A 57,671-nucleotide genomic window follows, 5' to 3' on the forward strand; every position below is an offset into this window, starting at 1 on the left:
GTCAGTACGGTACCGGCGCGGTCGACGAGCAGGGCCATCTCGTACCCCACCAGACCGATGTCCGCCTCCGGATGCGCCAGCACCGCCAACGACGAACCATCCGAGATCGACATGATGAAAAGGAACCCACGCTCCATCTCCACCACCGTCTGATTCACCGCACCACCCTCGAAGATCCGCGACGCACCAGCCGTCAACGACGTCAGACCCGACGCCACCGCAGCCAACTGATCCGCACGATCCCGGGGAAAACCCTCGGACAACGCCAGCAGAAGACCGTCAGCCGACACCACCACCGTATGCGACACCCCAGGAGTGTTCTCCACAAAGTTGGTGATCAACCAGTTCAGGTTCTGCGCCGCCTGGCTCATCGGGCTCACACTAACGCTCCTACTGGTATCTGGGGCCGGAGCCCCGATCGGTCCGGCCGGCCGTGGAATTGGCCTGGCGCCCCTGCTGAATTCCCCGGCGGAGATTGGTCAGCCGGCCCCGGACGGCGTCCGGTGCGCGGGAGACCTGCGGGCCCGTCGGGGCGGCCTGCTGCTGCGACTGCTGTGCGGCGCCCGCGACCAGGTTGGCGCGCGGGACCCGGCGGGGCAGTCCTGAGGTGGTGACCCCGCCGGCGCTCGGCTGGCGCAGCTGTCCCGCCTGACGCCCCAGTTCGTCGTTGGGGGACGGCCGCCAGGTGGGCGCGGGGCCCTGCGGTGCGGCGGCGGCCGGGGCAGCGGCGCGCGGGAACTCCTCGCGCGGCGTTGCGCCGTAGCCGTCGCCGGCGGCGTCGCCGCCCGTCGCGGCGGCCGGGGAGTCCGTACGGCCGGGGTGGCCGCGGACCGGAAGTCCCGCGCCGGTGTCCGTACCGGTCGCGGGCTGCTGCCCGGTGGGAGCGGGCGGCTCCATCCGCCGGGTCCCGAACCAGGTGGACTCCATCTCCTCGAAGATCGGCGTGCGTTCCGAGGAGTGCGGGCCACCGCCGGGCAGCGGATCGGTGAACGCGGCCGGCTGCGGCGGCTGGTGCCGCTCCGGCAGGGCGGACTGCGGCTGCCCGAGCACCGGGAACTCACCGGTCTCGGACGGGTACCGCTGGGGCTCCGGCGCCTGGCCGAGGGCCGGGAACTCGCCGGTGTCGGCGGGGTAGCCGCCGCGGCCCTGCCCGGCGCCCTGCCCCATGACGGGGAACTCGCCGGTGTCGGCGGGGTAGCCGCCGGGGTTCTGCTGGGGCTCCCGGTCCCGGCCGGGGTTCTGGCCCAGGGCCGGGAACTCGCCGGTCTCGGTGTATCCGGTGGGGCCCTGCCGGTCCGCGGCGGGCCGGCCGGTACCGAAGTCCTGGCCGCCCACCGCCGGGAACTCGGCCGTGTCGCCCGGGTAGCCGGGGCGGTCGCCACCGGGACGGCCGGGGTCGCCGCCCTGCGCCGGCGAGCGGAAGTCGCCGCCGCCGAAGGCGTCGAACTGCTGGGCGGAGCGGCCGGCGGGGTGGGCCGGACGCGGGGCGGGGCCGCTGGCCCCGGTGAAGCCGGGGCGGGCGTACTCGCCGGTGTCCGGCTCCTCGTGCCCGCGCGGTCCCTCACCCTGGTCGCCCACCACGGGTATTCGGCCGCTGTCCTCGACGCGGCTGGCCCAGCTGGGGCGGCCGGTACGGTCGACGCCGCCGTCCGCCGGAGCGCCGGCACCGCCGGGAGAGCCAGGACCGCCGGTCAGCCCGTCACGGCCCGCCTCGGCCGCGGAACCCGCCGGGGCGGGCGCCGGGGCGCCGGGGCCGCCCGCGGTGGCGGGGAAGGAGGCGTTGCCCGGGCGCGAGGGCAGGGCGGGGCGGTCCGGGCCGCCGGCCACCTGGCCGCGCGAGGCGGACGGTCCCTTGCCCAGGTTGGCCAGTCCACGGCCGCGGGCGCCGGGGCCGCCGGGGGCCTGCGGCCCGCCGGGTGCCCGGCCGCCGGGCGGCGTCTCGCGCTGCACGGTGGTGGTGGGCGGCGCGCTCGCGGCGCCCGGGGCACCGGGTGCGCCGCCGGGCATGCCGCCGCCCGGCTGCGGGCCGGGGCGCGGGGTACGGCCGGGGTTGCCCTGGGCCACCTCGGCCGGGAGCATCACCAGCGCGGTGGTGCCGCCGGAGTCGGAGGGGCGCAGCTGGATGCGGATGCCGTGCCGCAGGGACAGCCGGCCGACCACGAACAGACCCATCCGGCGCGAGACGGAGACATCCACGGTGGGCGGGTTGGCCAGCCGGTCGTTGATCTCGGCGAGGTCCTCGGGCGAGAGCCCGATACCGGTGTCGTGGATCTCGACCAGCACCCGGCCGTCCGGCAGCGCGTGACCGGTGACCTTGACCTTGGTCTGCGGCGAGGAGAAGGAGGTGGCGTTCTCCAGCAGCTCGGCGAGGAGGTGCACGAGGTCGTTGACGACCCGGCCGGCCACGTCCGTCTTGGGCACGGCGCTCAGCTCGATGCGCTCGTACTGCTCCACCTCGGAGGCGGCGGCGCGCAGCACGTCCACCAGCGGCACCGGCCTGGTCCACCGGCGGCCGGGCTCCTCACCGGCGAGGACCAGCAGATTCTCGCCGTTGCGGCGCATGCGGGTGGCGAGGTGGTCCAGCTTGAAGAGCGAGGAGAGCTGGTCGGGGTCGGCCTCGCGGGACTCCAGTTCGGAGATGAGCGAGAGCTGACGCTGGATGAGGCCCTGGCTGCGCCGCGAGAGGTTGGTGAACATCGCGTTGACGTTCCCCCGCAGCAGGGCCTGTTCACCGGCCAGCCGGACGGCTTCGCGGTGGACGTCGTCGAACGCCTCGGCCACCCGGCCGATCTCGTCGCGGGTGTGGACACCGACGGACTGCACGGAGGTGTCGACATCCTCGGGCTCCGCCTCGGACATCTGGCGGACGACCTCGGGGAGCCGCTTGTGGGCGACCTCCTGCGCGGTGTCCTGGAGGCGGCGCAGCGAGCGGACCATGGAGCGGGCCACCACGAAGGCGCCGACCAGGGAGATGCCGAGGACGAGCACCACGACGGCGCCGTTGAGGATGGCTTCCTGCTGCGCCTCGTTGCGCAGGTCGCGGGCCTGCTCCTCCATCTCGGTGATCAGGGTCCGCTCGATCGCGTTCATCGCGTCGATCTTGGTGCGGTCCTGGTCGAACCAGTCGCGGTACGAGCGGTCCTGGCGCTGGATGCCGTCCAGGGCGGCGAAGACCGTGTCGCGGTACGTGTCCGCGGACACGACGTTGACGATGCCGCCCTCCAGCGGGTCGAGCAGGCCGGTGGCGGCGACGTCGTCGCCGTAGATCTGGGTGAAGCTGTTGAGGGCGGCCGATTCGCTGGCCGCGTGGGTCTTGCCGTAGCGCCAGTCGCTGGGCGACAGGCCCATCTCGTCGCCGTCGCGCTCACCGCGGGCGAGTCCGGCGGTGATGACGGCGCGCTGGATGGAGGCGTGCTCCTTGGCGGCCGAGAAGGTGGCCAGGGCGCGGGTGGAGCGGATCATCTCGCTGTTGCTGGTGGCCTGGGCCATGTCCTGGGACAGCGAGAGCAGCGCGTCGATCAGGTCGCTGTAGCGCATGATCGTCTGCGAGACGTACTCCGGGTCGGCGTACGCCTCGTCCCGGATCTCCTTGATGCCGGTGAGCTGCCGGCTGATGTCCAGGACGGTGGCCTGGACGCCGCGCATGACCTCGTCGTCGGCGGTGATCGCGTTGGTGGCGTCGCTGAAGGCGGCGCGCGCGTCGTCCGTCCGCTCGCGGGCGGTGGCGATCTCGTCGCTCTTGGCGCTCATGCCCGCGACCAGCGGACCGGCCGAGCGGTCGCGCTCCTCCTGGAGCGCGGCGGCGAGCAGCGTCGCCTGCTGGGTCATGTCGGTGAGCAGCTGCATGGTGTCCAGCTGCTCGATGTCGTCCATCGAGGACTGGATCCGCAGGCCGCCCAGCACGGTGGCGGCCATCACGGGGAGGGCGATCAGCGAGACCAGGCGGGTGCTGATGCGCCAGTTGCGCAGCGCCAGCCGGGATCCGGCCCGGCTGGGTCCTCTGGACTCGGCGGGTGCCGCGGGGTCGTCCTGGGTGGCGCTCCGGTCGGCCGGGGCCTCCCCGCTACCGGGCGCGGAGCGCGCCGGGTCGCCGCCGGAGGCAGATCCGCCGGAGGAGCCACGCTGTGTGGCACCACCCTGCTCCGGTTCCCCCGCAGCGCTGCCTTCCCTCTTGAAACGTCCCTGCACTATGCGTCGCAACCTCTGGACCAGGCGTCGCGCCGCGATGCGGCGTGACGGTATCGAGCCAGGGGCATACGACCCCCCGGCGGTCGTCGGTAACCGGCGTGTCCGGTGTTCAGCCAGCGCGTGACGCTTGGGGCGCGCCCTGCACATGAGCTCGTGTCACGCGGCGGTCCGTGGAATTCCAGCACAGTGGCCGATCTCCAACAAGGGCCCGGAATGGTCCCGTGACATCTATGACGCTCCGGAGGCATCCCGCTACCTCCCGTGGAAGCGCGGAGCAGGCATAGCGGACATTTCTCCACCACATCGCCATCGAATCGATACACCAGCACCCGGGCCGACCGAGGCGATGTGTACGGTTTTCCCCACTGTGCACCTGTTTCCGATGCCCGAACTGGCGTCTGCTATGCGGCTTTTGACCTGGGGCTCGTGAGGAAAATCACAGATGGGCCGTGGCCGATAAGGAACGCTCGGGGGTATACGGCACCTAGTGTCAGGCTTTACAAGCAGCCGTTCGATCTAAGGTCATCCGTGAAGAGCACCCTCAGCGTCCGCTCCACCGCCAACCCCCGGCGCACCACCCTCGCCCACCTGCGGGACGCCGACGAGCTGACGCCCGCCCCCGTCACGTACTCCGCCTCCGAGGAACTGCCCGGCAGCACCGCCAACCCGCGCCGCACCATCCTCGACAAGGCCCCGGACGCCGCCTGAGCGCGCGCCCGCGCACACCCCGCCGTCCGCCCACGGCACAGGGCGGGCCGGACACCGATCCCCGGTGTCCGGCCCGCCCTCGCGTTTCCCGGCTGTCCGGCCTGGCTCAGCCCTGCCAGCTGTGCGGCGCCCGGAAGCCCGGCGTCCGCTCCAGCCGCCGCCAGCCGGCCGTGCTGCGGCCGGCGGCGAAGTGCCCGGGTCCGGCCACCGTCGCCGGGGCCTGCGCGGCGCGGGCGATCAGCAGCGCGGTCACCGCCGCCAGTTCCTCATCGCTCGCGGCGCCCTTCTCCACCCGCACCAGCTTGCTGTCCACGCCCGTCTCCATCCCCGTCTCCGTGCTCATCTGCGGTCTCTCCTCGGTGGTCGCCGGACCCGTCACTGCGGCGGGTTGCCGTGCTTGCGGGCGGGCAGGTCGGCGTGCTTGCTGCGCAGCATCGCCAGCGACTGGATCAGCACCGCGCGGGTCTCGGCGGGGTCGATCACGTCGTGCACCAGCCCGCGCTCCGCGGCGTAGTACGGGTGCATCAGCTCGGTCTTGTACTCCTTGACCAGCCGGGCCCGGGTCGCCTCGGGGTCCTCGGCGGCGGCGATCTGCCGGCGGAAGATGACGTTCGCCGCGCCCTCCGCGCCCATCACCGCGATCTCGTTGGTCGGCCAGGCGTAGGTGAGGTCGGCGCCGATGGTCTGCGAGTCCATCACGATGTACGCGCCGCCGTACGCCTTGCGCAGCACCACGGAGATGCGCGGCACGGTCGCGTTGCAGTACGCGTACAGCAGCTTGGCGCCGTGCCGGATGATGCCGCCGTGCTCCTGGTCCACGCCGGGCAGGAAGCCGGGGACGTCCAGCAGGGTGACGATCGGGATGTTGAAGGCGTCGCACAGCTGGACGAAGCGGGCGGCCTTCTCGGAGGCGTGGATGTCCAGCACCCCGGCCAGCGACTGCGGCTGGTTGGCGACGATGCCGACCACCTGGCCGCCGAGCCGGCCCAGCGCGCAGATGATGTTGGTGGCCCAGCGCTCGTGGACCTCCAGGAACTCGCCGTCGTCGACGAGTTCCTCGATGACGGCGCGCATGTCGTACGGGCGGTTGCCGTCCGCCGGGACCAGGTCGAGCAGCGCGTCGCCCGAGCGGTCGGCGGGGTCCTCGGTCTCGGCGGCCGGCGGGTTCTCGCGGTTGTTGGAGGGCAGCAGCGACAGCAGGAACCGCACCTCCTCCAGGCACGACTCCTCGTCGTCGTAGGCGAAGTGCGCCACCCCGGAGGTCTCGGCGTGCACATCGGCGCCGCCCAGCCCGTTCTGGGTGATCTCCTCGCCCGTGACGGCCTTGACCACGTCCGGTCCCGTGATGAACATCTGCGAGGTCTCACGGACCATGAAGACGAAGTCGGTCAGCGCCGGGCTGTAGGCGGCGCCGCCCGCGCAGGGGCCGAGCATCACGGAGATCTGCGGGATGACCCCGGACGCCTTGGTGTTGCGCTGGAAGATGCCGCCGTAGCCGGCCAGCGCCGAGACACCTTCCTGGATCCGGGCGCCGGCGCCGTCGTTGAGGGAGACCAGCGGAGCGCCCGCCGCGATGGCCATGTCCATGATCTTGTGGATCTTCTGGGCGTGCGCTTCCCCGAGCGCCCCGCCGAAGATCCGGAAGTCGTGCGCGTAGACGAAGACGGTACGGCCGTGGACGGTGCCCCAGCCGGTGATGACACCGTCGGTGTAGGGGCGCTTGGCCTCCAGACCGAAGCCGGTGGCACGGTGCCGGCGCAGCCCTTCGACCTCCTGGAAGGAGCCTTCGTCCAGCAGCAGCTCGATCCGCTCCCGGGCGGTCAGCTTGCCCTTGGCGTGCTGTGCCGCGGTCGCCTTCTCGCTGGGACCACGGCCGATCTCGTCACGGATGGCGTGCAGCTCCGCGACGCGGCCCCGGGCATCGGGTGCGGCCACGGGCGTCAGGGACTCTTCGGTCATGTAAAGACCCTATGAAACGCCGGGAGCGAACGCTCTCGTCAGATCTGTACAGTCTCCGCCGTCATTTCGTGGTCGCCCTGTACAGAACCAACGGTTTCCGGGGCAATGGTGCAGCGAAGTACCACAGGAGAGCCGGGGGGAACTGGAGGAACCCTATAAGTCCGCTCGTTCCCCCCGGTCCGGCTCACTCCGTGGGACGCAGCCCGGCCCGCAGCAGACCGTAGGTGTAGGCATCCTCCAGCGCCTGCCAGGAGGCGGCGATCACGTTGTCCGCCACGCCGACGGTGGACCACTCGCCCTCGCCGTCGCCGGTGGTGATGAGGACCCGGGTGGTGGACTGGGTGCCCGCCCGGCCGGCCAGGATGCGCACCTTGTAGTCCACCAGCTGGAGCCGGGCCAGCTCCGGGAAGGTGCGCTCCAGTCCGCCGCGCAGCGCCCGGTCCAGGGCGTTGACGGGGCCGTTGCCCTCGCCGGTGGCGACCACCCGTTCGCCCTTGGCCCACAGCTTGACGGTGGCCTCGTTGTCGAGGGTGCCGTCCGCCCGCTGATCGGTGATGGCGCGCCAGGACTCCAGCCGGAAGAACCGGGCGGCGCGGCCGGTGACCTCGTCGCGCAGCAGCAGTTCGAAGGAGGCGTCGGCGGCCTCGTAGGTGTAGCCCTTCGCCTCCTGTTCCTTGACCCGGGCGACGATCCGGCCCACCAGGTCGCGGTCGCCCTCCAGGTCGTAGCCCAGCTCGCGGCCCTTCAGCTCGACGGAGGCGCGGCCGGCCATGTCGGAGACCAGCATCCGCATGGAGTTGCCGACCAGCTCGGGGTCGATGTGCTGGTAGAGGTCGGGGTCCACCTTGATCGCGGAGGCGTGCAGCCCGGCCTTGTGCGCGAAGGCGGACAGACCGACGTAGGGCTGGTGGGTGCTGGGGGTCAGGTTGACGACCTCGGCGATGGCGTGCGAGATGCGGGTCATCTCCTTGAGCGCGCCGGGCGGCAGCACCCGCTTGCCGTACTTCAGCTCCAGGGCGGCGACCACCGGGAAGAGGTTGGCGTTGCCGACCCGCTCGCCGTAGCCGTTGGCGGTGCACTGCACATGGGTGGCGCCGGCGTCCACGGCGGCGAGGGTGTTGGCGACGGCGCAGCCGGTGTCGTCCTGGGCGTGGATGCCGATCCGGGCGCCGGTGTCGGCGACGACGGTCCGCACGGTGGCCTGCACCTGGGCGGGGAGCATGCCGCCGTTGGTGTCGCACAGGACGACGACGTCCGCGCCGGCCCCGGCGGCGGCGCGCACCACGTCCAGGGCGTAGCCGGGGTTGTCGGCGTAGCCGTCGAAGAAGTGCTCGCAGTCGACGAAGACCCGGCGGCCGGCCGCGCGCAGATGGCGCACGGTGTCGGCGATCATGGCGAGGTTCTCCTCGGGCGTGGTGCGCAGGGCCAGCTCGACGTGTTTGTCGTGGGACTTGGCGACCAGGGTGACGACGGGGGCGCCGGAGTCCAGCAGGGCCTGGACCTGCGGGTCCTCGGCGGCGGTGGTGCCGGCCTTGCGGGTGGCGCCGAAGGCCACCAGGTGGGCGTGGCGCCAGGGCAGCTCGCGGGCGCGGCGGAAGAACTCGGTGTCGCGGGGGTTGGCGCCGGGCCAGCCGCCCTCGATGAAGCCGACGCCGAAGTCGTCGAGGTGGCGGGCGATGGCCAGCTTGTCGGCGACGGTGAGGTGGATGCCCTCGCGCTGGGCGCCGTCGCGCAGGGTGGTGTCGAAGACGTGGAAGCCGTCGTCGGGGGCGTCCGGGGCGGCGGGGGTGGCCGGTGTGGTCATGGTGGTGGCTCCTGCGGAGGATGCGGTTCTGGTCGGCTCCACTGCCCTGCTCCCGTCCGGCCGTGTGTGGGGCCGGGAAACGAAAAGACCTCTCGCGGATGCGAGAGGTCTGCGCGCGGGTCGAGGCACGGTGGCCGCGTCACCCGGTGGGGTGGGGCGGCGATCACTGCGGACCGGCGCGCTCATCACCAATAATCATCATGGCGAACGAGAGCACGGGCCCAGTGTGGCACAGGATGCCCTCGGTACCCGGGGTGTCTCACGATCCGGACGAGGGCCCGGCCGGCCGCCGCCCGGTGCGGCGGCGGTACGGGAGCGGGCGGGCGCCGCCGGTACGGGGCGGGGTGCCCGTATCCGTACCGGCGGCGGTGCGGCGCGGTGCCGCTGCGGCGGGGGTCAGCCCACCCGGTGCATCCAGCCGTGCGGGTCGGCGGCCTTGCCCTGCTGGACGGCCAGCAGGGCCTCGCGCAGCCGCAGGGTGATGGGGCCCGGCTCGCCGTCGCCGATCGTCCAGGCGGCGCCGGAGGACTTCACCGAGCCGACCGGGGTGATCACGGCGGCGGTGCCGCAGGCGAAGGTCTCGGTGAGGGACCCCTCGGCGCACTCGCGCTCCCAGTCCTCGATGGAGATCCGGATCTCGCCGGTGGCGTAGCCGAGATCGGCGGCGATGGTCAGCAGCGAGTCGCGGGTGATCCCGGCCAGCAGGGTGCCGGTCAGCTCGGGGGTGACGATCGTGGCGTCCTCGCCGGAGCCGCGCACGAAGTAGAGGTTCATGCCGCCCATCTCCTCGACCCAGCGGCGCTCGACGGCGTCCAGCCACACCACCTGGTCGCAGCCGTGGTCGACGGCCTCGGCCTGGGCGAGGAAGGACGCGGCGTAGTTTCCGGCGAACTTGGCCGCGCCGGTGCCGCCGGGGGCGGCGCGCACGTACTCCTTGGAGAGCCAGACCGAGACCGGCTTGACGCCGCGCGGGAAGTAGGCGCCGGCCGGCGAGGCGATCAGCACGAAGAGGTAGGAGCCGGCCGGCTCATTGATGCCGAGGCCGTCCTCGGTGGCGAACAGGAAGGGGCGCAGATACAGCGACTCCTCGCCGCCGTGCGGCGGGACCCAGGCGGCGTCCTGGGCGAGCAGCACCTCGATGGCCTCGACGAAGGTCTCGACCGGCAGTTCGGGCATGGCCATGCGGCGGGCGGAGTCCTGGAAGCGGCGGGCGTTGGCGTCCGGCCGGAAGACGCCGATGGAGCCGTCGGGCTGCCGGTACGCCTTGAGCCCTTCGAAGATGGACTGCCCGTAGTGCAGGGTCTTGTTCGCGGGGTCGAGCTGGAAGGGGGCGTACGGGGTGAGCTGCCCGTCGTGCCAGCCCCTGCCCTTGGTCCAGCGGAGCGTGACCATGTGGTCGGTGAAGTGGCGGCCGAAGCCGGGGGCGGCCAGCACGGCGTCGCGCTCCGCGTCCGACAGCGGGCTGGCGGAGGGCTTCAGGTCGAATTCGATCGGCGGCGTCGTCATGGTGAGCGCGTCCTTCGCTGAGTGGTGTGGCGGACCGCCGGTCCGTCCCCCGATGGATGCGGTACTAGGAAGTCCGAGCATCGGGAGGCGGTTCGGCCCCGCGTCCGATTATCGCGCGGGGCCGTACGGCATGCGTACGGCTGGCGGTCTCGATGGTGATGGTGGCACCCAGCGGCGGGTAAGCCCAGCCGCCGGGCGCGATGCGGGCCCGGCGGCGAGGGGGTGCGTGAGGTGAGCCGCGGGAGGGGGTGTCCGGTGGATAGCGCCGGTCAGGCCCGCGGGTCCTGGTGCGGTGCATCGCAAGGCGGAGGGTCGACCTCGTAGTGGGCTACTCGGTCGTGCCCGACAACGCAGCGAGGTGCCGTGCCAGGAGTTGCGGGCCAGGCGGGATCCACCGGACACCCCCTAGCCGGTTACGGAACCGGCTACGCGTACCGCGAGGGCGTCCCCGATGGTGTCGGTGTCACGCGGTGTGCCGTCGCGCTCCGCCAGGTCGGCGGTCACGGCGGCCTCGATCCGGCCGGCCTGCTCCTCGTAGCCGAGGTGGCGCAGCAGCAGGGCGACGGAGAGCACGGTGGCGGTGGGGTCGGCCGCTCCGGTGCCCGCGATGTCGGGCGCGGAGCCGTGCACGGGCTCGAACATGGAGGGGAACTCACCGGTGGGGTTGATGTTCCCGGAGGCGGCGAGCCCGATGCCGCCGGTGATGGCGGCGGCGAGGTCGGTGAGGATGTCGCCGAAGAGGTTGTCGGTGACGATGACGTCGAACCGCTCGGGCTGGGTGACGAAGAAGATCGTCGCCGCGTCGACGTGCAGGTAGTCGGTGGTGACCTGCGGGTACTCCTGGGCGACGCGGTCCACCGTGTTCTTCCACAGGTGGCCGGCGTGCACCAGGACGTTGTTCTTGTGGACCAGGGTCAGCTTCTTGGCGGGGCGGGCCGCGGCGCGCTCGAAGGCGTCGCGGACCACGCGCTCGACGCCGTAGGCCGTGTTGACCGACACCTCGGTGGCGACCTCGGCGGGGGTGCCGGTGCGCATCGAACCGCCGTTGCCGACGTAGGGTCCCTCGGTGCCCTCGCGCACCACCACGAAGTCGATGGCGGGGTTGCCGGCCAGCGGGGTGGGCGTGTTCGGGAAGAGGACGGAGGGGCGGAGGTTGACGTAGTGGTCGAAGGCGAAGCGCAGCTTCAGCAGCAGACCGCGCTCCAGCACGCCCGAGGGCACGCCCGGGTCGCCGATGGCGCCCAGCAGGATGGCGTCGTGGCCGCGCAGCCGCTCCAGGTCGGCGTCCGGGAGGGTCTCCCCGGTGGCGTGCCAGCGCTTGGCGCCCAGATCGTAGGTGGTGGTCTCCAGCTTGACGTCGGAGGGCAGGGCTGCCGCGAGGACCTTGAGGCCCTGGGCCACCACCTCGGGGCCGATGCCGTCGCCGGGGATCACTGCGAGATCGATGCTGCGCGCCATGCGGAGGACCATACGCCGGGTCCCGGCCAGCGGACGTATGACGTCCACGATCCGGACAGCGGCGCGGCGGTGCGGTGCGGCGTCAGTGGGCGGGCAGCGGGGCTCCGCCGTTGTCCCGGCGGTCGAGGGCGCGCTGGAGCGCAGCGGCGGCGCGGCGGCGGTTGGCGTCGTCGCGCCCGGCGAGGGCGCGGGGGATACGGGGGGCGATGCGCGGGGTGCGGGCCTCGGCGGGAGCGGCCGGCGCGGCGGGCGTGGCGAACGTGTCGTCCATGGCGGATCGGCTCCAGGGGTGAGGGTGAGGCGGGGGCTGCCGCAGGGGGCGGGCCGGGTGCCGCGGGGATCGCCCGCGCCGTCGCACCTGACCGGAGCGTCCGCACGCTGGATGGAGCGTCACTGTCGGCTTCTACAAAAGTAGCGGCCCGCAGCAGTGATGTCCCGCCAGATACTCGACCGTCCTAGTATGTGAGACGGGAACGGCCCCGGCGGTCACTTCCGTGCACCACCGGGGCCGTTCCCGACCGTTTCCGATCAGCCCATGTGCGGATAGCGATAGTCGGTCGCCGGCACCTGGGTCTCCTTGATGGAGCGCGGCGAGGTCCAGCGCAGCAGGTTGAACTTGGAACCGGCCTTGTCGTTGGTGCCCGAGGCCCGGGCGCCGCCGAACGGCTGCTGCCCGACGATCGAGCCGGTGGGCCGGTCGTTCAGATAGAAGTTGCCCGCCGCGAACCGCAGCCTCTCGCTCGCCGCCGCGGCCACCGCCCGGTCCCGCGCCAGCAGCGCCCCGGTCAGCGCGTACGGGGCCACCGACTCCATTTGCTCCAGCATCGTGTCGAAGGCGTCGTCCTCGTAGACGTGCACCGCGACGATCGGCCCGAAGTACTCGGTGGTGAAGACCTCGTTCTCCGGATCGGAACAGGTCAGCACGGTGGGCCGCACGAACCAGCCGACCGAGTCGTCACAGGTGCCGCCCGCCACGATCTCACAGGAGGGGTCCGCCTTCGCCCGCTCGATCGCCGCCTTGTTCTTGGCGAACGCCCGCGCGTCGATGACCGCCGACATGAAGTGCGACAGATCGGTGGGGTCGCCCATCGACAGCCCCTCCGTCTCGGCCACCAGTTCCTCCCGCAGCCCGCCCTCCCACAGCGAACGCGGGATGTACGCCCGGGAGGCCGCCGAGCACTTCTGCCCCTGGTACTCGAAGGCGCCGCGGGTGATCGCCGTCTTCAGCACCGCCGGATCGGCGCTGGGGTGCGCCACGATGAAGTCCTTGCCGCCGGTCTCACCGACGATCCGCGGATAGCCCTTGTACCGCTCGATGTGCGTGCCGATCTCCCGCCACAGGTACTGGAAGGTGGCGGTCGAACCGGTGAAGTGCACCCCCGCCAGATCCGGGTGCGGCAGCGCCACCTCGGAGACCTCCTTGCCGTCCCCGGTCACCAGGTTGATGACGCCCGGCGGCAGCCCCGCCTCCTCCAGCAGCTCCATCAGCAGCACCGCCGCGTGCGTCTGGGTCGGCGACGGCTTCCACACCACCACATTGCCCATCAGCGCCGGGGCGGTGGGCAGATTGCCGGCGATCGCGGTGAAGTTGAACGGGGTGATGGCGTAGACGAAGCCCTCCAGCGGGCGGAAGTCCAGCCGGTTCCACACGCCCTTGGGCTGCACCAGCGGCTGCTCCGCCAGGATCTCCCGGGCGAAGTGCACATTGAACCGCCAGAAGTCGATCAGCTCGCACGGCGCGTCGATCTCCGCCTGCTGCACCGTCTTGGACTGGCCCAGCATGGTGGAGGCGGCGATCGTCTCCCGCCACGGCCCCGAGAGCAGCTCGGCGGCCTTGAGGAAGATCGCCGCCCGCTCGTCGAACGGCAGCTCCCGCCAGGCGGGCGCCGCCGCCAGCGCGGCGTCGATGGCGTCCCGGGCGTCGTCGCGGGTGGCGTTGGCGTACGTGCCGAGCCGCGCGCTGTGCTTGTGCGGCTGCACCACGTCGAACCGCTCGCCCGCGCCCATCCGCTTGACCCCGTTGATGGTCATCGGCAGCTCGATGGGGTGGTCCGCCAGCTCCTTGAGCTTGCGCTCCAGCCGGGTGCGCTCCGCCGAACCGGGCGCGTAGGTGTGGACCGGCTCGTTGACCGGCGGGGGCACCTGGGTCACAGCGTCCATGGCCGTGTACTCCTTCGGGGTGAGGGGGCGGTCAGCCCCGGGTCAGCAGGGAACGGGCGAAGAAGCCGAGGTTGGCCGGCCGCTCGGCGAGCCGGCGCATGAAGTAGCCGTACCAGTCGGTGCCGTACGGGACGTACACCCGCATCGTGTGGCCCGCGCGGGCCAGCCGCAGCTGCTCCTCGGTGCGGATCCCGTACAGCATCTGGAACTCGTAGCCGTCCACGTCACGGCCCGCCCGCCGCGCCAGTTCCTCGGCGATGGCGATCAGCCGCGGGTCGTGGGTGGCGATCATCGGATGGGCGCCGCCGGTGAACAGGATGCGCAGCGCGCGCACATAGGCCAGGTCCACCTGCCGCTTGTCCTGGTACGCCACCGAGGCCGGCTCCCGGTAGGCGCCCTTGACCAGCCGCACCCGGCAGCCCGCGGCGGCCAGCGCGCGGCAGTCGTCCTCGGTACGGAAGAGATACGACTGCACCGCCACCCCGGTGCGCGGGAACCGGCCGCGCAGCGCCGCCAGCACGGCCAGGGTGCCGTCGACCGCCGTGTGGTCCTCCATGTCGAGGGTGACCATCGTCCCGGCCTCCTCGGCCGCGGCCAGCACCGGCTCCACCGAGCGCAGCGCGAACTCCTCGCCGCCGCCCGGCAGCCGCAGCCCGAACGCCGACAGCTTCAGCGACAGCTCGGCCCGCTGCCCCCAGCCCTCGGCGCGCAGCCCCTCAAGCAGCGCGAGATAGGCGTCCCTGGCCTGCGTCACCTGGCCCTTGTCGGTGACGTCCTCCCCCAGATGGTCCAGGGTGACCGCGAGACCGGCGCCGGTCAGCTCGCGCACCGCGGCGAGCGACTGGTCCAGCCGCTCGCCCGCGACGAAACGGTCCACGACCGGGCGGGTCAGCGGGGTGGCGGAGACGGCCCGCCGGATGGCGTCGCTGCGCGCCGCCGCGAGAAGCACGGGTCCCAGCACGGGCACCTCACCTTTCGGACACCAGAAGAAACTCGGCTCTCCGCAACCTAGGCAGCGCCCGGCCATCGGGCCTATCAACAGATGTCTGTCGCCCGGGGTACCGGTGTCAGACATCTGTATGAGAATGGTGCGGGCAAGGGCGGCGGGACGCGACGCGGGGGCGGCGGGAGAGGGACGGAGACCGGGTGGAACCCGATTACCAGGAGCTGATCGACGAGGTGTCGGCCCAGCTCGGCACCCCGGCCACGCTGGAGGGCCGCGACTTCGCGCTGATCGCCTTCGGCGCCCACGACAGCGCGGACGACCGGGTGATGGACCCGGTACGCACCCGCTCGATCCTGCACCGGCGCTCCTCGGCGGAGGTCCGGGCGTGGTTCGAGCGGTTCGGCATCGCCCGGGCGCGCGGCCCGGTCCGCATCCCGCCCGACCCGGCCGCCGGGGTACGTACCGGGCGGATCTGTCTGCCCGCCCGCCACCACGGCGTGGTCTACGGCTACATCTGGCTGGTCGACGACGGCGCCCTGGAGCTGACCGACCCCCGGCTCTCCGATGCCCAGGCCACGGCGGAACGCATCGGCGCCCTGCTGGCCCGCTCCGCCGGGCTCGGCGGCCGGCTCGGGGCGCTGCTGCACACCCTGCTGACCAGCCCGCAGCGGGAGGCGGCGGCCGGCGAACTGGCCCAGGCGCTCGGCCCGGCGGGCGGCGGCCCGCTCACCCTGGTGGTGGCGCTGCCGTGGGACGAGGGCGCGCCGGGGCTGCCCGGGGCACTGGCCGTGTGCCCGCTGGAGGGGTCACTGGCGGCGCTGGTCCGGCCGCCCGCCGCCCGGGCGGTGGCGGAGCGGCTGTCCGGCCCGGCGGTGGCGGCGGGCATCGGGGCACCGCGCGGCGCGACCGCCGAGCTGCCGGACGCCTGGCGCGAAGCGCTCGGCGCGGCCCGGGCGGCCCGTGCCGAACCGGCGCTCGGCCCCGTCGCCCACTGGTCCGCCATCGGCGCCTACCGGCTGCTCACCGCGCTCCCGCCGGCCGCCCCCGATCCGGTGGCGGGCGCGCTGCTCGACCCGGCCCACCGGGAGCTGGCCAGGACCGCCGAGACCTATCTGGACCAGGCCGGCTCCCCCGCCCGCACCGCGACCGCGCTCGGCATCCACCGGCAGACGCTGTACTACCGCCTCACCCGGGTGGAACACCTCACCGGCCTCGACCTGGCCGACGGCACCCACCGGCTGCTGCTCCACCTAGCCCTGAAGGCGGCCCGACTGCACGCCGCCACGGAGCACGACGGGGCGGGGGGCGAGGGCTGACCGGGGGCGGAGGACTGACCGGGGCCGGGGGGGTGACCCGGGCCTCGGCGGCTGACCGGGGCGGGGTGCTGACCCGGGCCGGGAGCTGACCGGAGCGGGGAGGTTGACCCGGGCCGGGGGCTCATCGGGGCCGGGAGCTGACCGCCGCAGGGGGCCGGCCCGGGGGCCGAGGGCCGGCCCAAGGCTCGGGGGCGGCGGCCGATGCCCTCTGCCGCCGCGCCCCTCGCGCGTGGTCCACTGCCGGACATGCCCCTGCTGCTGCTCGACCTCGACAACACCCTCATCGACCGGGACGCCGCCTTCCGCGCGGCGGCTGCCGCCTTCCTCACCGAACACGCGCTGCCCGGCGACGACCTGGAGTGGCTGATGCGGCTGGACGCCGGCGGCTACGGGCTCCGGGACGACATCGCCGCGGCCCTGGCCGGCCGCTACGGGGACGCCCTCCCCGAGGGCGCCGTCCTCGCCTTCCTCGACCGGGGCGGCGCCGATCGCGTGGTGCTGGCGCCGGCGGTCCGCACCGCCCTGGACGAGGCCGTCGCCGCCGGCTGGACCTGCGCGATCGTCACCAACGGCACGGTCGCCCAGCAGGAGCGGAAGATCCGCGGGACCGGGCTGGACGGCCTCGTCCACGGCTGGGTCGTCTCCGAGGCGCTCGGCTGCAAGAAGCCCGACCCGGAGATCTTCCGCGCGGCGGCCGTCGCCACCGGCGCGGAGCTGTCCGGCGCCTGGGTCGTCGGTGACTCGCCGCACGCCGACGTGCGCGGGGCGCACGCCATCGGGGCGCGCAGCGTGTGGGTGTCGGGCGGCCGGGCCTGGGCCGAGGCGGCGTACCGGCCCACCCACGTCGCCGAACACGTCGTCCCGGCCATCCACCACGTCATCGGCGCGCCGCGCTGAGCCCCGGGCGGCACCGAGGGCGCGGGGCCGGACGGAGCGCCGCGGCGGTCAGTCGACGCCGGTGATCTCCGCCAGCTCCAGATTGTTGTTGCCGCCCTCAACCCGCTGGGAGCGGATCAGCCCCAGCTCCTTCGCGTAGTACTTCTCGGTGACCACCCCGGGATCGAGCCGGCTGGACTCACGGATCTTCAGCACCTCGCTGAACTGGCCCAGGCTGATCGTGAGGTCCTCGCTCATGCTGATCACCTGCCCCTCGTCCTCCGCGACGCCCGGTACGAACTCCTGCTGATAGATCTCCCCCACCATCGGTTCGGCGAGCATCACCACCCCCGGCTGCGCACCGTCGGTACCGGCCCGCCAACTCGCGTCCCCGCCGCCGGCGTCACGGCCGAAGTACCAGACGTTGCCGCCCTCGTCCTGGGCGTAGAACTGCCGCACCTCGGCGACCGGCTCGCCTTCGCACGTCCGCCGCTCGCGTACCACCAGGGTGGACACGCCCATGATCTCCTCCCGGTCCTGGGTCACCTCGGTCACCAGCGACGCCGGGCCGGTGGGGCAGATCCCGTCGAAGTGGTGCCCGGTGCCGGGGGCCAGCGGCAGATACGGGTTGTCGATCTCGTCCACGAACTCCGCCGGATCGATGGAGGGGGACGGCGCCGGGCTGGTGGGCGCGGGGCTCTCCTCCGCGACCCGGGAGGTGTCCTGCGAGCTCTGCGAACAGGCGGCGAGCAGCAGCAGGACGAGGAACGGCGCCACCGCCCGCCCCCGTGGTCCGCGCCGCGTGGCGGTGGTCACGATGCGTCACTCCCCAGGTCTCGGCACTCCGGAAGCCTCATGATCGGCCGTGGCCGGGCGCCGCCCGGCCCGCCCCGCCCGGCCGGCCACCCGGACGGCGCAGACGGCGTGCGGGAACGGTTTACGGGACGCGCGTCAGCCACTAACTTCAAGCGCGATGGGAGCGCTCCCATATCGCCTGGTGCCGCTCCCACGCCGCGAACACCCGCTCTCCCCCACGTCCCGAGAGGAACGATCCCGTGCGCACCCCACACCTCCCGCACGCGCGCTCCCGCAACCGGTCCCCCCGCCCCCGCCTGCTGTTCGCCGCCGCCGCGGCGACCCTGGGCGGACTGCTCTCCCTCGGTCTGCTCGCCCCGGCCCAGGGCGCCACGGCCCCGCCGCAGGAGGCGAGCGGCACCGCCGCCGACCTGCCCCAGGACACCGTCTTCCACAACTACCCGGGCGCCGTGCACGAATGGGTCGCCGCCAACCCCGGCGACGCGCGGCAGCAACTGATCGAGAGCCGGATCGCCTCCCAGCCGCAGGCCATCTGGTTCGCCACCTACCAGCCGACGTCGGTGACCCAGGACGTCGCCGCCGTCACCGGCGCGGCCGAGGCAGCCGGCGAGGTGCCGGTCCTGGTGCCGTACGTGCTGCCCGACCGGGACTGCGGCGGCGCATCGGCCGGCGGCGCGCCGGACTTCCCCAGCTATCTGAGCTGGACCCACGGGTTCGCCGCGGGACTGGGCAGCGGACCGGCGGTGGTGATCCTGGAGCCGGACGCGATCGCCCTCACCGACTGCCTCGACGACGCCCAGCTCCGCGCCCGGTACGCGGCGCTCGGCGAGGCGGCGGACATCATCCGCGCCGCGAACCCGCAGGCCCGGGTCTACTTCGACGCCGGGCACTCCGCCTGGCACAGCCCGTCAACGATCGCCCAGCGGCTGCGCGACGCCGGGGTCGAGGCCGGCAACGGCATCTACACCAACACCTCCAACTACCGCACCACCGCCGATGAGACGGCGTTCGCCGAAGCCGTCCTCGGCGAACTCGGCGACGCCCAGCTCGGCGCGGTCATCGACACCAGCCGCAACGGCAACGGGCCCAGCGGCAGCGAGTGGTGCGACCCGGTGGGCCGGCTGGTCGGCGAGAGCCCGACGGTGAACACCGGCAGCGCGCGGGTGGACGCGTATCTGTGGATCAAGCGCCCCGGCGAGCTGGACGGCTGCGCCGGGCCGGCCGGGCAGTTCTCCCCGGACTACGCCTACGAGCTGGCCGGCGGCTGAGCCTCGGCGCTGCCGCGCCGGGCCGTGACGAGGCCGGAGCCGGTGGGGTCCGGTACACCCCACCGGCGCCGGGCCGCCGCCGCACGGCCTTCCGTGCGGCGCCGCGTCGAACCGCCGCCGCACTCCGGACGGGCCCGGAGCCGCGCCACGCCGTGACGCCGCCGCGCACACCGCTCCGGTCCGGCGCCGCAGGCCGCCGCGCATCCACCCGGCCCCCCGCAGCGCCGCAGGCAGCCGGCGCGTGCGGCGGGCGGCCGAGCCCCGCGCCGCCGCGCCGCACCGCGACGACGCCGGGGTCCGACGCACACACCGGCCCAGGGCCGGGCGCGGTAACGCGCCGACGTGACGCCGGACCGACCGCCCGGGCCCACCTGCCGTGCCACCGCGCCACTGCCTGAGTCAGACCCCCACAACCTTCCAGGCCGCTGCTGCGCGCCGCAGGAGGCAGCCGGCGCGTGCGGCGGGCGGCCGAGCCCCGCGCCGCCGCGACGCACCGCGACGACGTCCGGGCCCGACGCATCACACCGGCCCCGCCCCGGCCCAGGGCCGCGCCGCCGCTCCGCACCGGACCGACCGCGGCCCGCCGCAGTGACACCGCTGCGCGCCGGGCCCGGCCTGCCTCCGGGGTCGGGCGCCGTACATTCGCCCGGCCGCTGGACGGCGGCGGGCGTGGCGATGGACGGCGCGGCCGGTCCGCACCCCGGCGGCCCCACGCCGCGCAGAGCGGCGGCGGTCGGTGGACGGCGGGCGTCGGGCCGGCGGCGGTGGTGCCCCGGCGGCGCCCTTCCGTGCGGCGGTGGCGCCCCGGCGCCGTTCCGTGCGGCGTCGCGGTGGGCGGACCAGCGGCGGTGGGCGGACCAGCCGCGGGTGGCGGGTCCCGCGTGGGGTTGCGGGCGTGGGCGCCTCGGCCGACCGTGGGAGGGGGGCCGTGCGCAGTGAGGAGGTCCGGTATGAAGGCCGTGCAGTACCGGGAAATCGGTGCCGCGCCGGAGGTGGTCACCGTTCCCGATCCCGAGCCGGGTCCCGGGCAGGTGCTGCTGAAGGTGTCGGCGGCCGGGGTGTGCCACTCGGACATCGCGGTGATGGAGTGGCCGGCCGAGAACTTCCCCTACCGGCTGCCGCTGACCCTCGGCCACGAGGGCGCCGGCGTGGTCGCGGCGATCGGCGCGGGCGTCACCGGGATATTCGAGGGCGATCCGGTCGCGGTGTACGGGCCGCAGGGCTGCGGGCGGTGCGCCAAGTGCTCCCAGGGCAAGGAGAACTACTGCACCCGGGCCGCCGAACTCGGCATCTTCCCGCCCGGTCTGGGCGCGCCCGGTGCCATCGCCGAGTATCTGCTGGTCGACGACGCCAGGTTCCTGGTGCCGCTGCACGGCCTGGACCCGGTGACCTCGGTGCCGCTCACGGACGCCGGCCTCACCCCGTACCACGCCATCAAGCGGTCGCTGCCCAAGCTGGTGCCCGGCAGCACGGCCGTGGTGATCGGCAGCGGCGGGCTCGGGCATGTGGCGATCCAGTTGCTGCGGGCGCTGAGCCCGGCCCGGGTGGTGGCGCTGGATGTGGCGGAGCCGAAGCTGGAGCTGGCCCGCTCGGTGGGCGCGCACGAGGCGCTGCTGTCGGACGACCGGGCGCCGGGGAAGGTCAGGGAGCTGACCGGTGGCCTGGGGGCGGAGGCGGTGTTCGACTTCGTGGGGGCGCAGCCCACGGTGACGGCGGCGGGTGCCATGGCGGCGGTGGAGGCCGATGTGACGATCGTGGGCATCGCTGGCGGTGCGCTGCCGGTGGGGATCGGCACCACGGCGTTCGAGGTGACGGTCTCCGCGCCGTACTGGGGCAGCCGGGCCGAGCTGGTCGAGGTGCTGGACCTGGCCCGGGCGGGCGCGATCGAGGTGGCGGTGGAGACCTACGGTCTGGACGAGGCGCCGCGGGCGTACGAGCGGCTGCACCGGGGCCAGGTGCAGGGCCGCGCGGTGATCCTGCCGAACGGCTGATCCGGCCGGGGGCGCGGGCGCGCCGGGTGCCTCCCGCGCGCCGGGTGCGGGAGGCACCCGGCGCGCGGGCCACGGTCAGCCGGTGGGCAGCCGGCTCAGTCGGTCAGGTCGACGCCACGCGCCGAGGTGGCGCCGATCTCCTGGGCGATCTCGGCGAGCACCTGGCCGGAGACGCTCTCGTCGAGAGTCAGCGCGATCAGCGCCTCGCCGCCCTCCTCGGCCCGCGCCACCTGCATGCCGGCGATGTTGATCTCCGACTCGCCGAGGATCCGCCCGAGGGTGCCGACGACGCCGGGGCGGTCGGTGTAGCGCAGGAAGGCCATGTGGTCGGCGAGGGCCAGGTCCACGGTGTGCTCGCCGATGCCGACGATCTTCTGCTGGTGCTTGGGGCCGGCCAGGGTGCCGGAGACCGACACGGTCTCACCGCCGGTCAGGGTGCCGCGCACGGTGATCAGGTTGCGGTGGTCGGGCGACTCGGAGCTGGTGGTGAGCCGCACCTCCACCCCGCGCTCCTGGGCGAACAGCGGGGCGTTGACGTACGAGACGGTCTCGGCCACCACGTCCTCGAACACACCCTTGAGGGCGGAGAGTTCGAGCACCTTCACATCGTGCTGGGTGATCTCGCCGCGCACCTCGACGTCCAGCCGCATGGCGACCTCGCCGGCCAGCGCGGTGAAGATCCGGCCCAGCTTCTCGGCGAGCGGCAGCCCCGGGCGTACGTCCTCGGCGATCACGCCGCCCTGGACGTTGACGGCGTCCGGGACGAGTTCGCCGGCGAGCGCGAGACGCACCGAGCGGGCGACCGAGATGCCGGCCTTCTCCTGGGCCTCGCCGGTGGAGGCGCCCAGGTGCGGGGTGCAGACCACGCTGTCGAACTCGAAGAGCGGGGAGTCCGTACAGGGCTCGGTGGAGTAGACGTCGAGGCCGGCGCCGGCCACCCGGCCCTCCTTGAGGGCGGACAGCAGCGCGGCCTCGTCGACGATGCCGCCGCGGGCGGCGTTGACGATGCGCACCGTGGGCTTGACCTTGTGCAGCGCCTCGTCGCCGATCAGACCCAGCGTCTCGGGGGTCTTGGGGAGGTGGACGGTGATGAAGTCGGCGGTCTCCAGCAGTTCGTCCAGCGGGAGCAGCTTGACGCCCATCTGCGCGGCGCGGGCGGGCTGGACGTAGGGGTCGTAGGCGACGATCTTCATGCCGAACGCGGCCATCCGCTGCGCCACGAGCACGCCGATGCGGCCGAGGCCGACGACGCCCAGGGTTTTCTCGGAGAGTTCGACGCCGGTGTATTTGCTGCGCTTCCACTCGCCGTTCTTCAGCGCGGCGTTGGCCTGCGGGATGTGCCGGGCGGTGGCCACCAGCAGGCCGCAGGCGAGTTCAGCGGCGGTGATGATGTTGGAGGTGGGGGCGTTGACGACCATCACGCCGGCCTTGGTGGCGGCGGCGACGTCGACGTTGTCCAGGCCGACGCCGGCCCGGGCGACGACGCGCAGCCTGCGGGCGGCGGCGATGGCCTCGGCGTCCACCTTGGTGGCGCTGCGGATGAGGATGGCGTCGACGTCGGCGATGGCGCTCAGCAGCTGCGCGCGGTCCGCGCCGTCACAGTGCCGGATCTCGAAGTCCGGACCCAGCGCTTCGACGGTGGCGGGGGAAAGCTCTTCGGCGATGAGTACGACGGGCTTGCTCACTGGTCTCACTGTCCTTTGCGGAAGGCCGCGTCCCGACGGCCGGAGGCGGTGGAGGTAGGCAGCCGCGTGGAGACGCACGACGCTGTGAGCCTGTGACGCGCTTGTGTGCTGGGTGCAGTGTATGCGGCGCGGTGCCGCTGCGGGTCGGGTTGGCCGCAGTGGCCGCTCGATCGAGCGAATCCCCGCGGACGGGGGGTGGTGCGGTACGACGGGGGCCGGAACGGGGCGGGCCGCGGCGGGGTCGGGGTACGACCTCCGCCGCGGCCGGCCTCGGCTGCTCAGTCCTGGTCGTCGACCCAGCTCATGAGCTTGCGCAGCTCCGCGCCCGTGGTCTCCAGCAGGTGGTCCTCGTCCGCCTTCTTGTACTCGTTGTACTTGGGCAGACCCGCGTTGTACTCCGCCATCCAGTTGTTGGCGAAGGTGCCGTCCTTGATCTCGGCGAGCACCCGGCGCATCTCGGCCTTGGTGTCCTCGGTGATGATGCGCGGGCCGGTGACGTAGTCGCCCCACTCGGCGGTCTCCGAGATGGACCAGCGCATCTTGCCCAGGCCGCCCTCGTACATCAGGTCCACGATGAGCTTCAGCTCGTGCAGGCACTCGAAGTACGCGATCTCCGGCTGGTAACCGGCCTCGACCAGCGTCTCGAAGCCGGCCTTGACCAGCGCGGAGGCGCCGCCGCACAGCACGGCCTGCTCGCCGAAGAGGTCGGTCTCGGCCTCCTCGGTGAAGGTGGTCTTGATGACGCCGGCCCGGGTGCCGCCGATGGCCTTGGCGTAGGAGAGGGCGAGCGCGAAGGCGTTGCCGGTGGCGTCGTTCTCGACGGCCGCGATGCACGGGACGCCGCGGCCCTCCTCGTACTGACGGCGCACCAGGTGGCCGGGGCCCTTGGGGGCGACCATGCAGACGTCCACACCGGCCGGGGGCTTGATGAAGCCGAAGCGGATGTTGAAGCCGTGGCCGAAGAACAGCGCGTCGCCGTCCTTCAGGTTGTCGCGCACGGACTCCTCGTAGATCTTGCCCTGGATCGGGTCCGGGACGAGGATCATGATGACGTCGGCCTCGGCGGCGGCCTCGGCGGGGGTGGTCACGCGCAGGCCCTGCTCCTCGGCCTTAGCGCGGGACTTGGAGCCCTCGTGCAGACCGACGCGGACGTCGACGCCCGAGTCGCGCAGGGACAGCGCGTGGGCGTGGCCCTGGCTGCCGTAGCCGAGGACCGCGACCTTGCGGCCCTGGATGATGGACAGGTCGGCGTCGTCGTCGTAGAACAGCTCGGCCACTTCGGTTGTCTCCTTGTTGTTACTGCTGCGGTGGTCGCGGCGTGCGTCCACCGTAGGTGGTGCGGTGGGTTGGGTGGGTCGGGATCTCGCCGTGCGGGCCGGTTGCCGCTAGGCGGATCGCTCCAGGGCGCGCAGCGAGCGGTCGGTGATGGACCGGGCTCCGCGTCCGATGGCGATGGTGCCGGACTGCACCAGTTCCTTGATGCCGAAGGGCTCCAGCATGCGCAGCATGGCTTCGAGTTTGTCACTGCTGCCGGTGGCCTCGATGGTGACGGCCTCCGGGGCGACATCGACGGTCTTGGCGCGGAAGAGCTGGACGATCTCCACGATCTGGGACCTGGTGTCGTTGTCGGCCCGGACTTTCACCAGAACGAGTTCCCTGGTGACCGCCGACGCGGAGTCGAGTTCGACGATCTTCAGGACGTTGACGAGCTTGTTGAGCTGCTTGGTGACCTGTTCCAGCGGGAGGGCCTCGACGTTGACCACGATGGTGATCCGGGACACCTCGGGGTGTTCGGTGGTGCCGACGGCGAGGGAGTCGATGTTGAATCCGCGGCGGGAGAACAGGGCGGTGATGCGGGAGAGCACACCCGGCTTGTTCTCGACCAGGACGGAGAGCGTGTGCTTGGACATGGGTGGGGTTCGTTCCTTCGCCTGTGGGCCGGGGGTCGCCGTCAGTCGTTCGCGTCGCCGAAGTCGGGGCGCACGCCGCGGGCGGCCATGACCTCGTCGTTGGAGGTTCCGGCGGGGACCATCGGCCAGACCATGGCGTCCTCGTGGACGATGAAGTCGACGACGACGGGGCGGTCGTTGATGGAGTTGGCCTTCTCGATGACCGCGTCCAGCTGCTCGGGGTTCTCGCAGCGCAGTCCGACGCAGCCCATGGCTTCGGCGAGTTTGACGAAGTCGGGGATCCGGGTGCCCTGGCTGGTGGCCGTGGGGTCGGCGTCCGGGCCGTCGCGCAGCACGGTGTTGGAATACCGCTGATTGTAGAAGAGGGTCTGCCACTGGCGGACCATGCCCAGGGCGCCGTTGTTGATGATGGCGACCTTGATGGGGGCGCCGTTGAGGGCGGCGGTGGTCAGTTCCTGATTGGTCATCTGGAAGCAGCCGTCGCCGTCGATGGCCCACACGGTGGCGTCGGGGCGGCCGGCCTTGGCGCCGAGTGCCGCGGGGACGGCGTAGCCCATGGTGCCCGCGCCGCCGGAGTTGAGCCAGGTGCCGGGGCGGTCGAAGGTCAGGAAGTGGGCGGCCCACATCTGGTGCTGGCCGACGCCCGCGGTGTAGATGGTGTTCTCGGGGGCGAGGGTGCCGATGCGTTCGATGACCTGCTGCGGGGAGAGCGAGCCGTCCTGGGGGAGGTCGTAGCCCAGCGGGTAGGTCTCGCGCCAGCGGTCGAGCTGCTGCCACCACTCGCGGTAGCGGGCGGCGGCGGCCTCGCCGAGGTGGCCGGCCTCCGCCTCGGCGCGCAGGGCGGCGGCGAGGTCGGTCAGGACGTCCTTGGCGTCGCCGACGATGGGCACGTCCGCGGTGCGGATCTTGCCGATCTCGGCGGGGTCGATGTCGGCGTGGATGACCTTGGCGTGCGGCGCGAAGGTGTCGCTGCGGCCGGTGACGCGGTCGTCGAAGCGGGCGCCGAGGGTGATGAGCAGGTCGGACTTCTGGAGGGCGGTGACGGCGGCGACGGAGCCGTGCATGCCGGGCATGCCCAGGTGCTGCGGGTGGCTGTCGGGGAAGACGCCCAGGGCCATCAGGGTGGTGGTGACGGGGGCGCCGGTCAGCTCGGCGAGGGCCAGGAGTTCGGGTGCGGCGCCGGCTTTGAGGACGCCGCCGCCGACGTACAGCACGGGGCGCTTGGCGTCGGCGATCAGCCGGGCGGCCTCGCGGATCTGCTTGGCGTGCGGCCGGGAGGCGGGGCGGTAGCCGGGCAGGTCGATGGCGGGCGGCCAGCTGAAGGTGGTGCGGGCCTGGAGGGCGTCCTTGGAGATGTCGACGAGGACGGGGCCGGGGCGGCCGGTGGCGGCGATGTGGAACGCCTCGGCGATGGTGCGCGGGATGTCGGCGGGGTCGGTGACCAGGAAGTTGTGCTTGGTGACGGGCGTGGTGATGCCGCAGATGTCGGCTTCCTGGAAGGCGTCGGTGCCGATGACGGAGCTGGCGACCTGGCCGGTGATGGCGACCAGCGGCACGGAGTCCATGTAGGCGTCGGCGATGGGGGTGACCAGGTTGGTGGCACCGGGGCCCGAGGTGGCCATGCAGACGCCGACCTTGCCGGTGGCCTGCGCGTAGCCGGTGGCGGCGTGGCCCGCGCCCTGCTCGTGGCGCACCAGGATGTGGCGCACGGCCGTGGAGTCGATCATGGGGTCGTAGGCGGGGAGGATCGCGCCGCCGGGGATGCCGAATACGGTGTCCGCGCCGACCGCTTCGAGGGAGCGGATGAGCGCCTGGGCGCCCGTGACGTGCTCGGCGGCGGGGGCGGCGGGCTGCTGGGGAGTACCGCCGCGGGGGGCCCGTGGCTGCGGCTTGGGAGCCCCGGTGGCCTGTTCGGTCATCGACGTGTCTCTTCTCGAGATGGGTGGTGCGCTGGTGCGGATCGGTGTCGGTGCAACAAAAAACCCCTCGTGCCGGATGGCATGCGAGGGGAGCGCGTCGCTGGTGGCCGCGGGTGGAGGTCCCGGGGTCAGCCGACGCGCCGACCAAGTACGAGAATTCGGGTCTGCATGGACCTGACCCTCCTCCTTGGCACCGCTCCGTGTCAAGCGGGCGGAATGCACGTCTCACTATGTGGGCGCCACCGGGGACGGTGTGGGGCCGGCGGCGGTGGGGTCGCCGCGGCCGTGCAGCCGGGGGGCCGGGACGGTGGCCAGCTCGGCGGCGGGGCCGGCGGCCGGGGCGCCGGCCGCGCCGGGAACGGGCAGCCGGCCGCCCTCCAGCAGCCGGTGCAGCCGGGCCGGCTCCAGGGGCTCGCTGAACAGCGGCCCCTGGGCGTGGGTGCAGCCCAGGGCGCGCAGGGTGGCGGCCAGGTCGGGGTGGTCGATGCCATCGGCCACGGTGGGGACGCCGAGGTCGCCGGTGAGCCGCAGCAGGGCGCCGGTGACGGTGCGCAGGGCCGGTGATTCCAGGAGCCCGTCGGTCAGCTCCCGGTCGAGGCGGACGAGGTCGACGGGGAGCCGCAGGAGCGCGGCGGGCGGGGTGGCCGTGCCGCCGAAGCCGTCGAGGGCGACGCCGACGCCGAGCCGGCCGAGGTCGGACAGCCGGCGGCGCAGTTCGGGCGAGGCGAGGACGGGGGCGGCCTCGGGCAGTTCGAGGAGGAGGGATTCGGGAGGCAGTTCGTGCTGGGTCAGCAGGGCCTCGACGCCGCCCGCGCCGAACGGGCGGTCGGTGAGCCGCCCGGCCGGGAGCCGGACGGCGACCGGGAGGGTGTGCCCGGCGGCGCGGCGCCGGGCGGCCTCGGCGACGGCCTGTTCCAGCAGCCAGCGTGAGACGTCGGTGCCGCGCTCGGCTCCGTGCGGGTCGGCGGGCCGGGTGAGCGGCGGGCCGTACTCGCGGCGCCCGCGCAGATGCTCCAGCGGGGTGGGCAGCGGGCTGTGGGCGGAGCGCCAGCGGGCCTGGGCGCTCAGTGCGGTGATCCGGCCGTCGTCGAGGCCGACGACGGGCTGGTGGAGCAGGGTCAGTTCGCCGGTGTGCAGCGCGGCGCGCAGCCGGGCGGCGAGCTGGGTGCGGCGGACGGCCTCGGTGCGCAGGTGCGGGGTGTAGAACTCGACGCGGGCCTTGCCGGCCTGCTTGGCCCGGTACATGGCGAGGTCGGCGTCGCGCATCAGCGTGGCGGGGGTGCTGCCGGGCTCGGCGAAGGCGACACCGATGCTGGCGGCCACCCGGACCTCTCCCTCGCGCAGCTGGTAGGGGCGGGAGAGGGCGGCGCGCACCCGCTCGGCGATCTCCCGCAGGCGCTGCTCGCGGCCGGCGGGCCCGGCGCCCGGGTCGCCGGTGATGAGTGCGGCGAACTCGTCGCCGCCGAGCCGGGCGGTGAGGTCGCCCTGCCGCACGGCGTCGCGCAGCCGGCGGGCCGCCCGGATGAGCAGTTCGTCTCCGGCCTGGTGGCCGATCGAGTCGTTGACGGCCTTGAAGCCGTCGAGGTCGATGAAGAGGACGGCGATCTCGCCGCCGGCCACCGGCCCCTGGGCGAGGGCGGTCTCCACCCGTTCGGTGAACAGCGCCCGGTTGGGCAGGTCGGTGAGCGGGTCGTGCGAGGCGCTGTGCCGCAGCTGTTCCTGGAGGCGGACCCGGTCGGTGACGTCCCGGCTGTTGAAGATGAGGCCGGTGGGGTGGCGGTTGACGGTGGATTCGATGTGCATCCACCGTTCCTCGGGTCCGCCGTGCCGGATGCGGCATTCGATGCGGGTGGCGGGCTCGGCGTCCGGGGCGGCGGCCAGGAAGCGGCACAGCTCGTAGAGCACCCGGTCGGCGTCGTCGGGGTGGATGAGGCTGTGGAACGGCTTGCCGATCAGCCGGTCCGGGTCGCGCCCGTAGACCCCGGCGGCGGCCGGGCTGACGTACCGCAGCCTGCCGTCCTGGGCGGAGATCATGATCACATCGCTGGAGCCCTGGACGAGGGAGCGGAAGTGGTTCTCCTGGCGGGAGAGTTCGCGGGTGAGCTTGAGGTTCTCCATGAGGGTGATGCCCTGCCGGGCGAGCAGGGCCACCACGACGGTGGTGGCGGTGACGACCACCACCGGGTCGGGCTGTCCGCCGCCGGTGTTGTAGGTGAGCAGGATGCTCAGGAAGCAGACGGCGGCGGCGAGGTAGGGCATCAGGGAGGCGAAGGAGCCCAGCCGGTCGGGGGCTTCCTCGCCCCGTGCCCCGGCCGGGCTCTCGCCGGCGGCGGGGTCGGCCCCGGGGTCGGGGTCACCGGACGGGTCGAGCGCGGTGAGCGGGGTGAGCGGGGTGAGGGCCGGCAGGGAGGTGAGCGGGAGACCGGTGGCCGGGCCGGCGGGGGCCGCCGCGTCGGCGGTGGCCCGGCCGCCCGGCCGGTCGTCCTCGCCCGGGCGGCCCGACACCCAGGGGGCCAGGGCCAGCAGCAGCGATCCCGCGAACCAGCCGGCGTCCAGCAACTGGCCCGAGCTGTAGTGCTCGCGGAGCATCGGTGAGCTGAACAGGGCGTCGCACAGCACCGTCACGGCGAGCCCGCCCACCGCCATGTTGACGGCGGAGCGGTGCTCGGGGCCGCGTCGGAAGTGCAGCACCAGCAGCATGGACACCAGCGCGATGTCCAGTAGCGGATAGCCCAGCGCGAGGGCCATCCTGGCCACCGACTCGCCCTGGCCCTCGGCGGTGTGGACCAGCGCCACGCTCCAGGTGAGGGTGAGCAGCGAGCCGGCGACCAGCCAGGCGTCCAGGCCGAAGCAGAACCAGCCGGTGCGGGTCAGCGGGCGCTTGGCGAGCATCAGCAGCCCCACGATGGCCAGCGGCGCGAACAGCAGGTAGCACAGGTCGGCCACCGAGGTGCGCGGCACCGGCTCCTGGAGGACCACCTCGTACCAGCCCCAGATGGCGCTGCCGAGGCCCGTCATCGCGGACGAGGCCCCCAGCAGCACCCAGGCGGGCCGCAGGGTGCCGGTGCGGGTGCGGGCGAACCACAGGCAGGAGGCGGTGGCGAGCCAGGCGGCGGCGGTCAGCCCGAAGTCGCCCATGACGGCGGCGAGCTGGGGCGAGCCCCAGCCGAACGCGGCGCCCAGTACGTACGCTCCGCACACCGTGGCCAGGGCCAGCTGGGGCACCGGCCCGCTGAGCAGGGCCGGGCGCGGCGGCGGGGGTGCCGCCGGCGCGGCGCCGTCCCCGGTGCTCATCGGACCGCCCGCCACACCGTGCCGCGGCCGTGCTGAAGTCGGCTTTTCGTCCATGGACCGTGCATCCGCCTGTCGCCCCCCTGCTCCGCTGAACTCTCCCCGGCACGGACGATACACCAGCTCCGTCACTCAGCGCCATAGCCATTCAACCGAGAGTGATAATGAGGGGGACCCTCTGCACTGTGTGTAGCTTCCCCATCTCACTGTGTGAGGGAAGTGGCTGATGTGTCCTCCCCCGCCTCGGCCACCACGTACCGCAGCGGTTCCCCCGCCGCGAACCGTTCCAACTGCTGCCGCACCAGGCGCTCGGCGCGCGGCCGGAAGGCCGTCGACGGCCCGCCGACGTGCGGCGTGATCAGCACCCCAGGCGCCTGCCAGAGCGGGTGCCCGGCGGGCAGCGGCTCGGGGTCGGTGACATCGAGGGCGGCCCGCAGCCGGCCCGACTCCAGCTCCGCAAGCAGCGCGCCGGTGTCCACCACCGCGCCGCGCGAGACGTTCACCAGCAGGGCGCCGTCCGGCAGCGCGGCCAGGAACTCCGCGTCTACCAGGCCCCGGGTGGCGTCCGTCAGCGGCGTGGCCAGGAACACCACCTCGGCGCCGGGCAGCAGCTCCGGCAGCGCGGTGGCGGGATGCACCGGCCCGCGCCCGGTGGTACGGGCCCGGCCCGCGACCCGTACCACCTCGGCCGGCTCGAACGGCAGCAGCCGGTCCTCGATCGCGGCGCCGATCCCGCCGTAGCCGACGATCAGGACCCGGCGGTCGGCCAGCGAGGTCAGTATCCGGGTCCGCCAGCGCCCCTCGCCCTGGTCGCGGACCGCCTCGGGGACGCCGCGCAGCGCCGCGAGGGCGAGGGTGAGGGCGAGTTCGGCGGTGGAGGTGTTGTGCAGCGGCCCGGCGTTGCACAGCAAAGTCCCGGCGGGCAGCTCCGGGACGGCGGGCAGCATGTGGTCCACCCCGGCGGTCAGGGTCTGCACCACCCGCAGCCGGGGCATGTGCGGCAGCGGGCGCACCGCGACATGGGGGCCCTTCAGGTACGGCACCGTGTAGAACACACAATCGGCGGGGTCCGCCGGGAAATCCTCCGCGCCGTTCCAGTGCACGTAGCGGAGCGAGGCGGGCAGCGGGGCCAGTTCGCTGGGCGGCAGGGGCAGCCAGACATCTCCTGTGGTCATGGCCGCCAGGCTACGCGCGCCGTCCTTGGACGCCCCTTGCGGCGACGCTGTCGGGGCCGCCCGTTACGTTGGATGGCGCGGGTGGCGGGGGACATTGGGGAAGGAACGGTTCGGTGCGGTACAGGACGATCGGCACGGGGGCGGTCCGGGTTGCGGCCATCGGCCTGGGCTGCATGCCGATGAGCTGGGCGTATTCGGCCTCGCAGCGGGACAGGCAGGGGTCGCTGCGCACGGTGCGGGCGGCGCTGGACGCGGGCTGCACGGTGCTGGACACGGCCGACATGTACGGCCCCTACACCAACGAGCTGCTGCTGGGCCGGGTGTTGAGGGAGCGCAGGGACGAGGTGTTCCTGGCCGCCAAGTGCGGGCTGCTGGCCGGCGACCGGCACATCGTGGCCAACGGCCGCCCGGCGTACATCAAACGGGCCTGCGACGCCTCGCTGCGGCGGCTGCGCACCGATGTCATCGACCTGTACCAGCTGCACCGCATCGATCCCGAGGTGCCGGTCGAGGAGACCTGGGGGGCGATGTCGGAGCTGGTGGCGGCGGGGAAGGTACGGGCGCTCGGGCTGTGCGCGCTGGAACCGCGCGGCCGGCGCGGCCGGGGCGGCGGCGGGCCGGGCGGCGCGGTGGCGGACCGGTACGCACGGACGCTGCGGGTGCTGGCCCGCATCCAGCAGGTCTTCCCGGTGAACGCGGTGCAGGCGGAGCTGTCGGTGTGGTCGCCGGAGGCGCTGCGCGGGCTGCTGCCGTGGTGCGAGGCGCGGGGCATCGGGCTGCTGGCGGCGATGCCGCTGGGCAACGGTTTCCTCAGCGGCACGCTGACGCCGGGCGGCGGTTTCGAACCGGAGGATCTGCGGGCCAGGCACCCGCGCTTCACCGCCGAGATGATGGCGGCCAACCAGCCGCTGGTGGCCGGGCTGCGCCGGGTGGCGGCCCGTCACGACGGGGCGACGGCGGCGCAGGTGGCGCTGGCGTGGCTGCTGGCCCAGGGCCGCCACGTGGTGCCGATACCGGGCACCAAGCAGGAACACTGGGCCCGGGAGAACGCGGCGGCGAGCGAGCTGCGGCTGACGCCGCAGGACCTCGCGGAGATCGCGGCGCTGCCGCCCGCGCAGGGCTCCTGGGAGTGAGCGGACCGGGGCGCGCCCCCGGGCGGGCGGGCCGCCGTACGGGCCGGGTGCCCGCCGGGTGACCTCAGCCCTCGGCCGGGCTGGTCTGCGCCAGCAGGCCCAGCCGGTGGGCCAGGGCCGCCGCCTCGCCGCGGCCGGAGACCCCCAGCTTGGCCAGGATGTGCGAGACATGGACGCTGGCCGTCTTCGGTGAGATGAACAGCTCCTCGGCGATCTGCCGGTTGCTGCGCCCGGCGGCCACCAGCGCCAGTACGTCACGTTCCCGGGCGGTCAGCCCGCGGTCGTCCCGGGCGGGCGTCCGGGCCGCGGCGGCGGTCAGCGGCAGCCGGGCGCGCTGCGCCAGCAGTCCCGCCTCCCGCTCCAGCGGGGCCGCGCCCAGCGCGCGGGCGGCCTCGTACGCCCGGAGCAGCAGCGCCCCCGCGCCCTTGCGGTCGCCCTCGGTCAGGTGCGCCTCGGCGGCGTGGGCGCGGGCCTGGGCCAGCAGGTACGGGCGGTCCAGTTCCTCCAGGGCGGCCGTGGCCGCCGCCCAGTCCGCCGGCCGCGCGGTGCCCTCGGCGCGCCGCAGTTCGGCCTCGGTCAGCGCCGCGTGCGCCCGCCAGACCGGGTAGTCGCGGCGCAGCCCCGCCGCGTACCGGCGGATCAGCGCGGTCGCCTCGGCCCGTCCCGGGCCGGCCGCCGGTACCGTCGCCGCGTCGCCCTCGGCGACCGCCGCCGCGTGCACCAGCGGCCAGGTGTACGCGCCCGCCCCGGGGGAGCGTCCGGCGGCGGCCGCGTCGGCGAAGATCTGCCGGGCGTCCAGGATCCGGCCCCGGGCCGCTGCCAGCAGGAGCTTGCAGCGGGCGGCCGGGTGGGCGTGCTGGACGGACTGGTCGTACGCGTTGTACTGCTCGGTCATCACGGCGATCTCGGCCTCGGCCTCCGCGTGGTCGCCGCGTGCCAGCGCCAGCTGGGCGAGGAACTCCGCCGCCAGGGCCCGGTTCACCGGGGAGGCGGCGTCCCCGGCGGCGGCGCGGCCCGCCGCCCGGGCCTCCTCCCAGCGCCCCAGGGAGTACAGCGAGTCGCCCCGGTTGCGGTGCAGCCAGACCGCGGTCTGCCGCAGCCGCCAGCGGTCCGCCAGCTTCAGCGCCTCGTCCCCGACCTCCAGGGACTCCCGGGAGCGGCCCACGGTCTCCAGGATGGACTGGAGGTTCACATGGCTGCGGGTGAAGACGTTGACGTGGTGGCCCTCCTGGACCCGCTGGGCGGCGGCGCGCATCAGGGCGAGCCCTTCGTCGGCGTCCCCGGTCTCGGCCATCAGGCCGCCCCGGCTGACCAGGGCGTGCAGTTCGGCCTCCTCGTTGCCCATCGCCCGGGCCAGTTCCTCGGCCTGTTCCGCGGTCCGCAGCCCCCTGGGGCCGGCGTCGAAGAGCACCGCCCAGGTCGCCGCCTCGGTGAGGACGTGCGCGTGCGTGGGTGACGGTTCGTGGCCGGCGAGCAGCCGCTGCGCCCGGTCCAGTTCGTCCCAGCCGGTGCCCCGGGCCACGTACCGCATCATCTTGGCCTTCTGGGTCCAGAACCAGGCCGCGCGCAGCGGGTGGTCCAGTTCCTCGACGATGCGCAGGGCGCGCTTGACGACCGACAGCGCGCGTTCGGAGTCGCCCGTCAGCCGGGCGGCCACCGCGACCTCGGCCAGCACGTCCAGATGGCTGAGCGTCTCGTCCACGCAGTCGCACAGGGGGTACGACTCCACGTCCCGGGGCGGCCGTTGCGCCACCCGGACGGCCGGCGGGACGCTGTCCCACAGTTCCAGGACCCGCTCCAGCATCCGCAGCTGCTCGGCGTACGCGTGCCGGCTGCGCGCCTCGTCGGCGGCGCTGAGCGCGGCGGGCAGTGCCTTGGCGGGGTCCTGCGCCTGGTACCAGAATCCGGCGAGCCGGGCGGGGCGTTCGTCGGCGCCGACCAGGGTGGGGTCGGCCTCCAGGGCCTCGGCGTAGCGGCGGGAGAGCCGGGAGCGCTCGCCGGGCAGCAGGTCGTCGACGACGGCTTCGCGGACCAGCGCGTGCCGGAAGCGGTAGGTGTCGTCCTCGTCGGCGCGCAGCAGGTTGGCGCCGACGGCGGTGCGCAGGGCGTCGATCAGCTCGTCCTCGCCGGAGGGGACGACGGCGCGCAGCAGGGCGTGCTCGACGCGGGAGCCGCCCCGGGCGGCGATCCGGATCACGCGCTGGACGGTTTCGGGGAGCGCTTCGACGCGGACCAGGAGCAGGTCGCGGACCGAGTCGCTGAGCATGCCGGGGGCGCTGCCGCCGGTGAGGCAGCCGGCGAGTTCCTCGACGAAGAAGGCGTTGCCGTCGGAGCGCTGGTGGATTTGCTCGATGACGCGTTCGGGGGGCCGGCTGCCGTGGATGCCGGTCAGCTGGCGGCCGACCTCTTCCCGGCTGAAGCGTTCGAGTTCGATCCGCTCCACGGTGCGCAGCCGGTCCAGTTCGGCGAGGAACGGGCGCAGCGGGTGGCGGCGGTGGATGTCGTCCGAGCGGTAGGTCATGAGGAGCAGCACCCGGCCGGGGGGCAGGGAGCGCAGGAGGTAGCCGAGGAGTTCGCGGGTGGACCGGTCGGACCAGTGCAGGTCCTCGATGGCGAGCACGAGGGTGCGGCGCCTGGCGAGGGTGTCCAGCAGCCGGGCGGTGAGTTCGAAGAGCCGGCCGCGGGCCTCGCCGTCGCCGGCCGGGGCGGGCGGGGCGGCGGGGTCGCCGAGTTCGGGGAGGAGCAGGGCGAGTTCGCCGCCGAAGCCGCCCGCGGCCTCGGCCAGCTCGTCGCCGAGGCTGCGGGAGAGGCTGCGCAGCAGGGTGGAGACGGGGGCGAACGGCAGCCCGTCGGCGCCCGCCTCGACGCAGGCGCCGACGGCGGTGAGCGCGCCGGCGTCCCGGGCGCGCTCCAGCGTCTCCTCCAGCAGCCGGGTCTTGCCGACGCCGGCCTCGCCGCCGATGAGCACCGCCCGGGGGGCGCCGTCGGCGGCGGCGGCGAGCGCCCGGTCGAGCGCGGCGCTCTCCTCGGTGCGGCCGACGAAGACCGGGCTGACCGTTCTGATCTGCATATTCGGCAGGATCGCACATCCGTCCGACAGGATGCCGGGGGTTTTGGCGGCGGGCGGTCCCGCGGGGGCGGCGGGTGTCATGCGCGGGCCCGGAACCAGCGGCGGGGCCGGGAGGGGGCCCGTACGTTCCGTTCCGGGCGTTGTTCCTCCTCTTCCGTCTCCGCCGCCCGCCGCGCCGCGGCCCGCGCCCGGGTTCCTTGCCTGGCCGCGCGGATCAGGCGTTCCCGGTGTGCTTCGCGCCGCAGGGTGTCCATGCGTTCCCGGACGAGATCGATGTTCGTGTACATGAGTGGCCTCCGCCGTGGGATGTCCGGGGTTTCTGGATGGCTCCCACCCTGCTCGGGCAGGTGGGCCCGGGGCATCGGGCAGCGTCCGCATTCCGGCCGGCGGCGGGGGCCTTAGTCGCGGTGGCGGGGGTCGGGGGCGGCTAAGGCCCCTCCGTGGTTCCGTCGCGGAACCCGGGGAGCCACCCCATTCGTCCTTTCCGATGAGATGAGGATCGGTTCTCGACCCGGGAGGCGAGGATGCCCAATCCGTTCAGCCTGATGGAAGCGCTGTTCCGGCCCAGCGGGTACCACACCGAGGAGGAGAACTGGCGGCTGGAGTTCGACCGGGTCGACGAGGGCAACAACGCCCCCGGCGGCACCGGCCCCATCGATCTGGACTCCGGACGGGTCACCGTCAGCGTCCCGGGGCCCCCGTCGGCACCAGCCTGAGCCGGTGCGCCAGGGCCGCGGCCTCGCCGCGGCCCGTCACCGACAGCTTGGCCAGGATGTTCGAGACATGGACGCTGGCCGTCTTCGGCGAGATGAACAGCCGCTCGGCGATCTGCCGGTTGCTGCGGCCCTCCGCCACCAGCGCCAGCACCTCCCGCTCGCGCGGCGTGAGCCCGAACGGATCGGCGGGCTCGGCATCGTCGGGCCCGGCGGGCTCGGCGGGCTCCGCCGGCGGCAGCGCCGCGGGGGCCGCGACCGGCCGCCGCTCCCCCGTCAGCCGGGCCCGTGCGGCCAGCTGATCGATCCGCGCGGTGAGCGGCGCCGCGCCGAGCCCCTCCGCCGCCGTACGTGCCAGGACCAGCAGCCGGACGGCCCGCTCGCGTACGTCCGCCGCCGCCCCGTCCTCCGCCAGCAGCGCCTCCGCCCAGCTCACCCGGGCCTGCGCCAGGTGGTACGGGAGCCCCAGCGGCTCCAGACCGGCCACCGCCTCGGCCCACCGGGCCGCGGAGTCCCGGCCCTCCGCGCGCAGCAGCTCCACGTCCACCAGCCGGCCGAGGCCGGCCCACAGCGGGGCCCGGCGGGGCGCGGGCGCCATGGCCTCCCGGATCGCGGCCACCGCCTGCGCGCGGCCCGCGTCCGCCGCGGGCAGCCCGCGGGTACCGGACTCGGCGCGGGCCGCCGCGTCGAAGAGCCCCCACAGGGAGCTGGCGGTGAACGGCGGCAGGCCGTTCGCCGTCGCCACCCGGAACAGCTCGCGGGCCAGCCGGATGTCGCCGTCGTGCACGGCCAGCTCCAGTTCCACCCGGCTCAGTGCGATGAGGAAGTCCGAGCGCAGCTCCGGGGTGCGGAACCCGTCGCGGACGGCCGCCAGGGCGGCGCGGGCGGCCGGCACCTCGCCGCGCAGCAGCGCCAGCTGGGCGGCGAGCACGGTGGCGGCGGCCTGCGGCGTGTCCGAGCGGGCGCGCTCCCGGGCCAGCCGCACCGACGCCGCGCAGCCGGCCCAGTCGCCGCGCAGCAGCAGCACGGCGGCGCGGTTGGCGGCCAGCCACGCCTTGGTGTCCTCGAGACCGAAGCGGTCCGCCAGCGCGAAGCCCCGCTCGGTGGCCTCCAGCGAGGCGTCCGGCCGGCCGATCTCGCCGAGGGTGACAGCCGAATTGACCAGGCAGCGGCCGAGCAGGGACACCTCGCCCCGGTCCACCACCCGCTGGAGCACCCGGCCCATCTCCGCGACGCCGTCCTCGGTCGACCCGGCCTCGGCGTGCAGACAGGCCAGGGTGAAGCGGGCGTACAGCTCGATGGACTCGACCTCCACCAGCCGGGCCATCGACAGCGCCCGCTCGGCCGCCTCGAACATCTGCGGCCCCACCGGCTCCCCCGAGGTCTGCCGGGCGGCGTTCAGGGCCAGCACCTGGGCGTGCACCACGGACGGCGGCAGCCCGCGCACCAGCTCCATGGCCCGGTGCAGTTCGGCACGGCCGTCGCTGCGGGAGGGCCCGTTGTCCATCCGTGAGCGCTGGAGCCAGAACCAGGCGGTGCGCAGCGGCTCGCGGCGCTCGTCCAGCCGGCGCAGCGCCCGCCGGCTGATGGCCAGCGCCCGGTCGTAGCTCTCGGCCAGCAGCGCCGCCATCGTCGCCTCGGCCAGCAGATCGACGTGGTCCAGGGCGCCGCCGCGGCCCGTCCCCGGATAGACCCAGATGTAGTCCACCGGGCGCAGTCCCGCGCGGACGGCGGGCGACACCGCGTCCCACAGTTCCAGGGCGCGTTCCAGCAGGCCCAGCTGCTCGGCGAAGGCGTAGCGGCGGCGGGCGTGGACGGCGGCCTCCAGGACGGCGGGCAACGCCTGCTCCCGCACCCCGGCGTGGTACCAGTACCCCGCGAGCCGGGCGGCGCGCTGGTCCTCGGGGACGGCGTGCGGCGCCCGCTCCAGGCCGCGCGCGTAGCGGAGGCTGAGCTGGGCGCGCTCGCCGGGCAGCAGATCGTCCAGCACCGCCTCGCGGGTCAGCGCGTGCCGGAAGGTGTAGCCGTCGCCGTCGGGGGTGGGCACCAGCAGATGGGCGCCGACTGCGGTACGCAGCGCGGCCAGCAGCTCGCCCTCGGCGCAGTCGGCGGTCTCGGCCAGCAGGGCGTGCTCCACGAACGGACCGCCGGCGGCCACCGTCCGCAGTACCTCCTGCGCCTCGTCCGGCAGGCTCTCCAGGCGCACCAGCAGCAAATCGCGCAGTGACGGGCTCATCCCGCGCACCGTGGCGCCGTCGGCGGTCAGTTCCTCGACGAAGAACGGATTGCCCTCGGAGCGCTCGTACACCGACCGGGCCAGCGCGGGTTCCGGTACGGCGCCGGTGATCGCGGTCATCTGGGCGATCACCTCCCGCTCGGTGAACCGGGCCAGATCCAGGCGCCGAACGGTGCGCAGCCGGTCCAGGCCGGCCAGGAACGGCCGCAGCGGATGGCGGCGGTGCAGGTCGTCGGCGCGGTAGGTGGTTACCAGCAGCAGGTGGGAGTGCTGGAGCGAGCGGAAGAGGTAGCCGAGCAGTTCCCGGGTGGAGCGGTCCGACCAGTGCAGATCCTCCACCGCGACGACCAGCGGGCGATCGGCGCGGGCCAGCCGCTCCAGCAGCCGGGCGGTCGCCTCGAACAGCCGCGTCCGGTCCGGCTCCGGCCCGGTGGCCGGCCCCGTGTCGCCCAGGCCGGGCAGCAGCCGGGCCAGCTCGGTCTCCCGCCCGCCGGCCGCCTCGATCAGTTCGCCGCCCAGCCGACGGTGCAGGGCGCGCAGCAGCGTGGTGAAGGGTGCGAAGGGCAATCCGTCCGCGCCCTGTTCGACGCAGCCGCCGACCGCCGTGACCGCACCGTCCTCCCGGGCGGCGGCGAGGAACTCCTCCACCAGCCGCGTCTTGCCCACGCCTGCCTCGCCGCCGACGACGACGATCTGCGGCTCACCGGCAACCGCCCGCTCCAAGCCGGCCGCCAGGACGCTGCGTTCGGCCTCCCGGCCGATGAACACGGGGCTGATCCGCTGACTGTCCACCTGCCCGAGCATGGCACGGCCGGCCGGGGCCGGGACAGCGGAAATGGGGAGCCCCGGCCCGTTCACGCCGCCGTCGACCAGCCCGACCGGGCGGTGCGCTCTCCGGCGGAGGCGGAGGCAGAGGCGGACGCCGGGCGCTCCGCCGGCTCCTCCTTCTTCTTCTCCGCCTTCTTCTCCGCCGCTGCCGCCCGCCGGGAGCGGCGGTGTTCGGCGGCGGCCCGCTCCAGCTCGGCGGCCCGGTGCTTGTGCAGTGTGTACTCCATGATCAAGGTGTCCGTCTCCCGGTGGGGGTCGTCGATCCGATGCCTCCACTGTGCGCGGGCGGCCCCGGCGGGCACATCGGGAGAACGCCCCGGAGCGGGCCCCCGGGGGGCCTTATTCCGGAGGCCGGGGGGCCTTAGGCCCCCACAACCGCGGGGCGAACCACGCCGTACACACCGGTGGGGCGGCACCGTCCTCCCGGACCGTGCCGCCCCACCGGGTGCGGGATCAGCGCGCGGGCGCTCAGCCCTGGACGCCGAGGCGCTCCAGGATCAGCTCCCGGGCGCGCGCCGCGTCCGCCTGGCCGCGGGTGGCCTTCATGACCGCGCCGACCAGCGCGCCCGCCGCCGCGACCTTGCCGCCGCGGATCTTGTCCGCCACGCCCGGGTTGGCGGCGATCGCCTCGTCGACGGCGGCGCCCAGCGCGCCCTCGTCCTTGACGATCTTCAGCCCGCGGGCCTCGACGACCTCGTCCGGACCGCCCTCGCCCGCCAGTACGCCCTCGATGACCTGCCGGGCCAGCTTGTCGTTCAGCGAACCCTCGGCCACCAGCGCCGCGATCCGGGCGACCTGCCCGGGCGTCACCGGCAGCGCCGCCAGCTCGGTGCCCGCCTCGTTCGCCCGCCGGGCCAGCTCACCCATCCACCACTTGCGCGCCGCCGCCTGATCCGCGCCCGCCGCGATGGTGGCCGTGATCAGCTCGATGGCGCCGGCGTTGAGCGCCGACTGCATCTCGTGCTCCGAGATGCCCCACTCCTCGCGCAGCCGGTTGCGCCGCGCCCGGGGCAGCTCGGGAAGCTCGGCGCGCAGCTGCTCGACCCACTCCCTGGGCGGGGCCACCGGCACCAGGTCCGGCTCGGGGAAGTAGCGGTAGTCCTCCGCCTCCTCCTTCACCCGGCCGGAGGTGGTGGAGCCGTTGTCCTCGTGGAAGTGCCGGGTCTCCTGGACGATCGTGCCGCCGCCGTCCAGGACCGCCGCGTGCCGCTGGATCTCGAACCGCACCGCGCGCTCGACGCTGCGCAGCGAGTTCACGTTCTTGGTCTCGCTGCGGGTACCGAACGCCTCCCGCCCGTGCGGGCGCAGCGACACGTTCACGTCGCAGCGCATCTGGCCCATCTCCATCCGGGCCTCGGAGACGCCGAGCGCCTTGATCAGCTCGCGCAGCTCGGCGACGTACGCCTTGGCCACCTCGGGCGCCCGCTCCCCCGCGCCGGTGATCGGCTTGGTGACGATCTCGATCAGCGGGATGCCGGCCCGGTTGTAGTCGAGCAGCGAGTGCGAGGCGCCGTGGATGCGGCCGGCCGCGCCACCGATGTGGGTGGACTTGCCGGTGTCCTCCTCCATGTGGGCGCGCTCGATCTCCACCCGGAAGACGGTGCCGTCCTCCAGCTGCACGTCGAGGTAGCCGTTGAACGCGATCGGCTCGTCGTACTGCGAGGTCTGGAAGTTCTTCGGCATGTCCGGATAGAAGTAGTTCTTCCGGGCGAACCGGCACCACGGCGCGATCTCGCAGTTCAGCGCGAGACCGATCCGGATGGCGGACTCCACGCCCACGGCGTTGACCACGGGCAGCGCCCCGGGCAGCCCCAGACAGGTGGGGCAGGTCTGGGAGTTCGGCTCGGCGCCGAGGGTGGTGGCGCAGCCGCAGAACATCTTGGTCGCGGTGCCGAGTTCGACATGGACCTCCAGGCCCATGACGGGGTCGTAGGAGGCCAGGGCGTCCTCGTACGACACCAGGTCGTCAGTCACGGTCACGGGGTCGTACCTCTCGCACGCTGTCGGTCAGCTCGGGGAGGTCGACATCCGCCTCCCGGTTGATACGGCGCAGCTCCCGGCTCAGCAGGGCGATACCGGTGACCAGGCCGGCGGCCGAGATGATGGCGTCGGCCATCTCCAGCGGGTCGCGCTCCGCGCGGGCGGTGCGCAGCTGCTTCACCACGCCGAACGCGCCGAAGAGCGTGGCGCCGATCGACAGGTACGTTCCGGCCTTGGACTTGGGCTTCTTGGTCATAGCGCGGGTGCCTCCTCCAGCAACGGGTGTCCCCAGCGTGCCCGGAAGGCGGCCTCGACCGCCGCTCCCACGCGGTACAGCCGCTCATCGGCCATCGCGGGGGCGATGATCTGCAGGCCCACCGGCAGCCCGTCCTCGTCCGCCAGGCCGCAGGGCAGCGACATGGCGGCGTTGCCGGCCAGGTTGGTGGGGATGGTGCACAGGTCGGCCAGGTACATGGCCATCGGGTCGTCCACCCGCTCGCCGATCGCGAACGCGGTGGTCGGGGTGGTCGGCGAGATCAGCACGTCGACGTCGCCGAACGCCCGCTCGAAGTCGCGGCTGATGAGGGTGCGCACCTTCTGGGCGCTGCCGTAGTACGCGTCGTAGTAGCCCGAGGACAGGGCGTACGTACCGAGCATGATGCGCCGCTTGACCTCGTCGCCGAAGCCGGCGCCGCGGGTGAGGGTGGTGACCTCCTCGGCGGAGCGCCCGCCGGTGTCGCCGACCCGCAGCCCGTAGCGCATGGCGTCGAAGCGGGCCAGGTTGGAGGAGCACTCGGAGGGGGCGATGAGGTAGTAGGCGGCCAGGGCCTTGTCGAAGGACGGGCAGGACACCTCGACGACCTCGGCGCCCAGCTCGCGCAGCAGCTCGACGGACTCGTCGAAGCGCGCCATCACCCCGGCCTGGTAGCCCTCGCCGCGGAACTCCTTCACCACGCCGACGCGCAGCCCGGCCACCGAGCCGTTGCGCGCCGCCTCGACGACCGCGGGCACCGGGGCGTCGATGGAGGTGGAGTCCAGCGGGTCGTGACCGGCGATCGCCTCGTGCAGCAGCGCGGCGTCCAGCACCGTGCGGGCGCACGGGCCGCCCTGGTCGAGGGAGGAGGAGAAGGCGATCATGCCGTAGCGGGAGACCCCGCCGTAGGTGGGCTTGACGCCGACGGTGCCGGTGACGGCGGCGGGCTGCCGGATCGAGCCGCCGGTGTCGGTGCCGATCGCCAGCGGCGCCTGGTAGGAGGCGATCGCGGCGGCCGAGCCGCCGCCGGAGCCGCCGGGGATGCGGGTGAGGTCCCACGGGTTGCCGGTGGGGCCGTAGGCGCTGGTCTCGGTGGAGGACCCCATGGCGAACTCGTCCATGTTGGTCTTGCCGAGGATCACGACGCCGGCCTCCTTGAGGCGGCGGGTGACGGTGGCGTCGTACGGCGGGATCCAGCCTTCGAGGATCTTCGAACCGCAGGTGGTGGGCACGCCCTCGGTAGTGAAGATGTCCTTCAGCGCGAGCGGGACGCCGGCCAGCGGGCCGAGCTTCTCGCCCGCGGCGCGGCGGGCGTCGACGGCGCGGGCCTGTTCGAGCGCGCCCTCGCGGTCCACGTGGAGGAAGGCGTGCACCTTCTCGTCGACGGCCTCGATGCGGGCCAGGTGCGCCTCGGTGACCTCGGTGGCGGTGACGGTGCCGTCGGCCACCTGGGCGGCGATCTCGGCGGCGGTGCGGTGGATCACGTCGGTCATGCTTCCTCCCCGAGGATCTGGGGGACCTTGAAGCGCTGCTGGGCGGCGGCGGGCGCGCCGGACAGGGCCTGCTGCGGGGTGAGCGAGGGCCGTACCTCGTCCGGGCGCATGACGTTGGTCAGCGGCAGCGGGTGGGAGGTCGGGGGCACATCCTGGTCGGCGACATCGGAGACGCGGGCGACCGCGCCGATGATGTCGTCGAGCTGCCCGGCGAAGTGGTCGAGCTCTTCGTCCGTCAGCTCCAGACGTGCCAGCCGGGCGAGGTGGGCGACCTCCTCGCGCGTGATGCCTGGCATGCGGCGATCCTCATGGTTGGGAAGGGGCTGGTTTCGGCTCCAATCCTATGGGTCCGGCGAGGGCGCCCGCGCGCGCGTTGCGGCGGGGGCCGGCCGGGGCCGCCGCCGGGCGCCGGGGCGGGGCGGGCGGCGGCCCGGTGCTCAGCGCACCGGCTGGTGCTCGGAGGGGAGTTCACCGGCCTGCGCGGCCCGGGCCCGGCCCGCCCCGGCGGTGCCGGCGGCCCGGGCGGCCTCGGCGGGGGGCGGGTCGGCGTCGCGGCCCCGCAGCCAGGCGGTGGCCTCGGCGGGTGGCAGGGCGGCGGAGACCAGCCAGCCCTGTACGGCGTCGCAGCCCATGTCGCGCAGCCGCTCCCAGGTCTCGTCGTCCTCGACGCCCTCGGCCACCACGACCAGGCCCAGGGAGTGGGCGAGTTCGATGGTGCAGCGGACGATCTCGGCGTTCTGCGGATCGATGGCCAGACCGGCGACGAACGAGCGGTCGATCTTCAGTTCGCTGACCGGCAGGGTCCGCAGGTAGGAGAGGGAGGAGTAGCCGGTGCCGAAGTCGTCCAGGGAGATCTTCACCCCGTGGCCGGTCAGCTCGGCCAGGGTGCCGGCGGCGTGCTGCGGGTCCTCCAGCATCACGTGCTCGGTGATCTCCAGCTGGAGCGATCCGGCGGGCACCCGGTGCCGGGCGAGCCGGGCGGCCACGGATTCGGTGAAGCCGTCGGCGTACACGTCCCGGGGCGAGACGTTGACCGCCACCGGGACGGTCAGCCCGGCCGCGCGCCAGCGGGCCACCTGGTGCAGGGCCTGCTCCAGCACGTACTCGGTGAGCTGCGGCATCAGGCCGGAGGTCTCGGCGATGGCGATGAACTCGTCCGGGGGCACCCGGCCGCGCTCGGGGTGCGCCCAGCGGATGAGCGCTTCGAGGCCGGCGACGGCGCCGTCGAAGCGGACCTTGGGCTGGTAGTGCAGCTCCACCTCGCCGCGTTCCAGGGCGTGCCGCAGATCGCCGAGCAGGCCGAGCCGGTCGGGGGTGTGCGCGTCGCGGCTGGCCTCGTACACCTCCACGCCGCTGCGGTCGCGCTTGGCGCCGTACATGGCGACATCGGCGCGGCGCAGCAGGTCCTCGGCCTCCTCGGCCTGGTCGGGGGCGACGGCGACGCCGGCGCTGGCCTCCATGACCAGGGTGAGGCCGTCGAGTTCGAGCGGGGCGCTGAGCGAGCCGATGAGGGAGCGGGCGGTCTGCCGGGCGGCGCCGGCGGATTCGACGCCGGGCAGCAGGACGGCGAACTCGTCGCCGCCGAGCCGGGCGGCCACCGCGTCCGGCGGGAGGCCGGCGCGTATCCGGTCGGCGATCTGCAGCAGCAGCCGGTCGCCGGTGAGATGGCCGAGGGTGTCGTTGACGTCGCGGAAGCTGTCGAGGTCGATCAGCACCAGGGCGCAGCGGGTGCCGCCGCCGGGCCGGGCTTGGGCGCACTCCTCCAGGGCGGCGCGGGTGCGCTCCAGCAGCCACTGCCGGTTGGGCAGGCCGGTGAGCGGGTCGAGCAGTTGCTCCTCGGCGCGGGCGTTGGCCAGCCACAGGGTGCGGTCGAGCGCGATCAGCGGGACCGCAAACATCGGGATGAGCAGCGGGACCTCGGCGGCGACCACGACGATCAGCGGGGCGAAGCAGAGCAGGGCGAGCGCGATCATGCCCTGCCGGACCAGGGCGACGGCGGTGAGCGCGGGCCCGGCGGACGGCAGGGCGGCCGAGGGGGTGTCGCACACCCAGTGCAGGGTGCGGGAGACCACCAGGTAGGCGATCGCGCCCAGCAGCAGCTGGACGAGCATGGCGCCGGTCCAGTCGTCCGGGTGCCAGGGGTGGGCCACGCTGGGGCGCACGCCGAAGACGGCGAGGGTCAGCCCGGCGGCGCCCACGCCCAGGATGTCGATGGCCCCGTGCACCAGGGCCTGCCGTCTGCGGTCGCGACGGGCCGCGCCGACCAGGGTGACGACGGCGAGGCTGATGAGCAGCGCGGGGACCCAGCCGTACTGGAGCAGCATGGCCAGGGCCAGGGCGGCGCCGGAGCCGGAGTTGCCCCACCAGCGGTCGCCGCGTACGGCGACGAGGTGGGTGACGACGGCTCCGGTGAGCAGCGCGAACCCTAATCCGGCGCGGGCGCCGGGGAACAGGCCGTGTCCCTCGGCGACCACCCGCCAGACGCCGATGAGCAGGGCGATCGCGGCGACGGTGAGCACGGCGGACCGGGTGTACCGGGCCAGCCACGCGCAGCCGCGCCGCTGGGTCGGTCTTCCCGTGGGGGCTGACTGCATGCGGGTCCCTCTCACGGCTTCCTTGCCCGCGCCGGGGCAGGCACACCCTCCACACTAGGCCGAGGGGTGGCCGTGCGTGCGTCCGGTGGCGGAAAGTCGGGCGTTTTCTTCACACCGACCGGGCGATCGCCGCGTTCCCCGGCGGATTCCGCTGCCCCGTGTCACCTCCGGGTCATCGTCCGTCACGGCAGGGCTATTTCGCCCCGTCCGCCGGCTTCTGCACGGTTTCACCCGCCCCTTCGGCCTCCGGTGCCGCCTCCTCGCCCACCACCAGGGCGACTTCACGGGCGGCGTCGGCGCCCTGTTCGAGCAGGACGGCGAAGCCCTCCTCGTCCAGCACGGGGACCTTGAGGGCAACGGCCTTGTCGTACTTGGAGCCCGGGCTCTCCCCCACCACCACGAATCCGGTCTTCTTGGAGACGGACCCGGTCACCTTCGCGCCCCGGCTCTGGAGCGCCTCCTTGGCGCCGTCGCGGGTGTGCGAGCCGAGGGTGCCGGTGACGACCACGGTGACGCCCTCCAGCGGGCGCGGGCCGCTCTCCTCGCCGGCGCCCTCGTCCTCCATCCGCACCCCGGCGGCCCGCCACCGCTCGACGATCTCGCGGTGCCAGTCGACGGCGAACCAGTCCTTGAGCGAGGCGGCGATCGTCGGGCCGACGCCTTCGGTGGCGGCCAGCTCCTCCTCACCGGCCGCCATGATCCGGTCCAGCGAGCGGAATTCGCGTGCCAGTGCCTGCGCCGCCACCGGGCCCACGTGCCGGATGGAGAGACCGGTGATGATCCTGGCCAGCGGCTGCCGCTTGGCGCCCTCGATGGCCTCCAGCATGGCGAGGGTGTTCTTCTTCGGCTCGCCCTGCTGGTTGGCGAAGAAGCTGACCACCTTCGGCTCGCCGGTCTCCGGGTCGCGCTTGGGCAGCCCGGTGTCCTGGTCGAGCACATAGGAGGTGATGGGCAGCAGTTCCTCGACCCGCAGGTCGAACAGGCCGCCCTCGTCGCGCAGCGGCGGGTCGGCCGGCTGGAGCGGCTGGGTGAGGGCGGTGGCGGCCACGTACCCGAAGTGGTCGATGTCCAGGCACTTGCGGCCGGCCAGGTAGTACAGCCGCTCCCGCAGCTGGGCCGGACACGAGCGGGCGTTGGGGCAGCGCAGGTCGATGTCCCCTTCCTTGGCCGGGCTCAGCGCCGTGCCGCACTCGGGGCACTCGGCGGGCATCACGAACTCCCGCTCGCTGCCGTCGCGCAGATCGGCCACCGGGCCCAGGATCTCCGGGATCACGTCCCCGGCCTTGCGCAGCGCGACGGTGTCGCCGATGAGGACGCCCTTGGCCTTGACCACCTGCTGGTTGTGCAGGGTGGCGAACTCCACCTCGGAGCCGGCCACGGTGACCGGCTCCACCACGGCGTACGGGGTGACGCGGCCGGTGCGCCCGACGCCGACCCGGATGTCCACCAGCTTGGTGTTGACCTCCTCCGGCGGGTACTTCCAGGCGATCGCCCAGCGCGGGGCGCGCGAGGTGGAGCCGAGCCGCCCCTGGAGCGGGATCTCGTCCAGCTTCACCACGACGCCGTCGATCTCGTGCTCGACGGCGTGCCGGTGCTCCCCGTAGTAGGCGATGAACGCCCGCACCCCGTCCAGGGAGGTGACCACCTTGGCGGCCCGGGCGGTGGGCAGGCCCCACTCCTCCAGCAGTTCGTAGGCGTGCGAGAGCCGGTCGATGTCGAAGCCCTCGCGGGCGCCGATGCCGTGCACCACCATCCGCAGCGGCCGGGAGGCGGTGACCTTCGGGTCCTTCTGGCGCAGCGAACCGGCCGCGGCGTTGCGCGGGTTGGCGAACGGTTTCTCCCCGGCGGCCACCAGACGGGCGTTCAGCTCCTCGAAGCGCTCCATCGGGAAGAACACCTCGCCGCGGATCTCCACCAGCGCCGGCACCCGTTCACCGCGCAGCCGGGTGGGGATCTCCTCGATGGTGCGGACGTTGGGGGTGATGTCCTCGCCGGTGCGGCCGTCCCCGCGGGTGGCGGCGCGGGTGAGCCGGCCGTGCTCGTAGGTGAGGTTGACGGCGAGGCCGTCCACCTTCAGCTCGCACAGGAAGTGGTACGGGATGCCGTCCAGCTCGTCGGCGATCCGGTCCGCCCAGGTGTCCAGCTCGCCGTCGTCGAAGGCGTTGTCCAGCGAGAGCATGCGCTCGGCGTGCTCGACGGAGGTGAACTCCGTCTCGTACGCGCCGGCCACCTTCTGGGTGGGCGAGTCGGGGGTGCGCAGCTCGGGGTGGGCCTCCTCCAGCTCCTGGAGTTCGCGCAGCAGCGCGTCGAACGCGGCGTCGCTGATCACCGGGGTCTTCACGTAGTAGCGGAAGCGGTGCTCCTCGACCTGCTCAGCGAGCCGGGCGTGTCGCTCCCGCGCCTCGGCGGGCACTGCTGACTGCTGTTCGACCGACACCGTCTTGTCTCCGTCCTCACTCAGGGTTGTCCGCGAGGGATCTCGCCGCCCGGACGCAATGCGCCAGCGCCGCCCGGGCGTACGCCGGGGAGGCGCCCGCGAGTCCGCACACCGGGGTGATCACCACGGACTCGCTGAGCAGCCCAGGTGACAGCCCCAGCCTGCGCCACAGCGTCCTGACCCCACTGACCGTACCGGCCGGGTCCGACAATTCCTCCGGTCGCTCGCCGGTGCCGGGTACGACTCCGAAGAGCAGGGACATACCGTCCTCCGCCGCCTCGCCGATCGCGTCGTCCTCACGCTCGGTGAGCAGCGAGAAGTCCAGGGAGACGCCGTCGGCCCCGGCCCGGCGCAACAGCGGGACGGGGACGCCGGGGGCGCAGGAGTGGACGACGACGGCGGCGCCGGCCGCGTGGCCGACCTCGACGAGGTCGCGCAGCGCGCCCTCGGCGACCGCGCGGTCCACGGCGCGGTGGGTGCGGTAACCGCTGGCGGTGGGCACGGCGCCGTGCAGGACGGCGGTCAGGGCGGGTTCGTCCAGCTGGAGCACGGGGTGGGCGCCGGGGACCCGGCGGCGTACCTCGGCGAGGTGGCCGCGCAGTCCTTCGGCGAGGGAGGCGGTCAGATCGCGGCAGGCGCCCGGGTCGCCGAGCATGGCCTCGCCGGTGCGGCGTTCGACGGTGGCGGCCAGGGTCCACGGTCCGACGGCGGAGATCTTCAGGGCGCCGGAGTAGCCCTGGGTGAACTCCTCCAGGGCGTCGAGGTCTTCGCGCAGCCAGGCGCGGGCGCGGCGGGTGTCGCGGCCGGGGCGGTCGCTGATCCGCCAGCCGCTGGGTTCCAGATGGACGTACAGCTCGGCCAGCATCCCGGCGGTGCGCCCGGTCATGTCGGCGCCGGGGCCGCGTGCGGGGAGTTCGGGGAGGTGGGGCAGGGCTTCCAGGGAGCCGGTGACGGTGCGCACCGACTCCCTGATGTCCTCGCCGGGCATGGAGCCGATCCCGGTGGCCGTGGCCGGGCCCCCGGGGCGTCGCGGGATGGTCGCCGTGTCGTGGTTCGCCGTGTCGTTCACCCCGGCAGCCTACGAGTCCGGCGGGGGTGCGGGGTCGCGGCGGTCAGCCGGTGGGGCGGACGGAGAGGTCGGTGATCTCGGCGCCGTGCGGCAGGTCGAGGGCGGTGAGGATGGTGGTGGCGACGGATCCGGGCGTCATCCAGCGGTCCGGGTCGTACTCCTTGCCCTCCTGCTGGTGCACCTTGGCCTGCATGGGGGTGGCGGTGCGTCCGGGGTAGACGGTGGTGACGCGGACGCCGTGGCCCGCCTCCTCGGCGCGCAGCGCGTCGGCGAGGGCCTTGAGGCCGTGCTTGCTGGCGGCGTAGGCACCCCACTGGGCGTGGGCGCGCAGCCCGGCGCCGGAGTTGACGAACAGCACGTGGCCCCGGGCGGCGCGTACCTGGGGCAGCAGGAGGCGGGTGAGTTCGGCGGGGGCGACGAGGTTGGCGGCGAGGGTGGCCTGCCAGACCTTGGGGGTGAGGTCGCCGACGGTGCCGAGGTCGACGACGCCGGCGATGTGCAGGAGGGAGTCGACGCGGTCGGGGAGGGTCTGGTGGCCGAGGGCCCAGGAGAGCCGGGCGGGTTCGGCGAGGTCGCCGACGAGGGTGCGGGCGCCGGGGAAGCGGTCGCGCAGTTCGCCGGCGCGGCCGGCGTCGCGGGCCCACAGCCACAGTTCGTCCCCGCGTTCGGCGAGGCGTTCGGCGACGGCGGTGCCGATCCCGGAACCCGCGCCTGTGATCACATGCGTTGCCATACGAGCATGGTCTCCTACGGGCAGGACCGGTTCGGCAGTGGGAGGCGGCGCAATGACGGCGGACGTGGACGGGACGACGGTGCGGATCGCGGTGGGGCAGATGCTCTCGGAGGTGTCCCCGGAGGCGAATCTGGCGGAGCTGGGGCGGATCGCGGAGCGGGCGGCGGAGCAGGGCGCCTCGGTGCTGGTGTGTCCGGAGGCGGCGATGGCCCGGTTCGGGATTCCGCTGGGTCCGGTGGCGCAGCCGCTGGACGGGCCGTGGGCGGCGGGGGTGCGGGAGGTCGCGGCGCGGCACGGGCTGCTGGTGGTGGCGGGGATGTTCACGCCGGCGCCGGACGGGCGGGTGCGCAACACGCTGCTGATCACGGGGCGGGGGGTGGACACCCGGTACGACAAGGTGCATCTGTTCGACGCGTTCGGCTTTGCGGAGTCCCGGACGGTGGCGCCCGGGGACCGGGTGGTCAAGGCGACGGCGGACGGGGTCGGCTTCGGCTTCGCGACCTGTTACGACGTGCGGTTCCCGGAGCTGTTCGTGCGGCTGGCGGAGTCGGGGGCGCAGGTGATCCTGGTGCCGGCGTCGTGGGGGGCGGGGCCGGGGAAGCGGGAGCAGTGGGAGCTGCTGGTGCGGGCGCGGGCGCTGGATTCCACCTGCTGGGTGGTGGCGGCGGGGCAGGCGGATCCGGCGGCGGTGGGGGTGGAGCCGGGGACGTCGGCGCCGACCGGGATCGGGCACAGCATGGTGGTGTCGCCGCTGGGCGAGGTACGGGGGCGGCTGGGGGCGGAGCCGGGGCTGCTGGTGGTGGATGTGGAGGTGGGGCGGGTCGCGGCGGCGAGGTCATCCGTTCCGGTGATTGCCAACCGGCGGCCCGATGCTTATCGTTAATCGATAGCATCGTTAATCGATAGCATCGTTAAACGATAAGGGGGGTGCCTCGTGAAGGCTGCCATGAGGTCACTGATGAGGCCGGGCGGGAGACGGCCGGCCGCTGCCGGGGAGGCCGGGCCGCGGGACACGGCCGCGCCGGGCCCGCACAGCGCAGCGGGGAAGCCCGGGAAGGATCCGCTGGAGCCGATCGAGGCGGCGGTCACGGTGGTGTGCACACTGGGGGTGCTGGCGCTGACGCTGTGGGCGGTGCTGGCCGTGTTCGTCGACGGGGTCGGCTTCTATCTCCCCGACCGGGTGTGCGTGGCCGACCCGTCCACCAGTGGCGGCGGCACAGCGACGGAGGGCATGTTCGGCGCCGGGCCCGGGGTCGATGTGGAGGCCCGGCCCACGTTCTGCTTCGACGGCAGCACGGGGCAGCGGGCGCTGTTCATCGCGACGACGCAGCTGGTGCTGCTGTGGCACGTGGGGGCGCTGGTCATGGCCTGGCTGCTGATCCGGCGGGCCCGCAAGCACGGCCCCTTCACCCGGCGCACGGTGCGCGGTCTCACCCTGATGGGCCGTTACCTGGCGGGCGGTGCGGTGGTGCTGCACCTGGTCGAAGGGCTCGCCCACGGGGTGCTGATCTCCCACGCGACGGACTACTGGGGCTACGCGCGCCTGCTGGATGCCACCCAGGTGCGCTGGTGGCCGATCTTCATCGGTCTCGGGCTGCTGACCTTCGCCCGGCTGATACAGCTGGCCACGGATATGCGGGAGGACCTGGAGGGGGTGGTGTGATGGCGGCGGACGACGCCGAACCGCACGGGATCGAGGTGCATCTGGACCGGCTGCTGGCCGAGCGGCGCATGACCCTCACCGAGCTGGCCGATCAGGTGGGCGTGACCAACGTCAATCTGTCCGTGCTGAAGAACGGGCGGGCCAGGGCCATCAGGTTCTCCACCCTGACCCGCCTGTGCGAGGTGCTGGAGTGCCAGCCCGGGGATCTGCTCAGCCACCGGCCGAAGTGACCGGGGCGAGCGTGGTGACCGCGCGCTCGGTGGCCGCGATGGTGGCCGAGCCGACCACCCGGGTGCCGTCGTACAGCACGATCGCCTGGCCGGGGGCCACCCCACGCACCGGCTCGGTGAACCGCACCCGCAGCGTGTCGCCGTCCATCTCGGCGCTCACCGGGGTCTCCGCGCCGTGCGCCCGCAGCTGGGCGGTGTAGTCGCCGGGCCCCTCGGGCGCGGCACCGCACCAGCGGGGGCGGATCGCGGTGAGCGCGGTGATGTCGAGCGCCTCGGCCGGGCCGACGGTGACCGTGTTGTTCACCGGGGAGATGTCCAGCACATAGCGGGGCTTGCCGTCCGGGGCCGGATGACCGATGCGCAGGCCCTTGCGCTGGCCGATGGTGAAACCGTGCGCGCCCTGGTGGCTGCCGACCTTCCGGCCGTCCTCGTCGAGGATGTCGCCCTCGGCGGAGCCCAGATGACCGGAGAGGAAGCCCTGGGTGTCGCCGTCCGCGATGAAGCAGATGTCGTGGCTGTCGGGCTTCTTCGCCACCGCCAGGCCCCGGCGCTCGGCCTCGGCCCGGATCTCCTCCTTGGTGGTCCTGGTGTCGCCCAGCGGGAACAGCGCGTGCGCCAGCTGCCGCTCGTCCAGCACGCCGAGGACGTAGCTCTGGTCCTTGGCGAGGTCGGTGGCCCGGTGCAGCTGGCGGTGCCCGTCGGCAGCGGTCACCACGGTGGCGTAGTGGCCGGTGCACACCGCGTCGAAGCCCAGCGCCAGCGCCTTGTCCAGCAGCGCGGCGAACTTGATCTTCTCGTTGCAGCGCAGACACGGATTGGGGGTGCGGCCGGCCCGGTACTCGGCGATGAAGTCCTCGACCACGTCCTGGCGGAAGCGTTCGGCCAGGTCCCACACATAGAAGGGGATACCGATGACATCGGCGGCCCGGCGGGCGTCGCGGGAGTCCTCGATGGTGCAGCAGCCCCGCGCGCCGGTGCGGAAGGACTGCGGATTGGCGGACAGCGCCAGATGGACGCCGGTCACCTCGTGGCCTGCCTCCACGGCACGGGCGGCGGCCACGGCGGAATCGACCCCGCCGGACATCGCGGCGAGAACACGGAGACGCGGCCCCGTGCGGGGACCGGAGGGGGCACCGGGGAACTCATTCATAGCACCCACCACCCTACGCCGGTACCCGCCGGCGCCGGGCCCCGATGCCCGCCGGGCGGGAGACGTCCGCGCCCCGCACGGCGGTCCCCTCCCCCACGGTGGCCGTGCCGGGCGCCCGGCGGTGCGGTCAGCTGAGTCCGGCGGTGCGGGCGCGGGCCACCGCCGGGCCGATCGCCTTCGCCACCGCTTCCACGTCCGCCCGCGTCGTGGTGTGCCCCAGGGAGAACCGCAGGGTGCCCCGGGCCAGTTCCGGGTCGGCGCCCGTCGCCAGCAGCACATGGCTGGGCTGGGCGACCCCGGCGGTGCAGGCGGAACCGGTGGAGCACTCGATGCCCTGCGCGTCCAGCAGCAGCAGCAGCGAGTCGCCCTCGCACCCCGGGAAGGCGAAGTGCGCGTTGCCGGGCAGCCGCCCGGCCGGATCCGGGTCGCCGCCGAGCACCGCGTCGGGCACCTCGGCCCGTACCGCCGCGATCAGCTCGTCCCGCAGCCCGCCGATGACGCGCGCGTAATCCGCCCGGCCCGCCACGGCCAGCCGGGCAGCCGTCGCGAAACCCACCACCGCGGGGACGTCCAGGGTGCCCGAGCGCACCTCGCGCTCCTGACCCCCGCCGTGCAGCACCGGCACCGGCGTCCACTCCCGGCCCAGCAGCAGCGCCCCGATGCCGTAGGGGCCGCCGATCTTGTGCCCGGACAGCGAGAGCGCCGCGAGCCCCGAAGCCGCGAAATCCACCTCCAGCTGCCCCACCGCCTGCACCGCGTCCGCGTGCATCGGGATGCCGTACTCCCGCGCCACCGCCGCCAGTTCGGCCACCGGGAAGACGGTGCCGATCTCGTTGTTCGCCCACATCACGGTGACCAGCGCCATATCCGCCGGGTCGCGCTCGATGGCCTCCCGCAGCGCGTCCGGGTGCACCCGGCCCACCGCGTCCACCGGCAGCCACTCCACCCGGGCACCCTCGTGATCGGCCAGCCACTGGACCACGTCCAGCACCGCGTGGTGCTCCACCGGGCTCGCCAGCACCCGCACCCGGCGCGGGTCGGCGTCCCGGCGCGCCCAGTACAGTCCCTTGACGGCGAGGTTGTCGGCCTCCGTGCCGCCCGAGGTGAAGACCACCTCGCTCGGCCGCGCGCCCAGCGCGGCGGCCAGCGTCTCCCGGCCCTCCTCGACCGCACGCCGCGCCCGCCGCCCGGCGGCGTGCAGCGCGGAGGCGTTTCCGGTGACGGCCAGCTGCGCGGTCATCGCCGCCACGGCCTCGGGGAGCATCGGCGTGGTGGCGGCGTGGTCGAAGTACGGCATGGTGGGGCCGATTCTACGAGCCGCCCCGGCGGGGCGGCCGGGGGAACCGGATGCCGGACGGCGGCGTTCTTTCCCCTCGGAGGATGACATGGGTGATCATGCGAAGCCGGAGCCAGGCCCGGACCGGCGACAGCGGCGACTGGGGCGGCGCGCCCTGATCCTGGGCGGCGGCGCGGCCGTCGCGGGGGCGGGGGCGCTGGCCGCCCGGGACACCCTGGAACGGTGGTGGTGGCGGATGCCGGGGATGGCGGAGCCCCGGGTCGAGGGCGAGGTGGATCACGAGGGCGCCGAGTGGATACCGGCCTCGCGCGCCAACTACCGGCGGGCCAGCCGGCCGCGCGACTACTCCATCGACCGGGTCGTCATCCATATGCCGGAAGCCACCTACGACATCACGCTCCAGGTCTTCCAGGACCCGGGGCACGGTGCCGCCACCCACTACGTGGTGCGTTCGGAGGACGGCCATGTGGCGCAGCTCGCCCGGGAGCTGGACGTGGCCTACCACGCCGGTCACCGCGGGTTCAACGAGCGCAGCATCGGCATCGAGCACGAGGGCTGGGCGGACGATCCGGCGTATCTGACGGACGCCATGTACGCGTCCTCGGCCCGGCTGGTGGCCGGGATCTGCCGCCGTTACGGCATTCCGGTGGACCGTGAGCACATCGTGGGGCACAACGAGGTGCCGGAGGTGATCCGGGTGTGCCCGGGGCCGCACTGGGACTGGGACCGCTATATGGAGCTGGTTCGGCAGGCGTGAGCGCGGGCGCCGGGTGAGGATCGTTCCAGCAAGGTCCTGCCGTGACAGGGGAGTGCCCCACCATGACCGAGAAGACCGAGATCACCAGCTGGCTGAACGACACCTACCGCGAGGTGGGGCGGCGCCCGGTACCCGAGGGCGAGGCCCGCACCATCCTGATCCGCCGCCACTACCCGGCCCGGCTGGTCGACGTCTGGGACGCGGTCACGGACCCGGCGCAGCTGGCCCAGTGGTTCCTGCCCGTCGACGGTGAGCTGGAGCTGGGCGGCCACTTCCGTATCGAGGGCAACGCCAGCGGGGAGATCCTGCGCTGCGAGGCCCCGAATCTGCTGGCGGTGACCTGGGACTTCGGTACCGGCCCGAGCAGCGAGGTGATCGTGCGGCTGGCCGACGTCTCCGCGACCGAGGCGGCGCTGGAACTGGAGCAGGCGCCGGTCCCGGATGTCATCGAGATGGACGGCCGGCGGTTCGATCCGGTGCTCAACGACTATGACACTGGTCTCTTCGGACTGGGCACCGGCTGGGAACTCGCGCTCATCTCGCTGGGCCGATTTCTGCGCGGCGATCCCATCAGCAACCCCGCTGCCTGGGAAGAAGCGCCCGAGGTGCAGAATTTCGCGGTCCGCTGCGGCGAGATCTGGGCACAGCTCGCCCAGGAGGAAGCGAGCGAGCGGCCGTAAACCCGGTCGGCGCTGTCAGTGGCGCCCTCTACCCTGGAGGGCATGATCGTCACGCGCGATGACACCCGACCCACCGCCGCCGCCACCGGTGCCGCGGACGCGGCGGCGGCGGCGGCGAACGAAGCCATCCGCCGCTATGTCCGCGCGCACGGAAACCGGCCGTGGGGCGAGCGGGAGGCCGCCGAGCTGGCGCGGCTGCGCCGGGTGTGGCTCGCGGCGATACGCACGGCGGCCTGACCGCCCCGCCCTGCCCCGGGCGCCGCGTCAGGCCGGCCAGTACAGCGACTCGGCGCGCGCCCACTCCACGGTGACCGGTTCCGGGCCGTGGTGCTGGACCTCCACCCGCAGCCGGCCCTTGTCGGCGGCCGGCACATGGCCGGTCCAGGTGTGGACGAAGTGCCCCTTGCCCTGGTCGTTCACGGGAGAGCTGGTGGGCATGGCCGAGGCCCGTACGTACTTTCCGTCCTGCTGCTTGTAGCGGGCGACCCGCACCTTGAACTCCTGCCCCTGGGTCAGCCCGGCCACCTTCACCGCCACCGAGGCGGTGTAGTAGCAGGGGCCGAGCAGGACGGATGGCTCGGGGTCCTTGTCGACCCATTTCTTGCCGTCGTAGTAGCGGTTGAAGTTGAGGGTGGTCCAGGTGTCGGGCTGCACCGTCCGGGTGTAGGAGCTCGTCTCGTATAACGACCGCTTGGGCACGTCGTCCTCCTCCTCGTTGCCGTCGGGGTTCCAGCCGGCCGACTGCTTCAGGCGGGCGGCGACCCGCTTGCGGATGTCGCTCATGGAGATGCCGGGACCGCGCGGGTCGATCTTGCCGGGCTGCCATTCGAGGTGGCCGATGACGGAGGTGTCCCCGTTCTTGCCCCAGCCGTGCGCGCGCAGCAGCGCGGCGGAGGCCCGCACGATGGCCTCCACCTGGGCGGCGGGCCAGGGGTCCTTGTTGTCACCGAGATTGATGCATTCGAAGCCGTAGAAGCGCGCGTTGCCGTCGGTGTCCGCCTTGGTGTCGGGCGGCAGCTTCTTCTCGGCGATGACGGCGTCCAGCACCGCGCTGTCGCCCGACCCGGCGTGGTTGGCGCGGCCGTGCCCGACCAGGTGGACGGTGCCCTCCTTGTCGACGACCCCGTGGCACAGCGGGCCCGGCAGATCGGACCGGCCCGCGTAGCACAGCTCGACGGAGGAGGCGGTGCCGGAGGTGACGGTGTGATGGATCATCACCCCGTGGACCGGCCCCCAGGCTCCGGCGTTGTTGCGGTTGTGGGTGCGCCAGGATTTGTACTCGACGACCTTGACGCCCTCGGCCTTCAGCGCGGACAGCACCTTGTCGGCGCTCAGTGGAGTGGCCATGACTGACCCCCGTTCCCTTGGGACGACGCGGTGGCCTCCCCTTCAGTGGTACGTCGCTCACTTCCCGGGCGCAAGGGCCCCTCACACCCATCTCGCACCTTTCAACGAACCCTGCACACAAGGCCCGTGAAAGGGCGTCGGCGCGCCCCCGGCCCGGCATGCCGACGGCCCGGGCGCCGTGCGGCGCCCGGGCCGTCCCGGTGGCGGCGGGGCCGCCCCGGCGGGGTCAGCTGCCGTTCTCGGCCTGGAACATCCAGTGGTGCTTCTCCAGATCCTTGACCAGCGCGATCAGATTGTCCTCGGTGACCCGGTCGACCTCCCCCACCGCGACCATGCGGTCGCGCATCCGGACGATGACGGCGCCCAGCGCCTGGGTCAGGATGTCGACGGCCTGGCTGTCCGGCAGCCAGCCCTCGGGGACCGTGGCGATGCCGCTGCTCCCGGCGACGGTGGCGGCCCGGCCGTCCGGGCTGATGCCGAGGGCCGAGGCGCGTTCGGCCACGATGTCGGAGTGGGCGCGGGCGGTCTCCACCACGTCGTCGAGCTGGAGGTGCACGGTGCGGAAGCGGGGTCCGATCACATTCCAGTGGACCTGCTTGGCCACCAGGGACAGATCGATGATGTCCGCCAGGGCGCCCTGGAGGGCGTCGGCGACGACCTTGAGGGCGGGCTCGGGCAGTGTGCTCTTCACGGCATACATGAATCGTCCACTTTCATCCGAATGTGCGGCTTTTATCTCACGGTACCTCTGCTACCCAGGTCCGGCAGCGGAAACCCCGATGGGACGATCAAGGCCATGACCGACACCACGATCCGTCTCGCCACGGCCGGCGACCTGCCCGCCGTGTGCGCCATCGTGAACCACTACATCGCGACCACCGCCGCCAATTTCCGGACCGAGCCGCAGCGGCCCGAGGAGTGGCACGAGCAGTGGGAGCACGGCCACCGCACCCACCCCTGGCTCGTCGCCGAGGTCGCGGGCGAGGTCGCCGGGATCAGCTACGCCTTCCCGTGGAAGCAGCGCGCCGCCTA

Annotated in this window: 47 protein-coding genes (1 of these 47 running past the window's edge); 14 read left to right on the forward strand and 33 right to left on the reverse strand. The window is 73.6% G+C overall.

Going from position 1 to position 57,671, the window contains the following annotated elements; genetic code table 11:
- A partial coding sequence (locus BM385_RS24095; RefSeq protein WP_175543095.1) for a roadblock/LC7 domain-containing protein occupies positions 1-371 on the reverse strand: 371 nt, incomplete at its 3' end.
- A 19-nt stretch (positions 372-390) separates the two neighbouring features.
- Positions 391-4,188 (reverse strand): sensor histidine kinase, encoded by a 3,798-nt coding sequence (locus tag BM385_RS24100; RefSeq protein WP_093844354.1) that lies wholly within the window; start codon positions 4,186-4,188, stop codon positions 391-393.
- A 528-nt stretch (positions 4,189-4,716) separates the two neighbouring features.
- Here BM385_RS24100 and BM385_RS24105 point away from each other — a divergent pair.
- Positions 4,717-4,896 (forward strand): hypothetical protein, encoded by a 180-nt coding sequence (locus BM385_RS24105; RefSeq protein WP_019436455.1) that lies wholly within the window; start codon positions 4,717-4,719, stop codon positions 4,894-4,896.
- A 106-nt stretch (positions 4,897-5,002) separates the two neighbouring features.
- Here the strand turns inward: BM385_RS24105 and BM385_RS24110 are convergent, their stop codons facing one another.
- The 8 genes from BM385_RS24110 to BM385_RS24145 form a co-directional block, all read right to left on the reverse strand.
- On the reverse strand, positions 5,003-5,239 hold the full coding sequence (locus BM385_RS24110; protein ID WP_019436456.1) for an acyl-CoA carboxylase subunit epsilon: 237 nt from the start codon (positions 5,237-5,239) through the stop codon (positions 5,003-5,005).
- Between the two features lie 32 nt (positions 5,240-5,271).
- On the reverse strand, positions 5,272-6,855 hold the full coding sequence (locus BM385_RS24115; RefSeq protein ID WP_019436457.1) for an acyl-CoA carboxylase subunit beta: 1,584 nt from the start codon (positions 6,853-6,855) through the stop codon (positions 5,272-5,274).
- 184 nt (positions 6,856-7,039) lie between these two features.
- Positions 7,040-8,659: a citramalate synthase gene (cimA, locus tag BM385_RS24120; protein ID WP_093844355.1), complete on the reverse strand. Its 1,620-nt coding sequence runs from the start codon at positions 8,657-8,659 to the stop codon at positions 7,040-7,042.
- 396 nt (positions 8,660-9,055) lie between these two features.
- Positions 9,056-10,165 (reverse strand): branched-chain amino acid aminotransferase, encoded by a 1,110-nt coding sequence (locus BM385_RS24125; RefSeq protein WP_093844356.1) that lies wholly within the window; start codon positions 10,163-10,165, stop codon positions 9,056-9,058.
- Positions 10,166-10,570: 405 nt separating this feature from the next.
- Positions 10,571-11,623 carry a 3-isopropylmalate dehydrogenase gene (locus BM385_RS24130; protein ID WP_026047895.1) on the reverse strand — a complete coding sequence of 351 codons (1,053 nt, stop codon included), beginning with the start codon at positions 11,621-11,623 and terminating at the stop codon, positions 10,571-10,573.
- Between the two features lie 82 nt (positions 11,624-11,705).
- A complete protein-coding gene (locus BM385_RS24135; RefSeq protein ID WP_019436461.1) occupies positions 11,706-11,894 on the reverse strand; it encodes a hypothetical protein in 189 nt (62 codons plus the stop codon).
- A gap of 257 nt (positions 11,895-12,151) precedes the next feature.
- Positions 12,152-13,783, reverse strand: a complete 1,632-nt coding sequence (pruA, locus tag BM385_RS24140) for an L-glutamate gamma-semialdehyde dehydrogenase (RefSeq protein ID WP_093844357.1) — start codon at positions 13,781-13,783, stop codon at positions 12,152-12,154.
- A gap of 31 nt (positions 13,784-13,814) precedes the next feature.
- Entirely contained in the window at positions 13,815-14,744 is a 930-nt protein-coding gene (locus BM385_RS24145; RefSeq protein WP_019436463.1) for a proline dehydrogenase family protein, read from the reverse strand.
- Positions 14,745-14,929: 185 nt separating this feature from the next.
- Between BM385_RS24145 and BM385_RS24150 the strand changes: the two genes are divergently transcribed.
- The gene (locus BM385_RS24150) at positions 14,930-16,045 is read left to right on the forward strand and encodes a PucR family transcriptional regulator (RefSeq protein WP_093844358.1); all 1,116 of its coding nucleotides are present in this window, start codon (positions 14,930-14,932) and stop codon (positions 16,043-16,045) included.
- A 246-nt stretch (positions 16,046-16,291) separates the two neighbouring features.
- Positions 16,292-16,942 (forward strand): HAD family hydrolase, encoded by a 651-nt coding sequence (locus BM385_RS24155; RefSeq protein WP_093844359.1) that lies wholly within the window; start codon positions 16,292-16,294, stop codon positions 16,940-16,942.
- Between the two features lie 48 nt (positions 16,943-16,990).
- On the opposite strand, the gene BM385_RS24160 is transcribed toward BM385_RS24155, so the two are convergent.
- The gene (locus BM385_RS24160) at positions 16,991-17,737 is read right to left on the reverse strand and encodes a hypothetical protein (protein ID WP_093844360.1); all 747 of its coding nucleotides are present in this window, start codon (positions 17,735-17,737) and stop codon (positions 16,991-16,993) included.
- Between the two features lie 239 nt (positions 17,738-17,976).
- Between BM385_RS24160 and BM385_RS24165 the strand changes: the two genes are divergently transcribed.
- Together BM385_RS24165 and BM385_RS24170 are read left to right on the forward strand one after the other, a co-directional pair.
- On the forward strand, positions 17,977-19,005 hold the full coding sequence (locus tag BM385_RS24165; RefSeq protein ID WP_254791726.1) for a glycoside hydrolase family 6 protein: 1,029 nt from the start codon (positions 17,977-17,979) through the stop codon (positions 19,003-19,005).
- Between the two features lie 950 nt (positions 19,006-19,955).
- Positions 19,956-20,996 carry an NAD(P)-dependent alcohol dehydrogenase gene (locus BM385_RS24170; RefSeq protein WP_019434249.1) on the forward strand — a complete coding sequence of 347 codons (1,041 nt, stop codon included), beginning with the start codon at positions 19,956-19,958 and terminating at the stop codon, positions 20,994-20,996.
- Positions 20,997-21,091: 95 nt separating this feature from the next.
- Here the strand turns inward: BM385_RS24170 and serA are convergent, their stop codons facing one another.
- The 6 genes from serA to BM385_RS24200 all read right to left on the reverse strand — a co-directional run bounded on the left by serA (position 21,092) and on the right by BM385_RS24200 (position 30,976).
- Positions 21,092-22,681, reverse strand: coding sequence for a phosphoglycerate dehydrogenase (serA, locus tag BM385_RS24175; protein ID WP_019434250.1), 1,590 nt, complete (start codon positions 22,679-22,681; stop codon positions 21,092-21,094).
- Between the two features lie 278 nt (positions 22,682-22,959).
- The gene (gene ilvC / locus BM385_RS24180) at positions 22,960-23,958 is read right to left on the reverse strand and encodes a ketol-acid reductoisomerase (RefSeq protein ID WP_019434251.1); all 999 of its coding nucleotides are present in this window, start codon (positions 23,956-23,958) and stop codon (positions 22,960-22,962) included.
- Between the two features lie 108 nt (positions 23,959-24,066).
- Entirely contained in the window at positions 24,067-24,591 is a 525-nt protein-coding gene (ilvN, locus tag BM385_RS24185) for an acetolactate synthase small subunit (RefSeq protein ID WP_019434252.1), read from the reverse strand.
- A gap of 41 nt (positions 24,592-24,632) precedes the next feature.
- Positions 24,633-26,510 (reverse strand): acetolactate synthase large subunit, encoded by a 1,878-nt coding sequence (locus tag BM385_RS24190; protein WP_019434253.1) that lies wholly within the window; start codon positions 26,508-26,510, stop codon positions 24,633-24,635.
- A 228-nt stretch (positions 26,511-26,738) separates the two neighbouring features.
- Complete coding sequence (locus tag BM385_RS24195) at positions 26,739-29,804, reverse strand: putative bifunctional diguanylate cyclase/phosphodiesterase (protein WP_093844361.1); 3,066 nt, start codon at positions 29,802-29,804, stop codon at positions 26,739-26,741.
- A gap of 200 nt (positions 29,805-30,004) precedes the next feature.
- Positions 30,005-30,976, reverse strand: coding sequence for a 2-hydroxyacid dehydrogenase (locus BM385_RS24200; protein WP_093844362.1), 972 nt, complete (start codon positions 30,974-30,976; stop codon positions 30,005-30,007).
- Positions 30,977-31,089: 113 nt separating this feature from the next.
- Here BM385_RS24200 and BM385_RS24205 point away from each other — a divergent pair, with 113 nt between their 5' ends.
- Entirely contained in the window at positions 31,090-32,109 is a 1,020-nt protein-coding gene (locus BM385_RS24205) for an aldo/keto reductase (RefSeq protein ID WP_019434256.1), read from the forward strand.
- Between the two features lie 64 nt (positions 32,110-32,173).
- Here the strand turns inward: BM385_RS24205 and BM385_RS24210 are convergent, their stop codons facing one another.
- Positions 32,174-35,179: a helix-turn-helix transcriptional regulator gene (locus tag BM385_RS24210; protein ID WP_093844363.1), complete on the reverse strand. Its 3,006-nt coding sequence runs from the start codon at positions 35,177-35,179 to the stop codon at positions 32,174-32,176.
- Between the two features lie 77 nt (positions 35,180-35,256).
- Positions 35,257-35,466, reverse strand: a complete 210-nt coding sequence (locus tag BM385_RS24215; RefSeq protein ID WP_093844364.1) for a hypothetical protein — start codon at positions 35,464-35,466, stop codon at positions 35,257-35,259.
- A gap of 237 nt (positions 35,467-35,703) precedes the next feature.
- On the opposite strand from BM385_RS24215, the gene BM385_RS24220 reads away from it, so the two are divergent.
- Positions 35,704-35,895: a DUF6191 domain-containing protein gene (locus BM385_RS24220; RefSeq protein WP_019434259.1), complete on the forward strand. Its 192-nt coding sequence runs from the start codon at positions 35,704-35,706 to the stop codon at positions 35,893-35,895.
- Here the strand turns inward: BM385_RS24220 and BM385_RS28320 are convergent.
- The 10 genes from BM385_RS28320 to BM385_RS24270 form a co-directional block, all read right to left on the reverse strand.
- Positions 35,861-38,920 carry a helix-turn-helix transcriptional regulator gene (locus BM385_RS28320; protein ID WP_302848661.1) on the reverse strand — a complete coding sequence of 1,020 codons (3,060 nt, stop codon included), beginning with the start codon at positions 38,918-38,920 and terminating at the stop codon, positions 35,861-35,863. The two genes, BM385_RS24220 and BM385_RS28320, sit on opposite strands and share 35 nt — an antisense overlap.
- A gap of 62 nt (positions 38,921-38,982) precedes the next feature.
- A complete protein-coding gene (locus BM385_RS24230; protein WP_093844365.1) occupies positions 38,983-39,183 on the reverse strand; it encodes a hypothetical protein in 201 nt (66 codons plus the stop codon).
- 241 nt (positions 39,184-39,424) lie between these two features.
- Positions 39,425-40,936, reverse strand: a complete 1,512-nt coding sequence (gene gatB, locus BM385_RS24235; RefSeq protein WP_093844366.1) for an Asp-tRNA(Asn)/Glu-tRNA(Gln) amidotransferase subunit GatB — start codon at positions 40,934-40,936, stop codon at positions 39,425-39,427.
- Positions 40,923-41,192: a hypothetical protein gene (locus BM385_RS24240; RefSeq protein ID WP_019434263.1), complete on the reverse strand. Its 270-nt coding sequence runs from the start codon at positions 41,190-41,192 to the stop codon at positions 40,923-40,925. The genes gatB and BM385_RS24240 overlap by 14 nt, the downstream gene beginning before the upstream one ends.
- Positions 41,189-42,682 (reverse strand): Asp-tRNA(Asn)/Glu-tRNA(Gln) amidotransferase subunit GatA, encoded by a 1,494-nt coding sequence (gene gatA / locus BM385_RS24245; protein ID WP_019434264.1) that lies wholly within the window; start codon positions 42,680-42,682, stop codon positions 41,189-41,191. The genes BM385_RS24240 and gatA overlap by 4 nt, the downstream gene beginning before the upstream one ends.
- Positions 42,679-42,978: an Asp-tRNA(Asn)/Glu-tRNA(Gln) amidotransferase subunit GatC gene (gene gatC, locus BM385_RS24250; RefSeq protein ID WP_019434265.1), complete on the reverse strand. Its 300-nt coding sequence runs from the start codon at positions 42,976-42,978 to the stop codon at positions 42,679-42,681. Before gatC ends, gatA begins: the two co-directional genes overlap by 4 nt.
- Before the next feature lie 141 nt (positions 42,979-43,119).
- On the reverse strand, positions 43,120-45,276 hold the full coding sequence (locus tag BM385_RS24255; protein ID WP_302848662.1) for a putative bifunctional diguanylate cyclase/phosphodiesterase: 2,157 nt from the start codon (positions 45,274-45,276) through the stop codon (positions 43,120-43,122).
- A gap of 193 nt (positions 45,277-45,469) precedes the next feature.
- Positions 45,470-47,713: an NAD-dependent DNA ligase LigA gene (gene ligA / locus BM385_RS24260; protein ID WP_093844367.1), complete on the reverse strand. Its 2,244-nt coding sequence runs from the start codon at positions 47,711-47,713 to the stop codon at positions 45,470-45,472.
- A gap of 16 nt (positions 47,714-47,729) precedes the next feature.
- Complete coding sequence (locus BM385_RS24265; RefSeq protein ID WP_302848663.1) at positions 47,730-48,749, reverse strand: methionine synthase; 1,020 nt, start codon at positions 48,747-48,749, stop codon at positions 47,730-47,732.
- 76 nt (positions 48,750-48,825) lie between these two features.
- Positions 48,826-49,515 (reverse strand): SDR family oxidoreductase, encoded by a 690-nt coding sequence (locus BM385_RS24270; protein ID WP_093844369.1) that lies wholly within the window; start codon positions 49,513-49,515, stop codon positions 48,826-48,828.
- Between the two features lie 79 nt (positions 49,516-49,594).
- Here BM385_RS24270 and BM385_RS24275 point away from each other — a divergent pair, with 79 nt between their 5' ends.
- The 3 genes from BM385_RS24275 to BM385_RS24285 all read left to right on the forward strand — a co-directional run bounded on the left by BM385_RS24275 (position 49,595) and on the right by BM385_RS24285 (position 51,408).
- Positions 49,595-50,398, forward strand: coding sequence for a carbon-nitrogen hydrolase family protein (locus BM385_RS24275; RefSeq protein ID WP_175543096.1), 804 nt, complete (start codon positions 49,595-49,597; stop codon positions 50,396-50,398).
- Positions 50,399-50,473: 75 nt separating this feature from the next.
- Positions 50,474-51,178, forward strand: coding sequence for a DUF2975 domain-containing protein (locus tag BM385_RS24280; RefSeq protein ID WP_019434271.1), 705 nt, complete (start codon positions 50,474-50,476; stop codon positions 51,176-51,178).
- Positions 51,178-51,408: a helix-turn-helix domain-containing protein gene (locus tag BM385_RS24285; RefSeq protein ID WP_019434272.1), complete on the forward strand. Its 231-nt coding sequence runs from the start codon at positions 51,178-51,180 to the stop codon at positions 51,406-51,408. The genes BM385_RS24280 and BM385_RS24285 overlap by 1 nt, the downstream gene beginning before the upstream one ends.
- On the opposite strand, the gene mnmA is transcribed toward BM385_RS24285, so the two are convergent.
- The gene (mnmA, locus tag BM385_RS24290) at positions 51,389-52,558 is read right to left on the reverse strand and encodes a tRNA 2-thiouridine(34) synthase MnmA (protein WP_093844371.1); all 1,170 of its coding nucleotides are present in this window, start codon (positions 52,556-52,558) and stop codon (positions 51,389-51,391) included. The two genes, BM385_RS24285 and mnmA, sit on opposite strands and share 20 nt — an antisense overlap.
- A 127-nt stretch (positions 52,559-52,685) precedes the next feature.
- Positions 52,686-53,855, reverse strand: coding sequence for a cysteine desulfurase family protein (locus BM385_RS24295; protein ID WP_093844372.1), 1,170 nt, complete (start codon positions 53,853-53,855; stop codon positions 52,686-52,688).
- A gap of 88 nt (positions 53,856-53,943) precedes the next feature.
- Here BM385_RS24295 and BM385_RS24300 point away from each other — a divergent pair, with 88 nt between their 5' ends.
- The 3 genes from BM385_RS24300 (at position 53,944) to BM385_RS24310 (ending at position 55,529) form a co-directional block, all read left to right on the forward strand.
- Positions 53,944-54,612, forward strand: coding sequence for an N-acetylmuramoyl-L-alanine amidase (locus BM385_RS24300; protein ID WP_019434275.1), 669 nt, complete (start codon positions 53,944-53,946; stop codon positions 54,610-54,612).
- 62 nt (positions 54,613-54,674) lie between these two features.
- The gene (locus BM385_RS24305) at positions 54,675-55,292 is read left to right on the forward strand and encodes an SRPBCC domain-containing protein (protein ID WP_019434276.1); all 618 of its coding nucleotides are present in this window, start codon (positions 54,675-54,677) and stop codon (positions 55,290-55,292) included.
- A 42-nt stretch (positions 55,293-55,334) separates the two neighbouring features.
- On the forward strand, positions 55,335-55,529 hold the full coding sequence (locus tag BM385_RS24310) for a hypothetical protein (protein ID WP_093844373.1): 195 nt from the start codon (positions 55,335-55,337) through the stop codon (positions 55,527-55,529).
- Positions 55,530-55,556: 27 nt separating this feature from the next.
- On the opposite strand, the gene BM385_RS24315 is transcribed toward BM385_RS24310, so the two are convergent.
- Positions 55,557-56,639 (reverse strand): peptidoglycan recognition protein family protein, encoded by a 1,083-nt coding sequence (locus tag BM385_RS24315; protein ID WP_019434278.1) that lies wholly within the window; start codon positions 56,637-56,639, stop codon positions 55,557-55,559.
- 226 nt (positions 56,640-56,865) lie between these two features.
- The gene (locus tag BM385_RS24320; protein ID WP_019434279.1) at positions 56,866-57,339 is read right to left on the reverse strand and encodes a Dps family protein; all 474 of its coding nucleotides are present in this window, start codon (positions 57,337-57,339) and stop codon (positions 56,866-56,868) included.
- A 96-nt stretch (positions 57,340-57,435) separates the two neighbouring features.
- Here BM385_RS24320 and BM385_RS24325 point away from each other — a divergent pair, with 96 nt between their 5' ends.
- Positions 57,436-57,671 carry the beginning of a GNAT family N-acetyltransferase gene (locus tag BM385_RS24325; RefSeq protein WP_093844374.1) on the forward strand. 319 nt of this gene lie beyond the right edge of the window, so only the first 236 of its 555 coding nucleotides appear in the window; it begins with the start codon at positions 57,436-57,438; the stop codon falls past the right edge of the window.

Origin of the sequence: Streptomyces harbinensis (genome assembly GCF_900116145.1) — a bacterium.
Classification (GTDB): Bacteria; Actinomycetota; Actinomycetes; order Streptomycetales; family Streptomycetaceae; genus Streptomyces; species Streptomyces carpaticus.

Bases quoted from the DNA above. Each gene is read 5' to 3' on its own strand.
- BM385_RS24110 (WP_019436456.1), bottom strand. From the start codon at position 5,239: ATGAGCACGGAGACGGGGATGGAGACGGGCGTGGACAGCAAGCTGGTG.
- BM385_RS24115 (WP_019436457.1), bottom strand. From the start codon at position 6,855: ATGACCGAAGAGTCCCTGACGCCCGTGGCCGCACCCGATGCCCGGGGC.
- cimA (WP_093844355.1), bottom strand. From the start codon at position 8,659: ATGACCACACCGGCCACCCCCGCCGCCCCGGACGCCCCCGACGACGGC.
- BM385_RS24125 (WP_093844356.1), bottom strand. From the start codon at position 10,165: ATGACGACGCCGCCGATCGAATTCGACCTGAAGCCCTCCGCCAGCCCG.
- BM385_RS24130 (WP_026047895.1), bottom strand. From the start codon at position 11,623: ATGGCGCGCAGCATCGATCTCGCAGTGATCCCCGGCGACGGCATCGGC.
- BM385_RS24135 (WP_019436461.1), bottom strand. From the start codon at position 11,894: ATGGACGACACGTTCGCCACGCCCGCCGCGCCGGCCGCTCCCGCCGAG.
- pruA (WP_093844357.1), bottom strand. From the start codon at position 13,783: ATGGACGCTGTGACCCAGGTGCCCCCGCCGGTCAACGAGCCGGTCCAC.
- BM385_RS24155 (WP_093844359.1), top strand. From the start codon at position 16,292: ATGCCCCTGCTGCTGCTCGACCTCGACAACACCCTCATCGACCGGGAC.
- BM385_RS24170 (WP_019434249.1), top strand. From the start codon at position 19,956: ATGAAGGCCGTGCAGTACCGGGAAATCGGTGCCGCGCCGGAGGTGGTC.
- ilvN (WP_019434252.1), bottom strand. From the start codon at position 24,591: ATGTCCAAGCACACGCTCTCCGTCCTGGTCGAGAACAAGCCGGGTGTG.
- BM385_RS24190 (WP_019434253.1), bottom strand. From the start codon at position 26,510: ATGACCGAACAGGCCACCGGGGCTCCCAAGCCGCAGCCACGGGCCCCC.
- BM385_RS24195 (WP_093844361.1), bottom strand. From the start codon at position 29,804: ATGAGCACCGGGGACGGCGCCGCGCCGGCGGCACCCCCGCCGCCGCGC.
- BM385_RS24200 (WP_093844362.1), bottom strand. From the start codon at position 30,976: ATGACCACAGGAGATGTCTGGCTGCCCCTGCCGCCCAGCGAACTGGCC.
- BM385_RS24210 (WP_093844363.1), bottom strand. From the start codon at position 35,179: ATGCAGATCAGAACGGTCAGCCCGGTCTTCGTCGGCCGCACCGAGGAG.
- BM385_RS24215 (WP_093844364.1), bottom strand. From the start codon at position 35,466: ATGTACACGAACATCGATCTCGTCCGGGAACGCATGGACACCCTGCGG.
- BM385_RS24220 (WP_019434259.1), top strand. From the start codon at position 35,704: ATGCCCAATCCGTTCAGCCTGATGGAAGCGCTGTTCCGGCCCAGCGGG.
- BM385_RS24230 (WP_093844365.1), bottom strand. From the start codon at position 39,183: ATGGAGTACACACTGCACAAGCACCGGGCCGCCGAGCTGGAGCGGGCC.
- BM385_RS24240 (WP_019434263.1), bottom strand. From the start codon at position 41,192: ATGACCAAGAAGCCCAAGTCCAAGGCCGGAACGTACCTGTCGATCGGC.
- gatA (WP_019434264.1), bottom strand. From the start codon at position 42,682: ATGACCGACGTGATCCACCGCACCGCCGCCGAGATCGCCGCCCAGGTG.
- gatC (WP_019434265.1), bottom strand. From the start codon at position 42,978: ATGCCAGGCATCACGCGCGAGGAGGTCGCCCACCTCGCCCGGCTGGCA.
- BM385_RS24255 (WP_302848662.1), bottom strand. From the start codon at position 45,276: ATGCAGTCAGCCCCCACGGGAAGACCGACCCAGCGGCGCGGCTGCGCG.
- BM385_RS24270 (WP_093844369.1), bottom strand. From the start codon at position 49,515: ATGGCAACGCATGTGATCACAGGCGCGGGTTCCGGGATCGGCACCGCC.
- BM385_RS24280 (WP_019434271.1), top strand. From the start codon at position 50,474: ATGAGGCCGGGCGGGAGACGGCCGGCCGCTGCCGGGGAGGCCGGGCCG.
- BM385_RS24285 (WP_019434272.1), top strand. From the start codon at position 51,178: ATGGCGGCGGACGACGCCGAACCGCACGGGATCGAGGTGCATCTGGAC.
- mnmA (WP_093844371.1), bottom strand. From the start codon at position 52,558: ATGAATGAGTTCCCCGGTGCCCCCTCCGGTCCCCGCACGGGGCCGCGT.
- BM385_RS24295 (WP_093844372.1), bottom strand. From the start codon at position 53,855: ATGCCGTACTTCGACCACGCCGCCACCACGCCGATGCTCCCCGAGGCC.
- BM385_RS24300 (WP_019434275.1), top strand. From the start codon at position 53,944: ATGGGTGATCATGCGAAGCCGGAGCCAGGCCCGGACCGGCGACAGCGG.
- BM385_RS24305 (WP_019434276.1), top strand. From the start codon at position 54,675: ATGACCGAGAAGACCGAGATCACCAGCTGGCTGAACGACACCTACCGC.
- BM385_RS24310 (WP_093844373.1), top strand. From the start codon at position 55,335: ATGATCGTCACGCGCGATGACACCCGACCCACCGCCGCCGCCACCGGT.
- BM385_RS24315 (WP_019434278.1), bottom strand. From the start codon at position 56,639: ATGGCCACTCCACTGAGCGCCGACAAGGTGCTGTCCGCGCTGAAGGCC.
- BM385_RS24320 (WP_019434279.1), bottom strand. From the start codon at position 57,339: ATGTATGCCGTGAAGAGCACACTGCCCGAGCCCGCCCTCAAGGTCGTC.